Annotated in this window: 42 protein-coding genes, 1 other RNA gene, 1 pseudogene and 1 CRISPR repeat array (1 of these 45 only partly in view); of the genes and pseudogenes, 24 read left to right on the plus strand and 20 right to left on the minus strand. The window is 41.9% G+C overall.

The features are described 5' to 3' along the window. Both V7L31_RS07315 and V7L31_RS07320 read left to right on the plus strand, forming a co-directional pair. Positions 1-922, plus strand: the 3' portion of a protein-coding gene (locus tag V7L31_RS07315) for an efflux RND transporter periplasmic adaptor subunit (RefSeq protein ID WP_334695631.1). It extends 419 nt beyond the left edge of the window; the window shows 922 of its 1,341 coding nt (coding positions 420-1,341); its start codon lies off the left edge, out of view; the stop codon is at positions 920-922. Positions 923-1,219: 297 nt separating this feature from the next. Continuing rightward, a complete protein-coding gene (locus V7L31_RS07320; RefSeq protein ID WP_334695632.1) occupies positions 1,220-4,741 on the plus strand; it encodes an NB-ARC domain-containing protein in 3,522 nt (1,173 codons plus the stop codon). 193 nt (positions 4,742-4,934) lie between these two features. Here the strand turns inward: V7L31_RS07320 and V7L31_RS07325 are convergent, their stop codons facing one another. Further along, entirely contained in the window at positions 4,935-5,138 is a 204-nt protein-coding gene (locus V7L31_RS07325; protein ID WP_334695633.1) for a hypothetical protein, read from the minus strand. Positions 5,139-5,149: 11 nt separating this feature from the next. Next, on the minus strand, positions 5,150-5,713 hold the full coding sequence (gene def / locus V7L31_RS07330) for a peptide deformylase (RefSeq protein WP_334695634.1): 564 nt from the start codon (positions 5,711-5,713) through the stop codon (positions 5,150-5,152). A 250-nt stretch (positions 5,714-5,963) separates the two neighbouring features. Between def and V7L31_RS07335 the strand changes: the two genes are divergently transcribed. The 4 genes from V7L31_RS07335 to V7L31_RS07350 all read left to right on the plus strand — a co-directional run bounded on the left by V7L31_RS07335 (position 5,964) and on the right by V7L31_RS07350 (position 10,512). After that, complete coding sequence (locus V7L31_RS07335; protein WP_334695635.1) at positions 5,964-6,866, plus strand: cell division protein FtsX; 903 nt, start codon at positions 5,964-5,966, stop codon at positions 6,864-6,866. Positions 6,867-6,958: 92 nt separating this feature from the next. Beyond that, complete coding sequence (locus V7L31_RS07340; protein WP_334695636.1) at positions 6,959-7,771, plus strand: DUF3598 family protein; 813 nt, start codon at positions 6,959-6,961, stop codon at positions 7,769-7,771. Between the two features lie 220 nt (positions 7,772-7,991). Continuing rightward, positions 7,992-9,485, plus strand: coding sequence for a BamA/TamA family outer membrane protein (locus V7L31_RS07345; protein WP_334695637.1), 1,494 nt, complete (start codon positions 7,992-7,994; stop codon positions 9,483-9,485). A gap of 7 nt (positions 9,486-9,492) precedes the next feature. Further along, positions 9,493-10,512, plus strand: coding sequence for an isopenicillin N synthase family dioxygenase (locus tag V7L31_RS07350; protein WP_334695638.1), 1,020 nt, complete (start codon positions 9,493-9,495; stop codon positions 10,510-10,512). Between the two features lie 278 nt (positions 10,513-10,790). Beyond that, positions 10,791-11,632: direct repeats of the CRISPR family, unit length 37 nt; unit sequence ATTGCAATTCAACAAAATCCCTATTAGGGATTGAAAC. Positions 11,633-11,634: 2 nt separating this feature from the next. Here the strand turns inward: V7L31_RS07350 and mnmE are convergent. Continuing rightward, positions 11,635-13,026 (minus strand): annotated as a pseudogene (gene mnmE / locus V7L31_RS07355) (tRNA uridine-5-carboxymethylaminomethyl(34) synthesis GTPase MnmE); the annotation flags it as partial. A 189-nt stretch (positions 13,027-13,215) separates the two neighbouring features. On the opposite strand from mnmE, the gene V7L31_RS07360 reads away from it, so the two are divergent. Then, positions 13,216-13,416, plus strand: a complete 201-nt coding sequence (locus V7L31_RS07360; protein WP_179065260.1) for a hypothetical protein — start codon at positions 13,216-13,218, stop codon at positions 13,414-13,416. Positions 13,417-13,853: 437 nt separating this feature from the next. On the opposite strand, the gene fdhD is transcribed toward V7L31_RS07360, so the two are convergent. Then, positions 13,854-14,693, minus strand: coding sequence for a formate dehydrogenase accessory sulfurtransferase FdhD (gene fdhD / locus V7L31_RS07365; protein WP_334695639.1), 840 nt, complete (start codon positions 14,691-14,693; stop codon positions 13,854-13,856). A gap of 143 nt (positions 14,694-14,836) precedes the next feature. Here fdhD and V7L31_RS07370 point away from each other — a divergent pair, with 143 nt between their 5' ends. The 3 genes from V7L31_RS07370 to V7L31_RS07380 all read left to right on the plus strand — a co-directional run bounded on the left by V7L31_RS07370 (position 14,837) and on the right by V7L31_RS07380 (position 23,376). Further along, on the plus strand, positions 14,837-16,018 hold the full coding sequence (locus tag V7L31_RS07370; RefSeq protein WP_334695640.1) for a serine hydrolase domain-containing protein: 1,182 nt from the start codon (positions 14,837-14,839) through the stop codon (positions 16,016-16,018). A 205-nt stretch (positions 16,019-16,223) separates the two neighbouring features. After that, positions 16,224-16,409, plus strand: coding sequence for a hypothetical protein (locus tag V7L31_RS07375; RefSeq protein WP_334695641.1), 186 nt, complete (start codon positions 16,224-16,226; stop codon positions 16,407-16,409). Positions 16,410-16,758: 349 nt separating this feature from the next. After that, on the plus strand, positions 16,759-23,376 hold the full coding sequence (locus V7L31_RS07380; RefSeq protein ID WP_334695642.1) for a HAMP domain-containing protein: 6,618 nt from the start codon (positions 16,759-16,761) through the stop codon (positions 23,374-23,376). 209 nt (positions 23,377-23,585) lie between these two features. Here V7L31_RS07380 and V7L31_RS07385 read toward each other — a convergent pair whose 3' ends face one another. Further along, positions 23,586-30,689: an AAA family ATPase gene (locus V7L31_RS07385; protein ID WP_334695643.1), complete on the minus strand. Its 7,104-nt coding sequence runs from the start codon at positions 30,687-30,689 to the stop codon at positions 23,586-23,588. 181 nt (positions 30,690-30,870) lie between these two features. On the opposite strand from V7L31_RS07385, the gene V7L31_RS07390 reads away from it, so the two are divergent. The 3 genes from V7L31_RS07390 (at position 30,871) to pstS (ending at position 34,274) form a co-directional block, all read left to right on the plus strand. Then, positions 30,871-31,611, plus strand: coding sequence for a cytochrome c biogenesis protein CcdA (locus V7L31_RS07390; protein WP_334695644.1), 741 nt, complete (start codon positions 30,871-30,873; stop codon positions 31,609-31,611). A 30-nt stretch (positions 31,612-31,641) separates the two neighbouring features. Further along, positions 31,642-33,039, plus strand: a complete 1,398-nt coding sequence (locus tag V7L31_RS07395; protein WP_334695645.1) for a cytochrome c biogenesis protein — start codon at positions 31,642-31,644, stop codon at positions 33,037-33,039. A 137-nt stretch (positions 33,040-33,176) separates the two neighbouring features. After that, on the plus strand, positions 33,177-34,274 hold the full coding sequence (gene pstS, locus V7L31_RS07400; protein WP_334695646.1) for a phosphate ABC transporter substrate-binding protein PstS: 1,098 nt from the start codon (positions 33,177-33,179) through the stop codon (positions 34,272-34,274). A 28-nt stretch (positions 34,275-34,302) separates the two neighbouring features. On the opposite strand, the gene queF is transcribed toward pstS, so the two are convergent. The 5 genes from queF to V7L31_RS07425 all read right to left on the minus strand — a co-directional run bounded on the left by queF (position 34,303) and on the right by V7L31_RS07425 (position 36,171). After that, complete coding sequence (queF, locus tag V7L31_RS07405) at positions 34,303-34,716, minus strand: preQ(1) synthase (RefSeq protein ID WP_334695647.1); 414 nt, start codon at positions 34,714-34,716, stop codon at positions 34,303-34,305. Between the two features lie 88 nt (positions 34,717-34,804). Further along, on the minus strand, positions 34,805-35,206 hold the full coding sequence (locus tag V7L31_RS07410; RefSeq protein WP_179064536.1) for a hypothetical protein: 402 nt from the start codon (positions 35,204-35,206) through the stop codon (positions 34,805-34,807). A gap of 152 nt (positions 35,207-35,358) precedes the next feature. Next, positions 35,359-35,745: a phasin family protein gene (locus tag V7L31_RS07415; protein WP_334695648.1), complete on the minus strand. Its 387-nt coding sequence runs from the start codon at positions 35,743-35,745 to the stop codon at positions 35,359-35,361. Between the two features lie 25 nt (positions 35,746-35,770). Continuing rightward, an RNA gene (gene ffs, locus V7L31_RS07420) (signal recognition particle sRNA small type) lies at positions 35,771-35,867 on the minus strand. A 37-nt stretch (positions 35,868-35,904) separates the two neighbouring features. Beyond that, positions 35,905-36,171 (minus strand): YciI family protein, encoded by a 267-nt coding sequence (locus tag V7L31_RS07425; protein ID WP_334695762.1) that lies wholly within the window; start codon positions 36,169-36,171, stop codon positions 35,905-35,907. 64 nt (positions 36,172-36,235) lie between these two features. Here V7L31_RS07425 and V7L31_RS07430 point away from each other — a divergent pair, with 64 nt between their 5' ends. From V7L31_RS07430 to V7L31_RS07440, 3 genes are all read left to right on the plus strand, one after another. Then, positions 36,236-36,946 (plus strand): PEP-CTERM sorting domain-containing protein, encoded by a 711-nt coding sequence (locus V7L31_RS07430; RefSeq protein WP_334695649.1) that lies wholly within the window; start codon positions 36,236-36,238, stop codon positions 36,944-36,946. A gap of 266 nt (positions 36,947-37,212) precedes the next feature. Further along, the gene (locus V7L31_RS07435; protein ID WP_334695650.1) at positions 37,213-38,082 is read left to right on the plus strand and encodes an inositol monophosphatase family protein; all 870 of its coding nucleotides are present in this window, start codon (positions 37,213-37,215) and stop codon (positions 38,080-38,082) included. Positions 38,083-38,132: 50 nt separating this feature from the next. Beyond that, positions 38,133-39,110, plus strand: a complete 978-nt coding sequence (locus V7L31_RS07440; RefSeq protein WP_334695651.1) for a 2-dehydropantoate 2-reductase — start codon at positions 38,133-38,135, stop codon at positions 39,108-39,110. 14 nt (positions 39,111-39,124) lie between these two features. On the opposite strand, the gene V7L31_RS07445 is transcribed toward V7L31_RS07440, so the two are convergent. From V7L31_RS07445 to V7L31_RS07475, 7 genes are all read right to left on the minus strand, one after another. Beyond that, positions 39,125-40,189 carry an Mrp/NBP35 family ATP-binding protein gene (locus V7L31_RS07445; RefSeq protein ID WP_334695652.1) on the minus strand — a complete coding sequence of 355 codons (1,065 nt, stop codon included), beginning with the start codon at positions 40,187-40,189 and terminating at the stop codon, positions 39,125-39,127. A gap of 289 nt (positions 40,190-40,478) precedes the next feature. Then, positions 40,479-41,240, minus strand: coding sequence for a DUF4058 family protein (locus tag V7L31_RS07450; protein ID WP_334695653.1), 762 nt, complete (start codon positions 41,238-41,240; stop codon positions 40,479-40,481). A gap of 19 nt (positions 41,241-41,259) precedes the next feature. Beyond that, the gene (locus V7L31_RS07455) at positions 41,260-42,234 is read right to left on the minus strand and encodes a HEAT repeat domain-containing protein (RefSeq protein WP_334695654.1); all 975 of its coding nucleotides are present in this window, start codon (positions 42,232-42,234) and stop codon (positions 41,260-41,262) included. 45 nt (positions 42,235-42,279) lie between these two features. Then, positions 42,280-42,507 (minus strand): 4Fe-4S dicluster domain-containing protein, encoded by a 228-nt coding sequence (locus V7L31_RS07460; RefSeq protein ID WP_012408944.1) that lies wholly within the window; start codon positions 42,505-42,507, stop codon positions 42,280-42,282. Continuing rightward, positions 42,498-42,905, minus strand: a complete 408-nt coding sequence (locus tag V7L31_RS07465; protein WP_334695655.1) for an HAD family hydrolase — start codon at positions 42,903-42,905, stop codon at positions 42,498-42,500. The genes V7L31_RS07460 and V7L31_RS07465 overlap by 10 nt, the downstream gene beginning before the upstream one ends. A 26-nt stretch (positions 42,906-42,931) precedes the next feature. Then, positions 42,932-43,636, minus strand: coding sequence for an HAD family hydrolase (locus V7L31_RS07470; protein ID WP_334695656.1), 705 nt, complete (start codon positions 43,634-43,636; stop codon positions 42,932-42,934). A gap of 2 nt (positions 43,637-43,638) precedes the next feature. Beyond that, a complete protein-coding gene (locus V7L31_RS07475; protein WP_334695657.1) occupies positions 43,639-45,348 on the minus strand; it encodes a fumarate reductase/succinate dehydrogenase flavoprotein subunit in 1,710 nt (569 codons plus the stop codon). A gap of 383 nt (positions 45,349-45,731) precedes the next feature. On the opposite strand from V7L31_RS07475, the gene V7L31_RS07480 reads away from it, so the two are divergent. Next, positions 45,732-46,310 (plus strand): NADPH-dependent FMN reductase, encoded by a 579-nt coding sequence (locus tag V7L31_RS07480; RefSeq protein WP_334695658.1) that lies wholly within the window; start codon positions 45,732-45,734, stop codon positions 46,308-46,310. A gap of 68 nt (positions 46,311-46,378) precedes the next feature. Then, positions 46,379-46,678: a hypothetical protein gene (locus V7L31_RS07485; protein WP_334695659.1), complete on the plus strand. Its 300-nt coding sequence runs from the start codon at positions 46,379-46,381 to the stop codon at positions 46,676-46,678. On the opposite strand, the gene V7L31_RS07490 is transcribed toward V7L31_RS07485, so the two are convergent. Next, positions 46,662-47,201: an SH3 domain-containing protein gene (locus V7L31_RS07490; RefSeq protein WP_442944373.1), complete on the minus strand. Its 540-nt coding sequence runs from the start codon at positions 47,199-47,201 to the stop codon at positions 46,662-46,664. The two genes, V7L31_RS07485 and V7L31_RS07490, sit on opposite strands and share 17 nt — an antisense overlap. A 312-nt stretch (positions 47,202-47,513) precedes the next feature. Here V7L31_RS07490 and bcp point away from each other — a divergent pair, with 312 nt between their 5' ends. The 4 genes from bcp to V7L31_RS07510 all read left to right on the plus strand — a co-directional run bounded on the left by bcp (position 47,514) and on the right by V7L31_RS07510 (position 50,469). Beyond that, entirely contained in the window at positions 47,514-47,993 is a 480-nt protein-coding gene (gene bcp, locus V7L31_RS07495) for a thioredoxin-dependent thiol peroxidase (protein ID WP_334695661.1), read from the plus strand. Between the two features lie 109 nt (positions 47,994-48,102). Then, positions 48,103-48,729 carry a type I restriction endonuclease gene (locus tag V7L31_RS07500; protein ID WP_334695662.1) on the plus strand — a complete coding sequence of 209 codons (627 nt, stop codon included), beginning with the start codon at positions 48,103-48,105 and terminating at the stop codon, positions 48,727-48,729. Between the two features lie 5 nt (positions 48,730-48,734). Next, a complete protein-coding gene (locus tag V7L31_RS07505; protein WP_334695663.1) occupies positions 48,735-49,916 on the plus strand; it encodes a cysteine desulfurase family protein in 1,182 nt (393 codons plus the stop codon). Positions 49,917-50,004: 88 nt separating this feature from the next. Further along, positions 50,005-50,469, plus strand: a complete 465-nt coding sequence (locus V7L31_RS07510) for a hypothetical protein (protein WP_334695664.1) — start codon at positions 50,005-50,007, stop codon at positions 50,467-50,469. 115 nt (positions 50,470-50,584) lie between these two features. On the opposite strand, the gene thrC is transcribed toward V7L31_RS07510, so the two are convergent. Further along, the gene (gene thrC, locus V7L31_RS07515) at positions 50,585-51,676 is read right to left on the minus strand and encodes a threonine synthase (protein WP_334695665.1); all 1,092 of its coding nucleotides are present in this window, start codon (positions 51,674-51,676) and stop codon (positions 50,585-50,587) included. 1,392 nt (positions 51,677-53,068) lie between these two features. On the opposite strand from thrC, the gene V7L31_RS07520 reads away from it, so the two are divergent. Continuing rightward, positions 53,069-53,260 (plus strand): hypothetical protein, encoded by a 192-nt coding sequence (locus V7L31_RS07520; protein ID WP_334695666.1) that lies wholly within the window; start codon positions 53,069-53,071, stop codon positions 53,258-53,260. A gap of 60 nt (positions 53,261-53,320) precedes the next feature. Here the strand turns inward: V7L31_RS07520 and V7L31_RS07525 are convergent, their stop codons facing one another. After that, the gene (locus V7L31_RS07525; protein ID WP_334695667.1) at positions 53,321-55,690 is read right to left on the minus strand and encodes a hypothetical protein; all 2,370 of its coding nucleotides are present in this window, start codon (positions 55,688-55,690) and stop codon (positions 53,321-53,323) included. A 303-nt stretch (positions 55,691-55,993) separates the two neighbouring features. Here V7L31_RS07525 and V7L31_RS07530 point away from each other — a divergent pair, with 303 nt between their 5' ends. Further along, a complete protein-coding gene (locus V7L31_RS07530) occupies positions 55,994-57,661 on the plus strand; it encodes an iron uptake porin (RefSeq protein WP_334695668.1) in 1,668 nt (555 codons plus the stop codon). Positions 57,662-57,671: the final 10 nt, after the last annotated feature.

Consider the following 57,671-nt stretch of genomic DNA (forward strand, 5'->3'; position numbering starts at 1 on the left):
CGTGCAAGCACAAGCCAATGTGTCTCAAGCCCGTGCTAACTTAGCTAAAGGTGTTTCTGATTTGAAGCAAGCCCGCGCTAATCTCTTGATAGCGCGTCAGAGTTGGGAGCGTTGGCAGGTTCTTGTGAAGCAAGGTGCTGTAGCTCAACAAGATGCAGATACAAAATATGCCACATATCAAGCTAATCTCGCCAACGTTGAGGCAGCACAAAACACTGTTAATTCTGACTCTGCCAACATCAATGCAGCACAAGCTAACGCCTACGCAAGTCAAGCAAACTTCCAGCGTAATACCGTTTTGCAGTCTTATAAGAAAGTCACTGCTCCCTTCGCGGGAGTGATTACTGCACGTAACGTCAATACAGGTGTTTTAATTTCAGCAGGTAATGGCAACACCAGCAACAGCAACACTAGCAATAGCAGCCTTTATACTATTGCTGCTTATGACAATCTAAAGGTAAATGTGAGTGTTCCACAGAGTTTATCACAGTCACTTCAAACTGGACAAACAGCACAAATTACAGTTAGAGAGTTACCCCAACGAGTGTTTACGGGTAAAGTAGTGCGTACTAGCAACGCTATAGATCCAACTACTCGCACTTTGCTGACACAATTAGAAGTACGCAATTCAGACGCGACGTTGCGACCTGGGATGTATGCCAATGTCAGATTTGCCATTAACCGCGCCAATCCTCCCTTTGTGGTGCCAGATAGTGTTTTAGTCGTTAATGCCGGAGGTACGCAGGTAGCAACTGTAACTAAAGACCACACAGTGCATTATCAAAAAGTTGCCGTTGGGCGAGATTATGGTACTGAAGTAGAAATTACATCAGGTCTGACAGGAAATGAATCGCTGATTGCCACTCCTACGGTTGATGAGACAGAGGGTTTGCGCGTGCAGCCAGTTGCACAAAGAAAGTAGGTCGGCTATCGTTGGGATAAGGCAGGGGGCAGGGGAGCAGGGGGGCAGGGGGGCAGAGGGAGCAGGGGAGCAGGGAGCAGGGGAGTAGGGGGCAGGGGGAGAATAATAAATTTTTAACTCCTAACTCCTAAACTCAGCACTGTTTAAGTGAGGTACAATAGACTCATTGGCGCGATCGCGCACTTCATCAGAAAAAAAACGATAAAGCCCAAGAAAGTATTCCCAGAGCAACAAATGTCTGTAATGTTATCTCACTATGTGAGGTAACATTGGTTTGTACTGTGTCTTTGTGTGAGTATGAGTTTCATTCCCGAAAACGTTCTTTTGGCTTTCGCCGAAAAACGGTGCTTGTCTAACAGCGAGATAGAAGTGTTTTTACATGCTGTTGAGGGACAATCGCCAAATGCGATCGCTAAAAAATTGGCAATCAGTGCCGAGGCAGTACGCAAAAGATTAAGCGAAGTTTACAAGAAATTTAATGTTATTGGTAGTGGTCCAGGTAAGCTCACTAAGTTACAGCAAGTTATTGAATCTGAGTATCAAGCATCTTTATTGAATGAGAAATCCATTACCCAAAACCGCCAAGATTGGGGTGAAGCGCCTGGCGTTTGCTTTTTTCGGGGACGCATAGCAGAATTGTCTCAGCTACAGCAGTGGCTAATTGAAGATAATTGCCGACTAGTGGCCATATTGGGAATGGGCGGAATTGGCAAAACTGCTTTATCAGTGAAACTGGCGAAGGAAGTTCAGGAAAACTTTGAGTATTTGATTTGGCGAAGTCTCCGCAATGCGCCACCTGTCGCCGAAATGTTAGCAAACCTGATCGGATTTTTATCTGATGAGAGAGAAACAGATTTGCCAGAAAGCATAGATGGTAGAGTAACACTGCTGATTCATTATTTACGAGAGCATCGTTGTCTTGTGGTATTTGATAATACAGAGACAATTTTACAAGAAGGCGATCGCGCCGGACACTATAGACATGAATACGAAGATTATGGTCGACTACTGCAACGGGTAGGAGAAGAACTACATCAAAGCTGTTTGGTGCTGACATCTCGCGAAAAACCAAAAGAATTTGCTCCTTTAGAAGGAGAAGTATCACCAGTTAGAACATTATTATTAGTCGGTTTAGAACAAACAGAAGGGCAAGAAATTCTCCAAGATAAAGGGTTATTTGGTTCACCACAAGAATGGGCCAAACTAGTTGAGAAATATTCTGGTAATCCTTTAGCGTTAAAGCTAGTTTCTGAACCAATTCGAGAGTTATTTGGTGGTGATATTGCTGCCTTTTTGGCTGAAGGCGAGATTATTTTTGGCGATACCCGAAATTTACTAGACCAGCAATTTGAGCGGTTATCAGAGATCGAAAAAGAAATAATTTACTGGCTAGCAATCAAGCGCGAGTTAGTTTCTCTAGACGAATTACTCAATGATATTGTGCGTCCCTTGCCCAAAAGGGAAATGATGGAAGCACTAGAATCACTGCGGCGGCGATCGCTAATTGAACAAAGAACAGCAATTTTCACCCTCCAGTCTGTGGTGATGGAATACATGACCGACCGACTGGTTGAACAGGTTTGTCACGAAATTACCACTCGCGAACTGAGACTATTTATGAGCCATGCTTTAATGGAAGCAACGGCCAAAGATTATATTAGAAACACTCAAATTACCCTGATTATTAAACCAATCATCGATAGATTATTAAATATTTTTAGATATGCTAAAAATATTGAACATCATTTATATCAAATTTTATTGTATCTACGAGAGATTCCCCAAACAGCAGCTTATGCAGGTGGAAATCTGCTAAATATCCTTTGTCAATTACCAACTGATTTTAGCGGCTATGACTTTTCTAACTTGATTATTTGGCAAGCATATTTACAAAGCGTGAATTTGCATCGAGTGAATTTTACCAATACTGATTTAGCTAAGTCCATTTTTGCAGAAACATTAGTTAGTATTTCGTCAGTAGCATTTAGCCCCAATGGAAAACTTTTGGCTACAGGCGATGCTGATGGCAAAACTTACTTGTGGCAAGTTGACGATGGCAAGCTACTTTTTACTTGTATTGGACATAGCAGTTGGGTAAAATCAGTAGCTTTTAGTCCCGATGGTCAAACTTTAGCTAGTGGCAGTGATGACCAAACAGTGAAGTTATGGGATGTTCATGATGGGAAATGTATGAAAACTTTGCAGGGACATAGCAATTGGGTTAGGTCAGTTGCCTTTAGTCCCGATGGTCAAACTTTGGCTAGTGGCAGTGAAGATCAAACAGTGAAATTATGGGATGTTCACACTGGTAAGTGTCTGATAACTTTGCAGGAAAATACCAATCGGATTATGTCAGTTGCTTTTAGTCCCGATGGTCAAACTTTGGCTAGTTGTAGTGAAAAGCAAACCGTGAAGTTATGGGATATTCGTGATGGTAAATGCCTGAAAACCTTACAAGGGCATAGCAGTTGGGTAAGGTCAGTTGCTTTTAGTCCCGATGGGGAAATTTTAGCTACTGGCAGTGATGACCAAACCGTGAAATTATGGGATGTTCGTGATGGTAAATGCCTGAAAACCTTCCAGGGACATAACAATCGGGTATGGTCGGTTGCCTTTAGTCCCGATGGGCAAACTTTAGCTAGCGGTGGTGACGACCCGACAGTGAAATTATGGGATGTTCGTGATGGTAACTGCCTGAAAACCTTCCAGGGACATACTAATCGGGTGCGGTCAGTAGCTTTCAGTCCCGATGGTCAAACTTTAGCTAGTGGCAGTGAAAACCAAACAGTGAAGTTATGGAATGTCCAAAATGGTAAATCCTTGACAACCTTGCAAGGACATAGCAATCGAGTCAGGTCAGTTGCCTTCAGTCCCGATGGTCAAACTTTGGCTAGTGGCAGTGAAAAGCAAACAGTAAAATTATGGGATGTCCGCAACGATAAATTTATCAAAATTCTGGAGGGGCATAACAGTTGGGTACGGTCAATTGCCTTCAGTCCTGATGGTCAAATTTTAGCTAGCGGTAGCGAAAAACAAACCATTAAATTATGGGATGTTCAGACGGGACAATGCCTCAGAAAATTGCAGCAACATACCAATCGCATTCGGTCAGTTGCTTTTAGTCCCAATGGTCAAATTTTAGCTAGCGGCAGTGACGACCAAACAGTGAAATTATGGGATGTCCACACCGGAAAATGTCTCCAAACCTTGAAAGGGCATACCAGTTGGGTAAGATCGGTTGCCTTTAGTCCTGATGGTCAAACTTTAGCTAGTGGCAGTGAAAACCAAAGAGTCAGGTTATGGGATATTTATACAGGAAAATGTATCCAAGTTTTAGAGGGACATAGCAATCGCATCAGGTCAGTGACTTTCAGCCCAGATGGTCAGACTTTAGCTAGTGGCAGTGATGACCAAACAGTGAAGTTATGGGATATTTATATGGGCAAGTGCTTTGCAACCTTGCAAGAACATACAAATCGAGTCTGGTCAGTTGCCTTTAGTCCCGATGGGCAGACTTTAGCTAGTGCTAGTGAAGACCAAACAGTAAAATTATGGGATGTCTATAATGGCAAGTGCCTGAAAACTTTGTCAGGGGCTAATTGGGTAAAGTCAGTGGCCTTTAGTCCCGATGGTCAAACCCTGATTTGTGGCAGCCAAGATGAGACAATTAAGCTTTGGGATGTCTCGACGGGTGAGTGTGTAAGAACATTGCGATCGCCACGACCTTACGAAAAAATGAATATCACCGGGGTTACAGGATTAACCGCAGCGCAGTTAATGACCCTAAAAGCTTTAGGGGCAGTGGAAGTTAACAATTAAAAATTAAAAATTAAAAATTAAAAATTTAAAGACATTTTTCAGATGGGGATTTAAACCCAGACTGAAACTAGCGCTACGTGCAATGGTTGGGGCCTTAAACCTTTTTATTTACGATGGAGAGCAAAAATAAAAGGTAAAAGAATGAATTTTGCCTTTTTCATTCATCCCTTTACCTTTTTTATGTACCTGATGCTTATTTAATGTTAGCCCTTGCGTCCTTAACTGCGGCAAAGAAAAATAATCCGGTGAGTGGAATGCTCAATACCAGGATAATTGCCGTGGCTGCGACACCAAAATCTGGATGTCCGTAACCGAGTTCAAAAATTGAACCGACGGCGGCGATCGCACTTACACAAGAACCACCCAGAAATAAACTGCTTTTTGGAGTTAAATACACTACTAGCCCCCTTATGCTATTGGTTTCACCGCTTGATACGAGAAGCCATTCTTAGATAGCTCCTGGGCTAAAGTCAAGGAGTTTTCCACACGGTCTACAAATACCACGCCGTTGAGGTGATCCATCTCGTGCTGAATGCAGCGTCCCAAAAGGTCATTAGCCTTTAATGTCCGGGGACGGCCGTATTCGTCTTTATAGGCGATTTCCACGACTTCGGGGCGCTTCACTGGTAGGAATACATTGGGAATGCTTAAGCATCCTTCTTCGGCAACACAGAGGTCGCGGCTGACTTGTTTAATGGTGGGGTTAATCAACACCAAAGGCTGATTCGCTGCGTTTTCTGGTTCTAGGTCGATGACAATTAGTTGTTTGTGAACTCCTACTTGGGGTGCAGCCAAACCAATGCCATCTTTGCTGTACATAGTTTGCAGCATTTCGCGCACTATTTGGCGAAGTTCATCATCTACTTTAGAAATTCGCTTTGCAGGTTGACGCAACACGCGATCGCCTAAATAATGAAGCTCCAAAGGTGGATTTTTTAACTTTTTTTTCTCTACAGCAATTTCAGAGGGCATGAGTCTCGATGGCTAGATGGTGAAAATTCCTATTATTCTAATTCTATCAAGTTGGGGAGTGGGGAATTGGGAATTGATAAAGATGCAGAGGGGCAGGGTGCGGGGGGCAGGGGGCGGAGGGGAAAATTCTTCTCCCTGCTCCCTTACTTCTTCCCCACTCATTACTCATCACTCATTACTCATTACTCATTACTCATCACTCTTGAGTAGAAATTGGGAACTATGAATTACGAATTACGAATTACGAATTGTGTTTAAATCTCTCACGAAACTTGACTATCTACTGAAAGAAACTTTCCTCGGTTTACTGCGGGGAGGTTGGATGAATTGGGCAGCTGTCAGTACTGTAACGGTGTTACTGTTTTTATTCGGCTTGAGTCTGCAAACCTCTTGGCAAGTCGAAAAACTCCTCTATCAGTTTGGTAGCCAGCTAGAAGTATCAGTTTACCTCGAACCAGATACGCGGATGGAAAATATTGAGCCACTAATTGCCAAAATGCCAGAGGTGGTTGGGATACAAACCATTAGCAAAGAAGAAGCCTGGACGAAGTTAGTTAAGGAAATGAAAATTTCTGATATTGAAGGTGCTACCCAGCAACTAGGTGAAAATCCTCTGGTTGATGAGATGAAGGTGAAAGCCCGGAATTCTCAAGTTGTGCCAAACTTAGCAACCCAGTTGGCTAAATTACGGGGAGTTGAAACGGTGCAGTATATTGATGAAGCAGTCAAACGCATTGCCCAATTGCACCGAGGTTTGAACTGGATTACTTTCACAATTACGATTATTCTGACTTTAACAGCGATCGCAGTCACTACTACCACAATTCGGCTAATTGTCATGGCACGTCGCCAAGAAATTGAAATTATGCAGCTAGTGGGAGCAACTTCTGTTTGGATTTACCTACCATTTATTTTACAAGGAATTGCCTTTGGTTTAGTTGGTGGTGCGATCGCTTGGAGTTTCATTTCTGTGATTCAACAGTTTCTCGGTAAGTTGCTAGTCAATCAACCTGAGTTTATCCAAGTCATCACCAACAGAGTGCAACTCACTCCAGGAGAAATTTTATTATTGCCCCTGATTCTTTTGAGCTTCGGTGCAGCTGTAGGATTAATGGGAAGCTTATTTGCTGTCAGACGTTTTGCTAAAGGATAGTCATTTGTCATTTGTCCTTTGAACTCGAAATTTTCAAAGACCACTGACAAATGACAAATGACCAATGACCAATGACAAATGACAAATGACCAATGACAAAATCACAATGGGAATGTTTTTTGCAGAATCTTGGTGTTTGGGAAGGTTCATTTACCAATTTTTCTCCCCAAGGAATACTTTTGAATGATACTCCTAGTCGTCTTTCCCTAGAACATTTGAACAATAGCCAGAAAGTGCGTCTAACTCTGAGTCGTTCAGGACAAGATGTAATCAGAGACTTTAGTTCTGTGGGAGGAGGTCTGCTGTTTTTTGAAAATGGTTCATTTTCTGAAGGTTTAATTCAGCTAGGGCCATTTTCCGAATTTGGTGGAGAACTCGCCTTTGTTCATGAAAATCGCCGCTTGCGTCTGGTGCAACTGTTTGATAATACAGGTCAGCTAAAGGAACTCATCTTAATTCGAGAACATCTTGCTGGAACCCCAGCAGCAGAACGTCCACCTTTGCAGATAAATGATTTGTTGGGAGAATGGCAAGGCGAAGCAGTTACAATATATCCAGATTGGCGATCACCTGATACTTACTCTACAACCTTCAAGTTACAACTTGATGATACTGGGCGATTAATTCAAAATACATGTTTTGCAGAACGCACAATTACTTCAACTGCTAGCATCAAAGGCCCCATTGTTCTCTTTGACCAAGACCCCCAAAAGCAGGTGCAAGTATTATTTTTACCAGATGGTGCTTCTGCAACTTCTCCTCTCAAGGTGCAGTTACGCCAACCATTTTTTATAGAAGTGGGTTGGTTAATCCAGCCAAATCTGCGCCAGCGAATGATTCGCAGTTATAACGATAAAGGCGAATGGGTTAGTCTAACGTTAGTTACTGAAGAAAAAAAGCTTTGATTAAGGACTGAAAAATAAAAAAATATCCAATTAACTCTTGTGGGGTGGGCAACATGAGCGCCCAGTCCACAATATTGGATAATTCATTTTGCATCGTTATTGCATTTACCTGCACCTTTGTTTTCCTCATTCCCAGTCTCTAGCTATTAGTGACGATAGTCCTGTCCTAATGGGACAATTTAACTGTTCCCAAAATGCGGGTAATGATAAAACTTTATTTATGCGTATTCAAATAACTGTAGTTGCGATCGCAGTAATGTTAGTAGGTGGGCAAAATCTCGAAGCCATTGCAAACTCGCAATTGTCTACTGAGGATGGCGTAAAACCTACGTTACAGATAGAGGGAGGATATGCAAAATATGGTGATTATATCAGTTCAACTCCGGTAGATACTCAGTCTGTGGAGTTTTCTCAGAGAATTGTCAAAGATATTCAGATCCGTTTTGTGAATAACAAAGATCGGTTACTCGATGACAAAGGTCAGCCGATTAAAGGACGCACTCAAAAAGATTTTATCATTGGTCTGCTGAAACTCAAAGCTGGTCAGGTATTCCGTGAAGATTTATTAGAAGCAGATTTGCAACGGTTGAGAAGATTAGAGTCATTTAATGAAGTCAATGTTTATCGACAAGAAGACACCACAAGCGTTAATCTCATCTATGAAATCAAAGAGCGTGAATTCCCTGCTTTAATTTTCGGAGGCGGTAATAATGATGATGTGGGTCTATACGGTCAAGTGGGTTATAGAGATGCAAATGTCAGTGGTATTAACGATAAATTAGATACAACTGTGCAAATCAGTGGTAAAGATGTCCAATTTCATGGTCAATTCACTAGTCGTTATCGTCCTCAAGAACCAAACCGCTTAGGCTACACCATCAGAGGTTTTCGTAGTCGTAATATATCGGGAACCTTCAACGAAGATATCAGATTATCTAACGGTGACAGAGTGCGCGAGGGCAGGTTTGGCGGTTCTGTAGGAGTTTTAAAATCTTTTGATGAGTGGGATACAGCTATAAGTCTTAATTATACCAGGATTAGCCTACGCGATCGCGAATATAACGTTGCACAGGTTGATAGATTAGGGAGTCCTTTATCTGTGAGCGGTACTGGCATTGATGACTTATTTACCGTATCATTTGCTGTATCCAGAGATCAACGCGATCGCCGAAACAATCCGACTCAAGGCTCAATTTTTACCCTCAGCACAGAACAAGCGATTCCCATTGGACTGGGCAATATTTCCAGCAATCGCCTCAAGGGAGATTATATTCAGTATTTACCAGTTAGTTGGATTGGTAAGGGCAAACCAACCGATAATCCCGAAATGTTAGCGATTAATTTCCAAATTGGTACGATTATCGGAGACTTTCCACCAGCTGATGCTTTTAATATTGGTGGACTAGATTCTGTCAGGGGTTACGGTTATGGAAAAGTCGCCAGTGGTCGGAGTTATGGTTTAGCTTCAGTGGAATATCGTTTCCCAATCTTTCAGTCAATCGGAGGAGTTGTGTTTACTGATTTTGCTTCCGATTTTGGGTCTAGCGACAGCGTACTAGGCGAACCAGGAGTACTGCGAAACAAACCCGGAAGTGGCTTTGGTTACGGCTTAGGATTGCGAGTTAATTCATCCTTTGGGTTGATTCGAGGCGACTTAGGAATTAGCGACCAAGGAGAAGTTAGATTGGAAGTTACCACAGGTCAGCGGTTTTAATAATATTATGACTAATTTACAAGTTGCTGATAAAGAGTTTTCACACCTCCCAATTATTGATATTAGCGCCTTGATTTCTGGAAAAGGCGATTGCTATTCCGTAGCATCACAAATTAACCAAGCATGTCAAGAATCAGGGTTTTTCTATATTATTGGGCATGGCGTGGATGAAAATTTGCAGCAGCGACTCGAAGAAATCAGCCGCCAGTTTTTCGCCCAGGATTTAGAAACTAAACTGAAAATCCGTATGGCTTTAGCAGGTATTGCATGGCGAGGTTATTTCCCCGTTGGTGGCGAACTGACATCCGGTAAACCCGACTTGAAGGAAGGAATTTATTTTGGTGCAGAACAGGGAAAAGAACACCCACTAGTGCAAGCTGGTACTCAGATGTATGGTTCCAATCTCTTCCCCGCCAACATCCCCGAATTTGGCGAAACAGTGCTTGAATATATGGAAGCAATGACAAACTTGGGACACACTCTAATGACTGGTATTGCCCTAAGTTTGGGATTGGAAGCATCCTACTTTGCTGACCGTTACACCTCAGATCCCTTAGTGTTGTTTCGCATCTTCAATTATCCTCCAAATTTGTCACCGTCAGATGATGAGCCAATATGGGGCGTTGGCGAACATACTGATTATGGCGTTCTGACCATTCTCAAGCAAGATAACTCAGGCGGATTACAAGTTAAATCCAAGTCAGATTGGGTTGCTGCGCCTCCCATTCCCGGTTCCTTTGTGTGCAACATCGGCGATATGCTAGAGAAAATGACAGCAGGTTTGTATCGTTCTACGCCTCATCGCGTACAAAACCAATCGGGAAATCATCGCCTTTCGTTCCCTTTCTTCTTCGATCCCAATTTAGATGTCGAAGTGAAGCCGATTGAATTAGATCATATCGTGGCAAACGATCATAGCGATCGCTGGGATCAAGCTAACATTCATGATTTTCGCGGAACCTATGGTGATTACGTTTTGAGTAAGGTGTCTAAAGTTTTTCCAGAATTGCAGCGATCGCTATTATAGGGTTTGAAGCTATTTCTGTACGTCCAATGCGCCAAAGGGTAGGTGTACAAATTCCACAGCCCTAAAAAAGTGCTTCTATCTCAACCCCAGCAAGCATTTCACCCCATTAATAGCCCAAACATCATCCGCGCAACGTCTGAAACGCTTACAAAAAGTGGGTTTCAGTCTTCAATCTTTCCCGAACTCTTCCCAAAGGAATTTTCTAATGCTATGATTACCCTAGATTCGCGCAACCGCACCTTGAAAACTAAATATAGCTTGGCTTTCAGCCTGCCGCTATTGCAATTCAACAAAATCCCTATTAGGGATTGAAACTATCAATCAATATTTAGGCATAGAGAAAAGCGACTCGATTGCAATTCAACAAAATCCCTATTAGGGATTGAAACACATTATTTCGGCACTTCCAATTGAACATATCTATCAAATTGCAATTCAACAAAATCCCTATTAGGGATTGAAACTGGACGGATTTAAGGGGGCAGAGTCTAAGGTTAATGCCATTGCAATTCAACAAAATCCCTATTAGGGATTGAAACATTATTTTCGGATACTTGGACAAAGCCTCAACAAATTGCAATTCAACAAAATCCCTATTAGGGATTGAAACGATGATCCACACCTCGTAATAGGAGCTTGCATCGATTGCAATTCAACAAAATCCCTATTAGGGATTGAAACGTCGTATAGCTATTGGTGTGTTTCATAATGGTACATTGCAATTCAACAAAATCCCTATTAGGGATTGAAACTGAGTAACCAGCAAAGACCTTTATTCAAGGCTAAATTGCAATTCAACAAAATCCCTATTAGGGATTGAAACTCTGCTAACCTAGACTTTAACTTTACTACACAATCATATTGCAATTCAACAAAATCCCTATTAGGGATTGAAACATCTATAATTATAATTTACTATTAAAATATTAATTGCAATTCAACAAAATCCCTATTAGGGATTGAAACATCATTGCCAAGCCATTGCAGTGAATTGGCATCAAAGAAAATTGCAATTCAACAAAATCCCTATTAGGGATTGAAACGCTTACCGAATCTAATAAGCAGCATGGGGAAAACTCAGAGATTGCAATTCAACAAAATCCCTATTAGGGATTGAAACTACTTTCCAATACAGAATTTACTGAAAATTCTCTCTAAAACTGATTCTGTTACTTCTTCTCCGGTAATTTCTCCTAAAGCTTGAATTGCACCTCTTAAGTCAATTGTCCAAAAGTCAAGAGGGAACTGCTGGGCAATTGTCGCTTGTACCTGTTCCAAAGAAATTTTTGCTTGAGTTAAAGCTGCTGCCTGCCTTTGGTTAATGGCTAAATCCATATCAGCCGCTTGTACTTTTCCAGATTGAACTATCTCTAAAATTGCTATTTCTAAAGCATCAATACCTTGATTTTGGGCTGCGGCTGTGACAATTTTGGATTTCGCAACTTGAATTTTAGATTGAATATTTTTTCTATCCTCTTCTCGTAATAAATCGATTTTGTTAATCACTACGATCAACGGACGGTGTTGTACCTTTTCGTAAATTTCTCGATCGCCTTCCGTCCAACCTGCGGAAGCATCGATGGTCAGCAAGACTAAATCAGCTGCATTAGCGGCACGATGCGATCGCTCCACGCCAATTTTTTCCACTTGGTCTGTTGTTTCCCGAATCCCCGCAGTATCTAGCACTTGTATAGGAATTCCCCCGACAACTAGCTGAGATTCAACTACATCGCGGGTTGTGCCGGGTAAATCAGTCACAATGGCGCGATCGCTACGACTCCAAGCGTTCAATAAACTCGACTTACCCACATTCGGACGCCCAACAATTGCCACTTTTAAACCAGTGCGTAGCAACTCACCTTTGTCTTTGGTTTCCAATAATCTAGTTATTTCTGCGGCAATTTTATCGATTTCTGATATGATGAACTTATGATCCAACGGAGGTAAGTCTTCCTCAAAATCAATCCTAGCTTCAATTTCTGCTAAGATATCCAAACAGTTAGCGCGTAACTGCCGAATCGGATGAGCTAATTTTCCTTGTAAACCAGCTAAGGCGCTTTGAGCAGCTTGGGGCGATTTAGCTCCCACCAAATCAGCAATACCTTCAGCTTGGGTTAAATCCAATCTTCCATTCAAAAAGGCGCGGAGAGTAAATTCCCCAGGTTGAGCGAGTCTAGCCCCATTTTCCAAACACAGTTGTAATACTTGCTGCACTGCCATAATTCCCCCGTGACAGTGGAATTCCACGACATCTTCACGGGTGTAAGAACGAGGTGCTTTCATAATCAGCAACAGGGCTTCATCCACTAATTGTTGCGTCTGGGGATGGCGAATGTAACCGTAGAGAATCCGGTGACTTTCCCAAACTTGTCGCCCTGGTGCATGAAAGAGACTTTGGGCTAGAGCCATTGCTTGAGAACCGGACACCCGCACAATACCAACACTACCCTGTTGGGGGACAACAGCAGTAGCGATCGCGGCTATAGTTCCAGTAGTAGCAAAGAGTTCTGACATGAGCGCCCTTAATAATAGTTAGGAGTAAAAATCATAACTTATAACTCATAACTTTCTGAACGAGAGGTATTTAGACTAATGAGATGGCAACTTGACAAGGTAAAATTTACCTAGAGGGTTATACCTGATAGTGAAGAGTTAGAGACGTAAATTATAACTCATAACTTTTAGAGAGAGGAATTGACGACTGTGGAGCAAAAGATTAACTGCGCCCAAGCCTGTGTTAACGGATGTGTTTTAGGAGATAAATGCCCCAATGTCGAGTTTAGAGAGGCAGCCGCAAAATTTATTGAAGAGACTCCTTTAGACAAAATGCTGGAGTTGGCACAGGAACGTCTACGGAAAAAAATCACGGAACCACCAAAATGGGTTTTTCCTGAAGATCCATAGCATTCGGGTGGGGTGTAAAATAATTCCGATGAAACAAAATACAAAACTTTTGCTTCCTCGGTACGGTGTCGTACTCTCGGCGATAAGCTAAAAAATATCTAATTTGCATAATCGAATTAAACATAACTCTTGTGGGATGGACATCTTGCCATTGGTGTCAACTTAAGCTGGAAATAGCTTATCTGTTGGCTTCCATGCCCGCCCGGAAATAAATTTCCGGTCTAATCGGCTTAAGTCTACTGAAGTAGACTGGAGATTTTTGACGATATTTAGTCATCTTCAGATGACTTTAGCTATGAGACGGGAATTTCAATTCCCGGCGGACAAGCGGTTTCGCGTTCAGTTGACACCAATGGCAACATGAGCGCCCATCTGATGCAATTTAAATATGGAAGACCTTAACACAAAAAGTTACTCTTAATTAAAAAACCGTGTTCTTAAGTAGCGTTTATTCTTTGTAAACCAGTATAAATATTGAACCGTTCTCCGCGCAGAAATCCAATTAAGGTAATCCCGAATTCCTTGGCGACAGACACCGCCAAACTACTAGGAGCGGAAACAGAACAGACAATGGGAATTCCAGCAGTTGTAGACTTTTGCAAAATTTCAAAACTAGAGCGTCCGCTCACCAGGACAATACAATTATTTAAAGGCAACTCGTCACTGAGCAAAGCTGTACCAATCAATTTATCTAAAGCATTGTGTCGCCCAACATCCTCCCACAGGTTTAACAGTTTTCCTTGAGCATCGAAGAGAGCCGCAGCGTGTAAACCCCCTGTAGCAGTGAAGATACTTTGAGCAGCCCGAAGCTTGTCTGGTAAGCTATAGATAATCTCAGGTGTTACCGTTGGGCCAGAAGGAATCACTGGACATCCCCGCAAACGCAAAGCCTCAAGGCTAGCTTTACCACACACCCCACAGGCGCTACTAGTATAAAAATGACGCTCCAAAGGCTGTAAATCTGGAATTAACCCATCCCGTAGTTCTACATTGACGATATTATGGCGTTGCTCACCATCTACCGATTCATCTACGCAGTAGCTAATACGTCGAATATCTTCCCTGCGGCTAACGACTCCTTCACTGTAGAGGAAACCAGCAGCTAGTTCAAAATCTGCTCCTGGTGTCCGCATCGTAACAGCTACCGTTTTCTGGAAAGGAACAAGACGAATCTCTAAAGGTTCTTCTGTAGTGAGATGATCTAAACGAGGATGTACTTGACCTTTTTCCATTACCCAAACAGTGGCTTTGGTTTTGCTTTTAGTTGGCATTGTCATATTTTTGGGAGTTGGTGAATTTAAATTTTGATACTAATCTGGAAACAGAGTAATGCTATTTGTATATCAGATGTCAGTTTGATGCTCACCAACTACTTTGTGCTGTTGAGTTAGATCGGATAGATTGCTGTTTAGGAAGTAAAATGAACCTAAGATTTTTGGCTTTCAGCAAAATTTTATTTGCAATAGTCTTTGTAATTTCCCTCGGTTTTACAGGATATTTAGTGGGTGATAACATTAGTCAGAGAGTAATTGGAAAATCTCTTGCTAAACAAGTTATGCCTACCTCCACCGTCGGAAAAAGTTCTCAACTACAAACCCTTTTAAATGAGATAGTTGCAGAACAGCGAATTCCTGGCGCAGTAATGTATATTATTACACCTAAAGGCTCTTGGCTAGGAGCATCTGGTGTGGATGACTTGTCAAGTAAAACTCGGATGAAACCCACAGATGGCTTTTCTATTGCCAGTATGAGTAAAACTTTTGTGGCGGTGGTTGTGCTGAAATTAGTGGAGCAAGGGAAGATAGAATTAGATCGGGCGATCGCAACCTACCTACCAGCAGACATCAGTCCTCATATTGTCAACAGCGACAAAATTACAGTTCGTCAACTGCTTAACCATACTAGTGGTGTTGCTGAATACCTAGAAACAAAAAAGTTTATTCAAGCTACTGCGAAAAGAAGTCGCTCACAGCCTTGGACAGCCAGAGAAGCTATTCAGTATATGTACCAAGAGGAACCGCAGGCAAATCCTGGAGAAAAATTTATTTATACTGATTGCAACTACATTCTTTTGGAACTGATTGTTGAAAATATCACGAAAGGAACTCTCGCCCAAGCAATCCGCAGTCAAATTTTAAAACCATTGGGATTAAAACATACCTTCACAGAACTGCGCGAACCAGCAATTGGAGAAGTAGCTACAGGTTATGGCGATCGCAATAAGGATGGTAAGCTACATAGCTACGCCGAAGTCAATGATGGCAATGGTTTAGGAGATGGGGGATTAGTTTCAACAGCAGAGGATTTAGCCAAATTCGCCAAAGCATTATTTGTCAAAAAAACCTTACTCTCCTCGAAAATGATGAAAGAAATGCTGAAATTTAAAGATAATGGCGAAGGCTATAGCTATGGGTTGGGTGTCGAAAGGTTTTCATCTCCTTTAGCAAAAGCAATTGGGCATAGTGGTACAGCTTATGGCTTCGTAACATTGCTTGCATATTTACCCAATCAAAATACCACCATAATAGTGCTACTAAATAATCAAGATGTTGATATTAAATCAGTAGCTAGAACAGGTTTGGATGTTGTCGAGAAGAAATAATAGTAATTTGTAATTATGCTTGTAGGGGTTTTCTACTCATGATGTATCACTAAGAACACTAATCAAGATATTCTTAGTGATACATCTTATCCTTGCTTCTTGCTTAAGTTGACACTAATACCCTACCCTGTGGTCTATTTACGTGAAAATAGCTGCAAGTGTGGATATTTTATTTCTGGGATAAGAATTTTTATATCTGTCTGGGGTGCAGCCGCATAACGCCGTTCAAATTCAGGGCGAGTTAGGCGATGTCTACGACGGGCTACGCCTACGCCACTTTCAAACGGAGGCAGATGTCTCTGGGGTGAGTACTCTCCAACCTTGCCAATCCTTGAATTGCCGGATATTTCTGACTTTAGCAAATCTTCAGTTATCAGTTAAAATTTGTTGATTTGCTACTTTCCTCAAATTCCAAAAATCATAAAACGTAATGTTAATTGTCGTCTTGTATTTTACTGTGCGATGCTGTATTCGCCCAGGTAGACATTGCCTACAGTTGATGCTGCATAACAGAGTCCAACTAGCTATCATTAGCTAAGTGGTATGTCAGATACAATCGCAATACCATTTAGTTTGCAGTCTTTATCAACTGCTTACACTCGCACCGATAAAAATTAGTTTGATTTACTTTTTATTTCCTACTCTCTATTTTGATAACCATTACCTAAAAGTTCTCTAACTAGGTACGGGATACAAAAAATACAAAAAATTCCTCAAGATTCAAGATTAAGGATAAGGCTATGGCAACCGAACAGTTAACTAGAGACAGCGACAATCTAGATTTAAATCAGCTACTAAGAACGCTGAATGCTGTTAAACACGGTGACTTCTCGGCTCGGATGCCCATAGACCATACTGGTGTAGCGGGGAAAATAGCTGATACGCTCAATGATATTATTGACCAGAATGAGCGGATGGCGGCAGAACTACAACGCATTGGTAATGTTGTCGGCAAAGAAGGCAAAATTGCCGATCGCGCCTCTCTTGGAGATGTTCGCGGATCTTGGTCAGATTGTGTTACTTCTGTCAATACTCTGATTACAGATTTAGTTCAACCAACAGCTGAAACTACGCGGGTGATTCGGTCGGTTGCCAATGGTGACTTATCCCAAACGATCGCTACAGAAATTGATGGCAGACCCTTGCAAGGTGAGTTTCTCCAAACTGCGAATATCGTCAACACGATGGTAGAACGCCTCGGTTCTTTTGCGAGTGAAGTTACCAGGGTTGCCCGTGAGGTGGGAACTGAAGGTAAATTGGGTGTCCAAGCCGAAGTGCAAGGTGTGGCTGGCACTTGGAAAGATTTGACTGATAACGTTAACTTAATGGCGGGTAATCTCACCGGTCAAGTTCGCAACATTGCCGAAGTTGCCACTGCGATCGCCAATGGTGACTTATCCAAAAAAATCACCGTTAATGTCAAAGGTGAAATTCTCGAACTAAAAAACACCGTCAACACGATGGTGGATCAGCTTAATTCCTTTGCGAGTGAAGTAACGCGAGTTGCCCGTGAAGTGGGAACTGAAGGGAAGTTGGGCGTACAAGCCGAAGTTAAAGGTGTAGCAGGTACTTGGAAGGATTTAACTGACAACGTTAATTTAATGGCAGGAAATTTGACTGCCCAAGTCCGTAACATTGCGGAAGTAACAACGGCGGTAGCTAATGGCGATTTGTCTAAGAAAATAACTGTAGATGTGAAAGGTGAAATTTTAGAGTTGAAAAACACCGTTAACATCATGGTGGATCAACTGAATTCTTTTGCATCAGAAGTCACAAGAGTTGCCCGTGAGGTGGGTGCTGAAGGTAAATTGGGCGGTCAAGCAGAAGTTCGCGGGGTAGCGGGTACGTGGAAAGACCTGACCGATAGTGTGAATTTCATGGCGGGAAGCTTGACGGCACAGGTGCGGAATATTGCCGAAGTGACCACAGCGGTAGCGAATGGCGACTTATCTAAGAAAATCACTGTGGATGTGAAAGGTGAAATTTTGGAGTTGAAAAACACCATCAATACAATGGTGGATCAACTGAATTCCTTTGCATCGGAAGTAACAAGAGTTGCGCGGGAGGTGGGAACTGAAGGGAAGTTGGGCGTACAAGCAGAAGTCCGGGGAGTTGCGGGGACTTGGAAAGATTTAACTGATAACGTTAACTTAATGGCGGGTAATCTCACCGGACAGGTGCGAAATATTGCCGAAGTTGCGACTGCGATCGCAAATGGCGATCTATCTAAAAAAATTACCGTCGATGTGAGAGGTGAAATTCTCGAACTCAAGAATACCATCAATATCATGGTGGATCAACTCAGTTCTTTTGCAAGTGAAGTAACACGGGTTGCGCGTGAGGTGGGAAGTGAAGGAAAACTGGGAGTCCAAGCCGATGTGCGCGGTGTCGCGGGTACTTGGAAAGATTTAACTGACAGCGTAAACTTCATGGCGGGAAGTTTAACGGCGCAGGTGCGGAATATTGCGGAAGTGACTACGGCGGTGGCAACTGGCGACTTATCCAAGAAAATTACCGTTGATGTCAAAGGTGAAATTCTGGAACTCAAAAATACCATTAACACAATGGTGGATCAACTCAATTCTTTTGCATCAGAAGTTACAAGGGTTGCCCGTGAGGTGGGAAGCGAAGGAAAACTGGGCGTACAAGCAGAAGTGCGCGGCGTAGCGGGTACGTGGAAAGATTTAACCGATAGCGTAAACTTCATGGCGGGAAGCTTAACGGCGCAGGTGCGGAATATTGCCGAAGTGACTACGGCGGTTGCAACTGGCGACTTATCCAAGAAAATCACCGTCGATGTCAAAGGTGAAATTCTGGAGTTGAAAAATACCATAAATACAATGGTAGATCAACTCAGTTCCTTTGCAAGTGAAGTTACAAGAGTTGCTCGTGAAGTGGGAACTGAAGGTAAATTGGGTGTACAAGCGGAAGTAAAAGACGTTGCCGGGACTTGGAAAGATTTAACCGACAGCGTGAACTTCATGGCGGGAAGCTTGACGGCACAGGTGCGGAACATTGCCGAAGTGACAACTGCGATCGCCAATGGTGACTTATCTAAGAAAATTACTGTTGCCGTCAAAGGCGAAATTCTGGAACTCAAGAATACCATCAATATAATGGTGGATCAACTTAATTCCTTTGCAAGTGAAGTGACGCGGGTGGCGCGTGAAGTAGGAAGCGAAGGTAAACTAGGCGTACAAGCAGATGTGCGCGGCGTAGCTGGAACTTGGAAAGATTTAACCGACAGCGTGAACTTCATGGCGGGAAGTTTAACGGCACAGGTGCGAAACATTGCCGCCGTTACCACAGCTGTAGCGAATGGCGACTTATCTAAGAAAATCTCCGTTGATGTCAAAGGTGAAATTTTAGAGTTGAAAAACACCGTCAACACGATGGTAGATCAACTCAATTCCTTTGCAAGTGAAGTGACAAGAGTAGCCCGTGAGGTGGGAACTGAAGGTAAACTGGGCGTACAAGCCGAAGTTAAAGGTGTAGCCGGCACTTGGAAAGATTTAACCGACAGCGTAAACTTCATGGCGGGAAGTTTGACGGCACAAGTGCGGAATATTGCCGAAGTTACCACGGCGGTAGCTAACGGCGACTTATCTAAAAAAATCACCGTCGATGTGAAAGGTGAAATTCAAGAACTTAAAAACACCATTAATACAATGGTGGATCAGTTAAATTCCTTTGCATCAGAAGTTACCAGGGTTGCCCGTGAGGTGGGAACGGAAGGTAAATTGGGCGTGCAAGCTTACGTCAGAGGCGTAGCTGGGACTTGGAAAGATTTAACAGACAATGTTAACTCGATGGCGGGGAACCTTACCGGGCAAGTTCGCAACATCGCCGAAGTGACGAAAGCGGTAGCGAATGGCGACTTATCTAAGAAAATTACCGTCGATGCCAAAGGCGAAATTTTGGATTTGAAGAATACTACCAACACGATGGTAGATCAACTCAGTTCCTTTGCATCGGAAGTAACGCGGGTGGCGCGGGAAGTGGGAACTGAAGGAAAGTTGGGCGGACAAGCGCAAGTCCAAGGTGTGGCGGGGACTTGGAAAGATTTAACTGATAACGTGAACTCGATGGCGGGGAATTTAACGGCACAAGTGCGCGGTATTGCCAGAGTTGTAACCGCAGTTGCTAACGGTGACTTAAAACGGAAACTAATGCTAGATGCTAAGGGAGAAATTGAAACCTTGGCAGAAACAATCAACGAGATGATTGATACCCTGGCGACATTTGCCAATCAAGTAACTACAGTAGCGCGGGAAGTGGGAATTGAAGGGAAGTTAGGCGGACAAGCAAGAGTACCTGGCGCGGCTGGAACTTGGAAAGATTTAACGGATAATGTGAATGAACTTGCTGCTACACTGACAACTCAGTTGCGAGCGATCGCAGAAGTTGCTACAGCTGTAACTAAAGGTGATTTAACTCGTTCAATTGCCGTCGAAGCACTAGGGGAAGTAGCAATACTTAAAGATAATATCAACCAGATGATTGCTAATCTGCGGGAGACAACGCAGAAAAACACCGAACAAGACTGGTTGAAAACTAACTTAGCCAAGTTTACCAGAATGCTCCAAGGTCAGCGAGACTTGGAAACCGTATCTAAATTAATTCTCTCAGAATTAGCGCCCTTGGTAGGAGCGCAGCACGGCGTATTCTTCCTGATGGAGTCTGGGGAAAATATACCGTATTTGAAATTAATTAGTAGCTACGCTTACCGCGAACGCAGACATCTAGCTAACCGCTTCCACTTGGGTGAAGGTTTGGTGGGACAATGCGCTTTAGAAAAAGAGCGAATTCTGCTAACGGATGTACCGAACGATTATGTCAGAATTGCCTCTGGTTTAGGAGAAGCAACGCCCCTGAATGCCGTGGTGTTACCTGTACTTTTTGAAGGACAGGTGACAGCAGTGATTGAATTAGCATCCTTCCGCCGCTTTAGCGAAATTCATCTGACATTCTTCGACCAGCTTACCGAAAGTATTGCGATCGTTCTCAACACGATCGCCGCATCGATGCGAACTGAAGAATTACTCAAACAATCGCAATCTTTAGCTGAAGAACTCCAAACCCAACAAAGTGAACTCCGCGAAACCAACAAACGCTTAGAACAACAAGCCCAATCACTCAAAACCTCTGAAGATTTACTCAAAGGACAGCAAGAGGAACTGCAACAAACCAACGCCGAATTAGAAGAAAAGGCAGAGTTGTTGGCGATGCAAAAGAAAGAAGTCGAGCGTAAAAATCGGGAAATTGAACAAGCAAGACTATCTTTAGAAGACAAGGCTGAACAACTCGCCCTTTCCTCAAAATACAAATCAGAATTTCTCGCCAATATGTCCCATGAACTGCGGACACCGTTAAACAGCTTGTTGATTTTAGCGAAATTGTTGACAGATAACATTGATCGCAACCTCACCGCCAAGCAAGTCGAATACAGCCGAACAATTTATTCAGCCGGTAATGATTTGTTGACGTTAATCAATGACATTCTGGATCTCGCTAAAATTGAATCTGGAACGATGTCCATTGACATGATTCCAATGCCATTGGCAGAGTTGGGTGATGTGATTGAGCGCACCTTCCGGCAAATTGCTGAAAACAAAGGACTTGCCTTTACAATTGAATTCACTCCCGAATTGCCAAACACCATCTATTCAGATGTCAAACGCTTACAACAGGTGTTGAAAAATCTCCTCTCCAACGCTTTTAAATTTACAGAACAAGGAGAGGTACGCTTACGGATTGCGGTAGCGAAGGTAGGGTGGAGTCTCGGCCACGAAACCTTAAATAGTGCCCAGCTTGTGATTGCCTTCTCAGTCAGCGATACAGGCATTGGCATTCCCCCCGAAAAACAAAAAGTGATTTTTGAAGCATTCCAACAAGCCGATGGCTCTACCATTCGCAGATACGGCGGCACTGGATTAGGCTTATCAATTAGCCGCGAAATCGCCCGTCTCTTCGGCGGCGAAATTAAACTCATCAGTCAACCCGGTGAAGGTAGCACCTTTACATTCTACTTACCACAATTTAGTGCTGTTAGCGATAGCGGGGCGTTTAGCCAGTTCCGAGTGCTGAGTGCTGAGTCTAGATCGACACTCCTCACTCCTCACTCCCCACTCCTCACTCCCCACTCAGCATTGATTAATGACGATCGCACCACCATTGAAAGAGGCGATCGCGTGTTATTAATTGTCGAAGATGACGTTAATTTTGCGCGTATCCTTCTAGATATGGCGCAACAGCAAGGATTCAAGGTAATAGCTGCCCAAACCGGTAGTACAGGTTTGATGTTAGCGCAGCAATTTCTACCTTCAGCCATTTTGCTAGATATCCGGTTGCCAGAAATGGATGGTTGGACGGTATTAGATCGTCTAAAACATGACCCAAATACCCGTCACATCCCCGTACATATCATGACAGTTGAGGAAGGGAGACAACGCGGTTTACAATTAGGTGCGATCGCATATCTGCAAAAACCCTTAACCAGCGAGACAATATCCGAGGCGTTGAGCAAAATTAAAGGTTTTGTTGAACGCCAGGTGAAAAATTTATTAGTAGTCGAAGACGATGACACTCAACGGCTGAGTATTGTTGAGTTAATTGGCAACAGCGATGTTTCAACCACAGCTGTGGCTAACGGTACAGAAGCCCTAGAAGCAATTCGCACCCAGCATTTTGATTGCCTCGTCCTCGATTTAGGGCTACCCGACATGACCGGCTTTGAACTGATTGAGCAGATAAAGCTTTTACCTCTCGGTAAAACTTTACCAATTATTGTCTACACAGGTAGAGAAATTAGCAAAGCTCAAGAAACGGAACTCAGACGAATTGCCGAAACAATCATTATTAAAGATGTGCGATCGCCCGAACGTCTCCTTGATGAAACAGCATTATTTTTACACCGAGTCCAAGCAAATTTACCAGCACCAAAGCGCCAAATCCTTGAACAACTGCATTCACAAGATTACTTACTCACTGGCAAAAAAGCGCTAATTGTAGACGATGATATGCGGAATATCTTCGCTCTTACCAGTATGCTAGAGCGTTATCAAATCCAAGTTTTATATGCTGAAAATGGCAGAGACGGAATTGCATTGTTACAAAATACACCAGATATTGATGTGGTGTTGATGGATGTGATGATGCCAGAAATGGATGGTTACGAAACAACACGCGTAATCCGCCAAAACGAGCAATTTAAATCTTTGCCGATTATTGCACTGACCGCTAAAGCCATGCAAGGCGATCGCGAGAAGTGTATTGAAGCCGGCGCATCAGACTACATTACTAAACCTGTAGATACCGAACAATTGCTGTCGCTGTTACGTGTTTGGCTATATCGTTAATTAGCTGTTGGACGTTTAACTTGCATATTACCTAGAATTAAAACTCTTGTGGGGTGGGCATCTTGCCCGCCCAGTCCATAGGGCGGGCGAGACGCCCACCCCACAAAAAGTAGTTGAGTATTTTTTTATTTGGAAGTCCCTAATCGTTTACCTGTGTTTCTGGCTATTCTTTTACAACGTTCCTCGGATGCTACTGCTATATTCCACCATCATGCCAAATCGGGAACCAATGACGCGATCGCCTTCACCAATTCCTCTGGATCTACAGGCTTAGAGATATGCTGTTGAAATCCCGCAGCGATCGCTTGTTGCTGATCTATCTCACCAGCATAAGCAGTTAAAGCGATCGCGGGAATTGTCCCGCCTTGTTCTGGTTCCAGACTTCTGATCTGTCGCATCAGCATATAGCCATCCATTTCTGGCATCCCGATATCGCTGACGATCAGATTTGGCTGGGATTGACTCAATGCTGTTAAAGCCTCAATGGCTGAAGCGACAACGGTAACAGTTGCACCATATTGCTCCAGCATAAAGGGCAAAAATTCTCGCATATCTGCGTCATCATCTACCACTAGAATCTCTAAGCCAGACAAAGGCAAAGATTGAGCCGCCACCAGTGAAGAGTTATCTTCTACATTCTTAATTCCTTTGTTTTCATCTTGTAAACATGGAAGTCTGACGGTGAAAGTTGCTCCTTTGGCTTCGCCCAGACTTTCTGCTTGCACAGTTCCCCCGTGAAGTTCTACGAGATGACGGACGATCGCTAATCCTAAACCTAAACCGCCAAATTTGCGAGTTGTGGCACCATCAGCTTGACGGAAATAATCAAAGACGAATGGTAAGAACTCAGGTTCAATTCCCTTCCCTGTATCAGTTATGCAGATTTGTACTTGTGAGCCAACTTGCTCTAATTTAATTTTTACCTGTCCACCAATGGGAGTAAACTTAATGGCATTAGAAAGAATATTCCAAATGACTTGCTGTAATCGATTGGCATCGCCTAAAACTTCTCCAATACCAGATTTAAAAATTGTCTGAATCTGGATAGATTTAGCCTCCGCCGATAGACGCACTGTCTCGATCGCAGCTTCAATCACTGATACTAAATTAATCCGGCCGAAGTTGAGATTAAGTTTACCCTGAAGGATACGGGAAACATCCAACAAATCTTCAATTAATTGAGTTTGTAACTTGGCATTGCGCTCAATAGTTTCTAGGGCGCGATCGCTGGTTGCTTGATCGAGCTTGCGACTCCGCATCAGTTTTGCCCAACCTAAAATCGGGTTGAGTGGTGTTCTCAATTCATGAGACAGCACAGCTAAAAATTCATCTTTGACGCGATTTGCACTTTCAGCAGCGCTTCTTGCCGTTCGTTCGGCTTCGTAGAGATGGGCGCGAGCGATCGCTTGGGCACATTGTTGAGCAACAGCCAAGATAAATGCTCGATCTTCTCCACTAAGTTGTTGAGGTTGGGCAAATCCCAAACTTATACCGCCAACTGCCCAACCCTCTACCATCAATGGAATAGAAATCCAGGCATTAAAATCATATTGGGCATAAATTTCTGCTAAATGTGGGTAACGATCTGCCCGATTTTTTGTTGGTTCAGCCCAAATAGGTTTCCCAGTTCGCACCGCTTCTGCTAAAGGAGAGGGTGAATCGATGGCAAAAATACGCCAAGTATTCACCAAATCCTGGTTATAGCCAACCGCACGTACAATTTCCAGTTCCGTTTTACTTTCATTCAACAAAGCAACAAGGGCAGAACTAGCTCCCAAGGCAGCCATGCTCTGCTCGACAATCACTTCAGATACTTGGGCTGGTGTCAGCGATTCTGAAAGGGCAGCCGTGATCGATTGGAGACGGGCAATGCGCTCTAATGCTCTTTCTGCCATTCTTTGTGCTTGCTGCGCTTCTTGGTAAAGGCGGGCATTATCAATGGCGATCGCCGCTCGATGGGCAATATCTTCCGCTAATGGCAAGTCAGTTGTGCTGTAACGACGCTCTGATTCAGCAGTAAAAAAGGAAATTGCCCCAAAAACTTTTTCACGTGCCATTAACGGCAGCATTATACATGACTTTAAACCGATTTCACGTATAATCCTGAGATGTTCTGCATCTGGGATGCCTTTTGCTAATAGTGCATCTGAGATTTCAGTTACCATTTCAGGAATTCCTGTACGCAGCACCTTAGGCACACCTCCAGGCTCATCCAATTTTCTTGGATAATGCTGATGAAGTTCCCAACCGAGTTTAACTTTATCTGGATCTCGGTGAGCAACTGCTACCCGATTAATAAATTGGTTGTCTTGCAGCAGATCAACGCTACACCAATCGGCGAAGTAAGGCACAACCAGATTTGCCACACTTGCTAGCGTACTTTCGTAATCAAGGGAAGAAGCGAGGGTTGCACTGACTTGAGCTAAAAACGCTGCTCGTTGCTGATCGGCCTCTGCTTCCTGTCGCGCGGTTTGCTCTTGAATCAGTTGGATTCGTTCGGCTTCCGATTGTTTGCGTTCTGTGATATCAAGCACAACACCACTCATGTGTGTGGCAATACCCGCTTCGTTGAAAAAGGCTTTTCCCCGACAGACTGCGTAGCGGATACTGCCGTCATCCCAAATAATTCGATATTCTAAATTATGCTCCACACCTTCGTTAATAGCTCGACTCAACGATTGAGCCAGCAATCCGCGATCGCTTGGATGCAGATGAGCTAAAATTGCCTCAGAAGTGCCAGCAAAGGTTTCCGGTGTTAACCCAAATAGTTGATAGATTTGCTCATCCCAATCAAAGCAATCGCTGCTAATATCCCAACTCCAAACCCCGATTTTGGCAGATTTCAACGCCAAATTTAGTTGTGCTTTGCTATCTTCTAAACCTTGATAAAGACGAGCATTTTCTAGAGAAATAGCAATTTGAACTGTCAAAATTTCTAATACAGAAAGTTTTTCCTGTGTAAAAGCACTGGAGATCAGATTATTTTCTAAATATAAAATACCAAGTAATTTTGACTGACGGGCGATCGGCAAACAAAGTACAGATTTAGGTTGCTTTTGAATTACATACTCATCCTTGGAAAAGAAATTATGCTCAGTAGCATTTTGCAAAATCACTGTTTCTTGAGTTCGCTGAACGTAATTCAGTATTGATTGCGGAATAACCTGAGAAATTTCACCCTCTAATATAGGTCGAGAAACGTTGAGCTTTTCTGCTTGGGGATTAACCTTAGCTTCTACTTCAATCACCAGATTTTGCTCATGTTCAAGCAATAAATAACCGATTTCTGCTCCTGCTTGCTCGATCACAATTTGCATTAATGTCTTCAACAACCGTGAAAAAACAATCTCACTACTTATAGTTTGAGAGGCTTTAACTACTGATAAAAAGTCTAAATGCTCACCTGTGGTGATAAACGTGCCATTAGAGACAAGCTGTTGCTGTGGCAATAGCTGAGGATAGGATTCTTCGAGGTGCTTGACTTTAGCAAATGCCTCCCAGCGCACATAAGCATTCTTAGCTGCTTCCAAATAAGTTTTGGCAATTAATTCAAACTCTCGCTCCAAATAGAACTTAGCCGCTAGCTCATTAGCCAAAGCTTCATATTGCCCAAATCCCTGCTCACTAGCTGAAGCAATTGATTGCTCATACAGGCGCATTGCTTCCAAATCTCGACCTTCAAGCCGAGCTATTTCAGCAGCTACTAATTGAGACTTGTGTAAAAAGTTGGCAGAGCAGTGGTTAGCCCAATATTGCAATTGTTGTTGATGGAATTCTAAAGTTTGCAAAAACTGTTCTTGCTCTTGATTAGATACTGTTGGATAAAGAGCCGTTAAAGTTAGTGAGTAATATAAAATGTAATCTGTTTCAATTGGTAATGCCAGTGTTGTAACTGGAAATTTGGATAATTCTAAGGCAGATTTCAAGGCTTCTGTATATTGTCGATATGTAAAAAAGATAATTAATTTGATAATGTGATAAAAAATAATCCCACTGACGAAACCTGCATCTGTAATTACAGATAAAGCGTGTGATTCATCAAAACCATCATCACTTAGAGTCAGATTGTGATGAGTAAGTCCGCGCAGATTCATCAGAAGCATCTGCTGTAATCTGATTGTCTGATAAACAGCTTCATGTTTCGACTGACGGGCAAATGTAGTGTATTTCTCTAGAGATTTGTATGTATCTCCAAGTGGATATCCTAACTGGATAATTTGCCATGACCCTTGATAGCCGTTGTAGTTTGCCATAGTTATATCACCTGCTTCCACACAGCCGATAAACCCCCGCTCTAAAAAGGGAATATCACTGGCAATATGGTTACACCAAACGTTAATATGACTTCCATGAATATGTAAAACAACTCCTCTAAGTTTCAAATCATGCAACTTTTCATTCAATTGAATGGTCATCTCAGAAAATGCATAACCTGTGGGAATATCATGGAAGATGGAAACTAACAGCATCGCGTACATACTGTAAGCAAAACAGGAATCTTCCGTATTACCAAACTTGAGGGAGTAGTTAACAGCTTGAAGTACGACTAAGGGAAAGAGATCGGGTCTAGCTAGATAAGTAGGTGGGCCCAAAGTGGTCAACAAACTAATCAGTGTCTTAATATTTGGATCTTGGATTACCGGAGCATTAATTAAATCAGAGATTTGTCTATTACCTAAATTTATTAATACCTGGTTTTTTTCAATTGCGATCTCATCTTCCATTTCCTCATTTGTATCAGGAAATATCACCCCAAAAATTTTTAAAGCTTCTAATCCTAATATCAACGCCTCTTCATATCTACCTGCGACTTGATAGAGTCTGATTTGCAGCATATAAATATTAGATTTATCTACGTGAGATTTTGCTTTCAGCAATAATAGATCAAATAATTCTTCTGCTTGCTCTAAATTTCCGGTTAAGAATTCGCACTCAGCCTGTTCTCTAAACAAAGTAAATGTTTGTTCGTATTGTTCAAACCAGGCATTTTCAGCCAAAAGATTCATAGCAATGCTAAAAAATCTTTTTGCGGGAGTATAGGCTGTAGAAGCTTTTGCCTTTTTACCAGCAATTAAATTCAATCGCACCAATTCATCTTTTTCTGTTTGTTCAATAATTAGATCCACCGCAAGATTGAGTTGATTGACTAAATCAAAAATTTGCTCATTTACTTGTTCAGGATTAGCATTTCTCAGTAAAAGCTGCCCAATTTTTAGGTGAACAGCCGACTTTGATTCATCGGCAATTAAAGAGTATGCAGCTTGTTGAACTCTGTCATGGTAAAAACGATAGTTTTTATGATCACTTTCATCTGACTCAATGGCAATAATTAATCCTCTTAAAATTGCTTCAATAAGTGCATTTGCCGTTTCTGTAATAGACTGTTCTCCAACAAGTGCCAAAACTTCTAAATCAAAACGATTCCCGATGCAAGAGGCTAATTTAAGCACCTGTTGAGTTGCAATTGGCTGTTTTTGCATCCGCCCAATCATCAAAGTGACAATATTATCTGTAATCCCTTGGGCTTCAATCTCAGCTAGATTCCATTGCCACCCGCCATTAGTAAGAGGGGATTGAGGGGGGTCAAAATTCAGCAGATTCTCTTGATGCAGTGTTTTCAGAAACTCATTAACAAAAAAAGGATTACCGTCAGTTTTTTGGATAATCAATTTAGCCAGAGGTTCTACTTGTTCTGCTGAACTATGTAAGGTATCAGCAATTAACTGATTGACATAGACAAGATTTAACGGTGTCAGCAGAATTTCGGTCGTTCTTGCCCCATACTGCCGAACCTTATCTATCATCAAATTAAAGGGATGCACAACATCTACTTCGTTATCTCGATACGCCAAAATGAAGCAGAGATACTGGATACTAGAGCCAGTAATAATAGTTTCAATTAAATTCAAAGTAGCGGTGTCTGCCCACTGCATATCATCTAAAAAAACAGTGAGTGGATGTTCTTTTTTAGCAAAGACGCTGATAAAGTTCTGAAACACCAAGTTGAATCGATTTTGAGATTCAGCAGGCCCTAACTCTGGGATACAAGACTGTTCTCCAACAATTAGTTCAACTTCTGGAATTACATCTGTGATGAGCTTACCATTGTTCCCTAAAGCTGCTTTTATTTCCTGTTTCCAGGTAGAAAGTTTATCTTCTGGTTCAGTTAAAATTTGTCGAGCAAGTGTTTTAAAAGCTTGCACAATAGTGGAATAAGGAATATCTCGTTTGTATTGATCAAACTTGCCAGAGATAAAAACCCCACGTTCTCTAACAATGGGTTTGTGAATCTCCTTTACCAGGGAAGATTTACCAACGCCAGCATAGCCAGAAACTAATACGAGTTCTGGTTTTCCTTGGCTCACAACTCGCTCAAATGCTTGCAAAAGATTGGCAATCTCTGGTTTTCGCCCATACAATTTTTGGGGAATTTGAAAGCGTTCTGAGATATCTTGCTGACCCAAAACAAAGGATTGAATTTCTCCGGTTGTCTCTAATTGCTTCAAACACTTTTCTAGATCAAATTGCAAACCTAAAGCGCTCTGATATCTCTGTTCTGCAACCTTCGACAGCAATTTCATGGTAATCTCACAGAGCATTTGAGGAATATCAGAGTTCAGTTTATTTGGATCTAACGGAGATTTAGCAATATGACAATGTACCCACTCTAAGGGGTCTTTACCTTGAAATGGTAGCTGACCTGTGAGCATTTCATAAAAAGTGACTCCCAGCGAATACAAATCGCTGCGATGGTCAATCCCTCGATTCATTCGCCCGGTTTGCTCAGGTGATAAATAAGGTAAACTGCCCTCAATGCGACTGGAACTGCTAACTATTTGCTGCTGGTAGGGAATGAAAGCAGCAATTCCAAAATCGGCAATTTTTACCTGATTAGTTTCGAGGTTAATTAAAATATTTTGCGGCTTAATATCCTTGTGGACAATGTTACAAGTGTGGATTTGGGCGAGTTTACTGGTGATTTCAATGGCAATCTTCAAAAACGGCACAGGTTGTTGAAATTGGTCTAGAAATTGGTCGAGCGATCGCGCCTGAAAATCCTCCATAATTAAATAAGGGATTCCCTGGTGCATCTCTAAGGCGTAGGCTTTGACTGCTGCTGTGGTATTTAACCTTTGTGCGATCGCATACTCATGTTTAAGTTGTTCAATATTATTGGGTGTACACTGTTCTGGACGTAGCCCTTTGATAATTACCTGACACTGGTCTTCAACCTTAATTCCACGGTATATGACTGCTTTTACCCCTGCTTTTAACAAAGTGACAATTTTAAATCCGGGTAATGCAATCATCATGCCAAATACTCCAGCCGTGTTTCTTCAGGGATAATCCGAGCTTAATTGTATTTTAGATACATTTCCTGGGGCAGATGAAATTTAGATAATATCAGATGCGGATAATCACTTCTGCTGACTCTACAGACAAAAATAAGCTACAATTCAAGCAGAGTAAGCATTTCCCGCTCATAAACTCCCCATGTTTGATCACCTGCAAACCCAAATTTACCAACTAGAACAATTTGCCGACAGCCTCGTTTCTAACCAACTGACACACCTTAGCGTGGTGAGTATTGGTATCATCTTTGCGGCTGGCTTGCTCACCAGTCTCACACCCTGTATGCTTTCCATGCTGCCAATTACCATTGGTTACATCGGCGGTTATGAAGCCAAAAGCCGCTTGCAAGCCGCGGCCCAATCCACTTGGTTTGCTTTAGGTTTAGCAACTACATTGGCAGGGCTAGGAATTATAGCAGGTTTAGTTGGAAAAGTCTACGGTCAAGTGGGAATTGGTTTGCCGATTATCGTCAGCATTATCGCCATTCTGATGGGGCTGAACTTATTAGAAGCACTGCCTATACAATTTCCATCCTTGAATGAAACGAATTGGATTTCGCCAGATTTGCCAACAGGATTGCGTTCCTATTTGCTGGGACTGACTTTCGGCTTAGTGGCATCCCCTTGTAGCACCCCTGTTTTAGCCAGTTTACTAGGTTGGATTGCCAATACACAAGACTTAATTTTAGGTGCTGTTTTGCTACTTTCTTACACAGCCGGTTATGTAGCGCCGTTGATTTTAGCGGGTACTTTTACAGCTTCAATTAAAAAATTACTGGAATTGCGTCGCTGGTCTGGTTGGATTAATCCAGTTAGTGGGGCACTATTGGTAGGATTCGGTGTATTTTCCTTAATTTCTCGGATTCCCCTCGGCAGTTTTTAATATCAATACATTTGTTAGATTTTACACGTAATGACTTTAGAAGATTCAGCTGCAAAAGAATTAAAATGGTGGGCAATACCTGGGCAGTTCTTACGGCAAGAGCTTTTGCCTGTATTGACTAACTTACGATTAGCGATCGCACTACTGCTATTGATTGCAATCTTTAGCTCCACCGGTACTGTCATTGAGCAAGGTCAGTCACCTGGATTTTACCAAGCCAATTACCCAGAACATCCAGCTTTATTTGGTTTCTTAACTTGGAAAGTAATTCAAGTAGTTGGATTAGACCACGTATATCGTACCTGGTGGTTTCTGGCATTACTCATCTTATTTGGTACTAGCTTAACTGCTTGTTCATTTACCCGGCAGTTACCAGCCCTAAAAGCTGCCCAGCGCTGGAAATATTACGAAGAACCACGACAATTTCAAAAATTAGCTTTAAGTACAGAATTAGATACTGGTTCGCTAGATTCCTTAAACCAAATATTACAGAAACACCGCTATAAAATTTTTCAAGATCAAGAAAAAGCAAATCTCCTTTACGCCCGCAAGGGAATAGTCGGACGCATCGGCCCAATTATTGTTCATATTGGCATCGTCGCTATTTTGATAGGGGGAATTTGGGGCGCGATGACTGGATTTCTCGCTCAGGAAATGGTTGCTAGTGGCGATACATTTCAAGTAACAAATATTGTCGATGCTGGGCCTTTAGCTGCAAAAATCTCGAAAGATTGGTCTGTGCGAGTCAATCGTTTTTGGATTGATTACACTCCATCTGGTGGCATCGATCAATTTTATTCTGATCTGTCTATCTTGAATAATCAGGGAAAGGAAATTGACCACAAGAAGATTTTTGTCAACGAGCCTCTGCGCTATCATGGCATAACTTTTTATCAAACTGATTGGGGAATTGCAGGCGTTCGCGTCCAATTCAACAACAGCCCCATTTTTCAGCTACCAATGGCGCAATTGAACACCAACGGTAACGGGCGCATTTGGGGAACCTGGGTTCCTACTAAACCAGATTTGAGCGAGGGTGTCTCTCTATTAGCCAAAGACTTGCAAGGGATGGTATTAATTTATGATGCCACTGGCAAACTTGTTGATACAGTCCGCGCTGGAATGTACACCGAAGTAAATGGCGTGAAGCTGAAAATTTTGGATGTCATTGGTAGCACAGGCTTACAAATTAAAGCCGATCCAGGCATCCCAATTGTTTACTCAGGGTTTGGTTTGCTGATGCTGGGTGTGGTGATGAGTTACTTTTCTCACTCACAAATCTGGGCATTGCAAAAAGGCGATCGCTTGTATATTGGTGGCAAAACTAATCGCGCCCAAGTTGCTTTTGAACAAGAGGTTTTAGATATTTTAGACCGGCTGAGTTCACAGCCAAAACGTGAGGAGAAAGAGGCCACGATTGAGGTTTAAACGCAGAGGGGCGCAAAGGAAATCGCAGAGGAACGCAGAGAATTACTTTGCGTACCTTTGCGTTAACCTCTGCGCTCCTCTGCGTTTCAAAGCTATTTACAATTAATTAGAAAATTACTAGAGGTATTTATTCAACATTGGAACAAAAGATTTCTATATCTGCTCAACTTCAATTTAAGGGACGCGTTTACCTTTTACCCCTAATCGCTATCTTGTTAAACATCACTTCTTGCACTGCGAATAATCGAAACATCAAACATATTTCTCTCGTTGGTGCTGGGGCAAGTTTTCCTGCACCTTTGTATGAGCGCTGGCTTGCAGATTATAACCAGCAACATCCTGATGTCCAAATTAACTATCAAGCGATAGGGAGCAGTGCTGGAGTGCAACAACTCATCGAAGGTACTGTGGACTTTGCAGCTAGTGATGTGGGAATTACAAATGAACAAGCAGCCAAAATCAAACGGGGAGTGATTGCTTTACCTCTAACAGCCGGTTCTATTGTGTTGGCTTATAACCTCAAACCAGTTGCACAGCAGTCACCTCAAGTCAATGTGCCAACTGCTCTCAGGCTACCACGCCAAGTTTACGTAGATATCTTTCTCGGAAAAATTACGAATTGGAATCATCCTAGAATAGCCGCAGCTAATCCAGGAGTAAGTTTACCCGATTTACCCATTCAGGTTGTACACCGAACTGATGGTAGTGGGACTACAAGCGTGTTAACGCAACACCTAAGCGCCATAAGTCCAGAATGGAAAAGCAAGGTTGGGGCTGGTAAATCTGTAGCATGGCGAGTAGGAATTGGTGGAAAGGGTAACGAAGGTGTTACCGCCCTAATTCAGCAAATACCAGGAGCTATTGGCTATGTAGAGTATATTTACGCCAAACAAAATAAACTTCCTGTGGCTGCTTTAGAAAATAAATCTGGTAATTATATTATGCCGACACCAAAATCTGTAGCTCAAACCTTAGAAGCAGTAAAGTTACCCGCCGATAATTTAATTGCTTTTATCACAGATTCTACCGATGCCCAATCTTATCCCATCGTTACTTACAGCTGGCTTTTAACTTATCAGCAATATCCAAACCGAGTTAAAGCTCAAGCGCTGAAAAACTTTGTTGATTGGGCTGTGATTGACGGGCAAAAATCCAGTTTGGAACTTGGGTATATTCCTTTGTCTAAAAAAGTTGTGGTTCAAGTACAATCTGCCATCAATAAAATTGCCGATTAATGCCATCAGCGCTAATCATTGATGATATTTACTTTTGGTGATGCACTTCAACCACGGTATGCACATTACCACGAGGCGTAAAATCTGCTTTCACCGTGACTTCCAACGGATCGCAAGCAGCCACAAAATCATCTAAAATTTGATTGGCAGATTCTTCGTGGGAAATGTAGCGATCGCGGTAACTGTTAATGTAAAGCTTAAGCGCCTTCAATTCCACTACCCGTTCATCAGGCACATAAGTAACGTAAATTGTCGCAAAGTCAGGATAACCGGAAAACGGACATTTGCAAGTAAATTCCGGCAAAGTGATGGTAATGTCATATCGCCTCCCCACACGCGGATTCGGAAAGGTAATTAGTTTACCTTCTGCAATGTCGCGTTCGCCATACTTCATTTCTTGGCTTGCCTGGGATACACTTTCAGATAACTTATCAGTTGTCATTTGTTAATTTTTAGTTGTAATTTGTAATTTTTCATTTACCCCCTGCTCCTCGGTCATTGAGCGTAGCCGAAATTCTGCCCCCTGCCTCTCAATACTCTTCCTTCTCCCAATCTGGACAATTCTCATCTTCACAACCGTGGGGATGCATACCACAAACTAACAAATTACCACCATATACTTGCCCGTGGTAATGACTACAACCGATGCAGGCAGGATTTTTTTCGGCTGTGGGTTCAACTAAGTAAGGGAAACCCGGATCTACATCTGCAACAATGTCTTCCAATTCCCAGTAAGCTTCCATCATTGGTTCAGCAAAATCCTGCAAATACTGATCGACTTCAGTAACAATGTTATTGTGTACTTGCTCGGTCACTTCTTCCGTTAGCTCAAAAAATGCGTCTACTACTTCACTCATTCCCAGGAAGAAACGCTCTACTTCTTCAGCCACTATTTCAACGATTTCTGCTAAATCTTTTTGCCACTGTTCCATAAACTTGACACCTTTGCAGGCTATAAACAGGACGCTTTGTGTTATCTGGCTTGAAGCACTAAAATACACACTAGGCAATGTATCTTATCAAGTTTCTATCTAAAGTGTCATGTCAAAATGCCACTTATTAATGATATTACGAGGAAAGAATGCTATTGGTCGCGTTGCAATCGTTTTAACTCGTCTTGTAGATTTAGTACTTCTTGGCGCAATTTATCTACATTCTCATCATTTGATTCTTCTTTCACCGTTTGTTCTTCATCGTCCTCTAAAATTTCAATGCGGCGAGGTTCAGAAGGGGGTGTTTTTTCAGAGGTTTCACCAGATGCTTGAGCCTGCTGGGCTTGCTTCATCATCTCTTCAACGAAGCGGCGGGCTTCTTCTGTGTTCATTTCGCCCTTTGCAACCATTTCATCTGCCAGTTTTTGGACTTGCGATCGCACTTGGGCTAATTTTCCCCCTGCTTTCTCACCTGCGTAAGAAGCTAATCCAACACCGAGGTAAAAAGCTTTTTGAACAATATCTCCAAAACCAGGCATTGTTGCTGAAGGCTCCTAAAAATAGGGCGACCCGGAGACTACGCCTACCACAAGCCTCCCGTGTTGCTGCTACCTTCCGGTTCTGACAAGATTTGGGTGTTGCGATCGCATAGATCCAGGTCTTCTAAAAGAATAACATGAAAAGTCAGTAAGTGTGTGTTATTCCATAACAATTCGCCATTCATAAAGCTGATAGTTGACGCAATCGTGTTGCACCAAAGGATCGTCAGCCACAATCGCTTCTGCTTCCTGCTTTGAAGCTGCCTCAAACAGCAACATTCCGCCTCTTTGCTCCGCCCAATAACCTGTTCGCGCTTTGTGTCCTTTAGCAATTAAGTCCTGAATGTAGGCTTTGTGAGCAGGTACATATTGGTCAAAGGTAGGTTTATCGACTTTCCCTTCTTCAATTTTTACAAACCACGGCATTAGCTTCTTAACTCCAGTTACAACAAACATCCTGCTTTAGTTATGACTACTTTTGAGTAGCATTTTGATCAAAAATCTGGGTACTCTGCCTCAACGACGTTTGGGTGACATGAGGATTCCGTACAATACATGGGAAAATTCTAGAAGATCCGCGATCGCACTAACGACTTCCATGAAAAATCTAGCTCTATCTGCCATAGCTCTCACCACCGTATCTGGATTAGCTTTCGGGAAAATGCAAACCGCCTCTGCTTTAAATTGGAACTGGAATTATTCTGGTACTGGCATAGCGGCAAACGGTATTCTTACCACTAATGACACCCCTAACGATTTGGGTTTTTACCTGATCTCTGGAATTACTGGTACACGAAATGGTGAAACAATTACTGGTCTGCAACCCGCTGGAACTCCCATACCAGGCAACGAACCTTATAATGTTGATAATTTAATTAGTCTTAATACTCAGCAGTTAACAGGTGATGGTTTTGGGTATTCCACTTCAGGAGGGAACTATTCTAATCGATTTTTCGCGAGTTTTTTGCCGACACCAGGTTATTTAGAGGTTTTTTCTGCGCCGCCAATCATACCAGGTTTTGAAAATTTGGGATTGGAAGATAGTCAGTTACCCATCAGTTTTTCTGCAAGCATCATCACCATCCCTGAATCCACTTCTATTTTTAGCTTATTCATCCTTGGCACTCTGGGTACATCTTCAGTACTCAAACGTCATAAGCTATTCAAATTTACTCAGAAGAAGCCCGAAAAAGTTTCCTAAAACCATCAATAATAATTGAAAAACCCCTAGAGGGAAGCAAGCTACGCGCAGTGTCTCGTAGAGAAGAGAGTTTCAGATAGAAATTTAAATCCTTAAATTTGCAAGAAAAATTGCTATGTCTTTATAGGCTCTTTGAGACATACAGATTAGAGTAATATAGCAGCAACGGTGGTATCATTACATCCAAGTGATACCGTAATTTTGTCTAGATATAGAATTCTATCGCCTTGCCAACGGTAGATTATTTCTAAAAGGAGTTTGCTGCAATGTCCACAACACCAACTACTCGATTAATTTTAGAGACTTTACTCCCCCATCTCAAAGTAGCAGCAGCCTATGCCAATTTTCTGCAACCAAAAATTGCTGCCCTTCCTGCCAAAGAACAAGCAAAAAACTTTTTTGCTGCCGCCCTTACTGATGCAGATGTGGCTATTCAAAATCTAATAGAAGTAGTATTACTGGCCACTTTCCCAGATATTCGCTTTTATGGTGAAGAATATGAAAGTTCTAATAATACCAAGTATTTTCGGGCTACCGAACTCGGTTCAGAAGGTGATTACTTAGTCACACTCGACCCGATTGATGGCACAAAGTTTTACATGGATGGACATTCTAATTACCAAATTATTCTAGGTATTCTAAATTCGGATGACTTTGAAGCAGTAATTGCTATTTCTCCTGCCCAAAACATTTATTTTTACGCCCTTCGAGGTGAAGGTGCTTTTAAAGGGACGTTGGAAACGAGCTTAGAAGCCTGTGCCCCATTAGATATAACATCCGCCCAACCTGCTATTTTGTTGGGATGGGGAATGAATTCTATTGCTCATTTACTAAAAGATCGATATAAAGTAATCGATATAGCGACCGATTACTCTAGTGATATTCAGATTCCCAATCTTAATGGTATTCTTAGTGGCGACTTGAGTGGAGCAGTCATCAAATCGGGCAAATTTCTTGATAGTGCTGCACTCGCTTTTATTGCGAAAGAGGCTGGCTGGATTGTAACTACTCTCGACGGTTCAACTTTACCACCACTGCATACTTGTAAAAACTATAGTCTGCCTGGATTGATCGTAGCTGCCTCAAAATCTGTTCATCAAGACCTGCTGTCAGCGCTGCAAAGCGTAGCTGTTTGAGGTAAAAGCAACTGGATACTATTTTCCACGACTCATAAGCTTTTGACAAAATGAAAATCTGTATTGTTGGCGCGGGTGCAATTGGTGGATATTTAGGGGCAAAACTGGCACTGGCTGGTGAAGCAGTAACCCTGATTGCGCGTGGTTCTCATTTGGAAGCAATTCAAAAAAATGGGCTGAAGTTGCTCATGTCAGATGGTTCTAGCCAAATTGCTACTCCGATGGCAACTAGCGATATTCAGTCAGCAGGGCCACAGGATGTAGTAATTTTAACTGTGAAGGCTCATAGTGTTCCGGCGATCGCACCTTTTCTACCCGCACTCTACAATTCTCACACAATGGTGGTGACGGCTCAAAATGGCGTTCCTTGGTGGTACTTCCGTCAGCATGGCGGTGAGTATGAAGGTACGCGAATTCAATCTGTTGATCCAGATGGGATTATTGAAGCTAGTATCGGTGCTGAACGCGCCATTGGTTGTGTGGTTTACCCGGCAACTGAGATAATTGAACCAGGTGTAATTAAACATCTTGAAGGCGATCGCTTTACTCTCGGTGAAATCGATGGCACTAAAACAGAACGCATCCAATTATTAGCACAGACTTTAAAACAGGCAGGATTCAAAGCCCCAATCCGCAATCAAATTCGCACGGAAATTTGGATCAAGTTGTGGGGAAATGTGGCCTTTAATCCCATCAGTGCCCTGACTGGTGCGACTCTAGAGGATATTTGTCGCTATCCCCTCACCCGTGAACTAGCGCGACAAATGATGAGTGAAACTCAAGCGATCGCAGAAAATTTGGGTATAAAGTTTGGCATCACTTTAGAACAGCGAATCAATGGGGCAGAAAATGTTGGCGCTCATAAAACCTCAATGCTACAAGATATTGAAGCTGGACGCGCTACGGAGATAGACGCTATTGTAGGCGCGGTGGCAGAATTGGGAAAACTCACTCAAATTCCCACACCTTATATTGATGCTATTTATGCCAGCGTCAAGCTGCTAGAAGCGACTAAACTAAAGATTTGATCCTCCCTGAGTTTTTATTTAGATTGTCTGGAATTGGTAAAAGTTGCGTTTAGCGCAGTGGCAATTTGGATAAAAACCTCACTTGCAGGTGAAGTGCGATCGCTGATTGCAATCGGATTTCCAGTATCACCACCACTACAAATATTGGGATCAATAGGAATTTGCCCCAGCAATGGCGCTTGTAATTCTGCTGCGAGTTGTTCGCCGCCACCACTGCCAAAAATTGGCGTGCGTGCGCCACAATCACCACAGATTAAATAGCTCATATTTTCAACGATCCCAAGGACGGGTACACCCACTTGGCGAAACATATATATATTACGTCGGACATCTGCGATCGCTACTTGCTGAGGAGTTGTCACGAGAATCACTCCACAAACTGGGCTTTCTTGGATAATTGTGATTTGAGCATCACCTGTACCAGGAGGTAAATCTATTAATAAATAATCCAATTCGCCCCATTCCACATCTTGCAAAAATTGAGTGATAATTTTATGCAACACAGGGCCACGCCACGCCAAGGGGCGATTTTCTTCTACAAGTAAACCAACTGACATTATTTTTATTCCCTGAACTTCTAGAGGTAAAAACTTATCACCTGTAGGAGTATGAATTACTTGAATCTCAGCTTGTCCTAAACCCAACATTTGCGGCACGTTAGGGCCATAAATATCAGCATCTAGTAGCCCAACCTTTGCCCCTTGCAATTTTAAAGCGGCGGCTATATTTACGGCTGTTGTTGATTTACCTACACCACCTTTGCCGCTAGAAACCGCTAGAGTGATTTTAACGCCAGGAATTGTACAAATTTGAATATAAGTTTTTTTACACCAAGATAAAGATGATAATTTAGATTGAATTTCTGGCTGTAATTGGTGCTGATGGGAACCAATATATAAACGCAAGTAAACATAGTCATCAACTATGCGTAAGTTTCGTACCATTCCCAAACTAACGATGTCATTTTTTAAGGTAGGCTCGATAACCTGTTTGAGAAGTTGGATGACTTCTTGCTGATGGGGATTAGTATCGGGCTTTTCTTCTTCTTGATGTTGAAAGGGGGATTGGTGGTGAGACATAGTTAGGATAAACTTAGTACACAATTTCGTAAATTACTGGTCAATTGAGGATTTAGATTTAAATGCAGAGGGACGCGGAGTTGAGCGCAAAGTTTGTTTGACTATATTCACTACGAACTTAGGCAAAGCTGTACTTAGTTATTAGAGATTTGCCAATTTCAGTATAATAAAAGCGATGGATTTCATTTAAATAATTATGAATTACGTTAGCGAGTGGGCATACTCTTGCAAAGAAGCAAGCTACGCGCAGCGCGAACGTAGAGAGCGCCATTATCAATTACAAATTATTTTAAATCCTCTCCCAAATTTCTCTTAACCAAGTTTCTTCCTGTGGCGATTGGACTATTTTTAAAGGTTGTGAATAATCAATTGCCAAGTCAAATCTAGCACGTTCGTAAACTTCATTTAGTAACCTTTGCAAGTCAACTATTGGCTCAGGTTCCTCCTGATGCAAAGGCACTGGAAAAACAGGAATTGGGTTTTTTAAGTCGAAAGTATATAAGTCTGCATCAGGTCTATTATAGCTGCGACTAACCAAGATACTATAATCTGTGGCTGTTGCTCCTAAAACAGGCATTGACTCTCCTTGTCTCAAGAGGTCAATTTCTACCAAATTGGTTGCAGAAGCCAAAATTTTCTGTCGTTTGTTCTCGTAAGCGGCTCTACCTTCTTTGGAGCGTTTATTTTTAGGGGAAAGTATTTCTATCACCGCAACTACTTCTTTGCTTTGAGTTGTTCGCACCTCTAAAAATCGTTCAGTTACTTGTTCCGGTATAGGAACTTTCACTTTACTGGGTTCAGTAAGTTTTGCAGTAATCAAAGTTGTGCTGTTATCTATAGTGTTACGATTGGCAACGGCTACATCGGCAATTCCCACAAGTAAGATATCATCTACAATAGTATAAACTCGCTCTTCTATGGAAACTCGGTATTTAGGGGCGATTTGAGGAGTTAAATCGTCGGCAACAGCTACAATTAAACGATTGTGAACTTGATGCCAAAGTTCTGGCTGTTCCAAATACGGGTTCATTCCAGGAAATGGATTTCCCATTGCACTTTCCCTTAGTTATTTACTGCTCTCTTGAGACTATTGTATCTGTTTGAATCTTCTGAATCGCCCGTTGTGCTTGGATGGATACTTCTTTATCAGGATCGTCTAAGGCTTGTTGCAAAGGGTTAATAATGTCGGGATGAGCTAAATTTCCAAGAGCAATTACTGCTTCTTTGCGTACATCTGCATATTCATCTGTTAAGGCTTGAATTAATCTCGGCATAACTTGAATATCTGGAATTTTTTGCAAAGCTTGTGCTGCTGATTTCCGCACTTGCCAATGTTCATCATTTAAAGCTATCTCTAATGCTGAAATTGCTTGATTATTTGCATGAATAGTCAGAGATTTAGCTGCATTTCGGCGAACTTGCCAATCACTATCATTTGTAAGTGCTTGAGCAAGTATTGTAATCACTTCTGCATCTTGTAAATGTTCTAAAGTTAAAGCCGCAGCACGACGTACACTTGCTTCCTCGTCAAAGATTAGATTTAAAGCTTGCGGACATTTTTCTAGTTGATTGATATATCGCAGTGTTGTAATGGCTACTTCTCTTAACTCAGGATTTTTTGATTCTAAAAATGGCAATATATATGGCAAAGATTGAATATCATGTATCTTCCGCAAAAGCACCAAAATATTTAATTGAAGATTTACATCATTACTTTGAAGTTTATCTAGTAAAAGTAACAATTCGTCTTGTGTAATTAACTCATTTAATGCTGATGCAGCTTCAGTGCGAATATCTGTATCTGCTGAACCAAGGCTTTCAATTAAAGCAGGGATGGCAACAGGATTAGCAATTTCCCATAGGGCAGATATTGCTATTTTCTGAACAGTAACATTTTCATCTTTCAAAGCGATAATTAAAGCGTCGATTGTGTCATCATCGCCTAAATGCTGCAAGGTTTTTACAGCTACTATCCGATCATTTACGTCAGGCGATCGCAACATTTCCAACCATTGGTTTAATTCCAGATTATTACTTGCAGACATTTTGAATCCTCTAGAAATAATTACTTCTTCTACCACTGCACACAACTAGCGCAACAAAAACGGAATTTGTACAGTAATTGCATTGGTTGGACATTCTTTTTCACAAGGTAGACAAAACCAACACTCATCATATTTCATATAAGCTTTCCCCGTCTCTGGATTTTTTGCCAATACATCCAAGGGACAAACTTCAATACAGGCTGTACATTTTTCTAAACATTTTGATTCATCAACTATCACAGGAACATCTATTCTTTGATTGATTAAAGCCATAATATTTCTCTCTGATTTTCTACTGAAACTGCCAAACGATAATTGCGTGCGAGAACAGTTAGCACTTCATTTACATCAGGTTCCATTACAGCAAAATGATTAAAAATATGCCAAAAACTTTCACCAAGATTGCTGATTTGATCTGTTTGTATATCTAATTGAGCAAGTGTACTTCGATAAGACATCTCTATTAACTCACTAGGAGAAAAGGTTTCTCGCTGTTTCCAATAATGGCAATTATAAGTTTCAAAGACTTGAAGAAAATTAGTCTCACTGACTCTATTTAAATCTAAAGATACTGCACAATCTTCAAGCGCTTTCAGAATAGCTTGACGTTCACATAGCTCAAAATTTAACAGTGTATTATCGAGATCGAAAATTATGGCTTTATAACTCATTTAATTCTTTAATTTCCGAAAATGCTTTATTTCATAGTTGAAATTTTCCTAATTATTTTTAGTATTCCTCTAAAATCTTGACTATAAAATTTATAATTTTTATCATTAGGCTTCCTGACTAAAATTGCTTGTATATCTGCCCGTAATGCTCCAGCGATATCAGCATTGTAGCTATCACCTATCATTATACATTCTGTTTTTTCAATCTTTAAATCATTGAGGACATGAGCATAAAATTTGAGGTTGGGTTTTTCATATCCAATTTTTCCAGACGTATATATTTCTTCAAAGTATTCTGTAATATTTAATCTAGTTATTATTTCGTGTAGTTCAGGTATATGATTTGAGAGAATTATGTTTTTATAATTATTATTGATTGTATATTGTAAAGTAGGAATTACATCATCATATAAATGCCATTTTTCAATATTTTTATATTCATTTTGGACTTGAAAAGCATATTTTATTGACTGATTTCTATTTATCCCTACTCTCTCATATATGCCTGCAAAGTATTCATTCATGTATTCCCACCATGTTTTTTCATTAAACAATAAACTATGGGGAGTTTCAGGCGAGTGCCAAGGAAAGATATTCTTCAAGAATGGTCGAATATCTTCTAAATCTATATTGTAGATTCCATTCAATATTAAAATTGAATGTAATGTTTCACTCCACATCCCTTGACGATAACCTAGTGTATGATCAAAATCCCAAAATAAATATTTCATTTTTATCTCGCTGCTATATCATAAATTTCATGATCTATATCCACACCCACAATGTAAGGATCAACAGGACGCTTAAACAATATCATTTGCTCTAATTCATCTTTCTTTAAGTTGACATGACAAAACCACTCTTCATCATTCTTTTCGGGATAATCTAAGCGGTAATGATAAAGACCCCAACGAGTTTCTTGACGATATAATGATGCTCTGGCTGCCATTTCTGCACAGTCGCGAATAAAATGCACTTCTAGACTACGCATCAATTCATGGGGATCACGAGCGCCCATTAAATCTAATGTTTCTTGATATTGGACAAAATGTTTTAAACCAATCTCGATTTTATTACCTGATTTGGGTGGTTGCAGATAATCATTAACTAAGCGTCTTAATTTATATTCTACCTGAGTATGAGGTACACCATTCGGACGAGTTAAAGGTGCATAAATTCTGGCTTTTTCAGCTTCTAAAAAACCTGTATCTGGTTCGATAAAATCTAAATTTTGAATATATTCAATGGCATGAGTTCCAGCTATGCGACCGAAAACAAATGCCCCAATCATGTAATTATGAGGAACGCTAGCCATGTCTCCGGCTGCATATAAACCTGTGACGGTTGTTTGAGCATTTTCATTCACCCACACACCAGAGGCGCTATGACCACTACATAAGCCAATTTCGGAAATGTGCATCTCTACGCCGTGGGTGCGATAATCTTCATTTCTGCCTTGATGAAAACGTTCTCTACTTGGTCGTTCATTCGCCCACAGTATAGATTCAATTTCAGCGATTGTATCTTCATCAAGATGGGTCATTTTAAGTTGGACTGGCCCTTTTCCAGAATTTAATTCTTTCCAGATTTCCAACATCATTTGACCACTCCAATAGTCACAACTAATGAAGCGATTTCCTTCGGCGTTGGCTGTATGTGCGCCAAAAGGCCCAGCGACATAAGCACAGGCGGGGCCGTTGTAATCTTTGATTAAAGGATTAACTTGAAAGCATTCAATATTACTAAGTTCTGCACCGGCATGATAAGCCATTGAATAGCCATCTCCAGCATTGGTAGGATTTTCATAAGTGCCGTAGAGATAGCCAGAAGCAGGTAATCCTAATCTGCCACAAGCACCTGTACACAGGATGACTGCTTTCGCTTGAATGACAATATAATCTCCGCTTCTAACATCAAACCCCACCGCCCCAATAGCACGTCCTTCTTTGACTAATACACGGGTTGCCATGACGCGATTGGTCACTTTGACTTTGTGGCGTTTGACTTGGCGGGTAAGAATTGTTTTGAGGTCTTTTCCTTCTGGCATGGGTAAGACATATTTACCCACACGATGCACTTGTTTTAAGTCATAATTGCCTTGGGCATCTTTTTGAAATTTCACACCCCAGCTTTCTAATTCTTGGATGACTTCATAACCTAATTTGCCTGTTTGATAAACGGCTTTTTGGTTGACAATCCCATCGTTAGCAAGGGTGATTTCGCGCACGTATTGTTCTGGTGTGGAATGTCCGGGAATGACTGCGGTATTCACACCATCCATACCCATTGCGATCGCACCACTACGGCGGATGTTAGCCTTTTCTAAAATCAGCACATCTGCATCAGGATTGGCTTGTCTTGCCTTGATACCTGCCATTGTTCCTGCTGTACCACCGCCAATGACGAGTACATCTGTTTTGATCCACTGGGTATTGATATTCATAATATCAAGTATTTTTTATAGGTTTTTGCACAAAATACGGTAAACTTGGCAAGTTACTGTATTTTAACATTTTTCGGCATTTACAACAAATAAATTATCCAATCTGGTCGGGATTTTTTTGATTTGGAAGCCCTTTATGGGATGTGAAAAAATGTGTAGGGTTTCACAGATATGTACCCTTACAATGTACTAATTAAAATCTCAATCACTAGATTTTTAGAACAATAGAAATTTGCCGCTTTTCTTGTATTCCTGAAACTTTTCTAAAACAGGGTAGTCATAACGAGAATTTCTAAAGAAACTCTAAAGGTAGCAAATAGCGATCGCCTGAAAACAGGATAATGCAGCTGAACTAGCCAATCCTTCCCATTCAACCTAAAACTATGGCATTTACACCTAAAATCCTGGCCTTTGCTGGCAGCACTCGAATTGATTCTTACAACAAAAAATTGGTAAAAATCGCGGCTACTGGCGCTAAAGCAGCAGGCGCAGAAGTGACTTATATAGACCTCCGCGATTTGCCTTTACCTCTGTTTGATGAAGACTTGGAAGCTGAACAAGGGCCACCTAGCAACGCTCGTACTTTCAAAGATTTGCTGATTTCTCATCAAGGATTGCTGATTGCTTCGCCGGAATATAACAGTTCACTCACAGCAGTTTTAAAGAACGCTATTGACTGGGCGTCCCGTCCAGCCCCAAATGAAGCACCATTAGCGGCTTTTGCAGGTAAGGTTGCTGCCATTCTGAGTACTTCCCCTGGTGCCCTTGGTGGTTTGCGGGGGTTGGTTCACCTGCGGTCTATTTTAGGAAACATCAAAGTTTTGGTACTTCCCGACCAAATAGCCGTACCCAAAGCTTACGAAGCCTTCAACCCTGATGGCACATTAAAAGATCCTAAACAGCAAGAATCTATTGAAAAGTTAGGTGATAACTTAACAAAAATATTGCTAAAGCTCAACTAAGCAAATATACTAGGCGATTAGAAATAGTAGCTACACAAACCAAGTCCGCCTACGCGGACTCAAATAATTTGAAACCCACGGAGGTGGGTAAAGTCTCAGTCTCGTATAGTCGCGAATTCTATGAGACTGTTGGTCAATTCACGGTGTCCTCACCCCTAAAACATTGGTTTGGCGTTGCTTTCCCGCCCGGAAATAAATTTCGGGCTAATAGCTCAAGTCCGTTTCAACGGACTGAAATTAGAGTAGTGACTAATGATGGGTTAGACCCCTTATTAATTCGCCAACAGTCTCATTCTATTCGCCAGGGCAAGGTGTGTTTTTACACTCATCGAGATGCTCCCGTGGGTTGTACTAAGAACAACTGGTAAGGGCTGCACCACATTGATCTTCCTTTGCCAACCAACCTTTAACACCTTGATATTCCACTTGTGCCCAATCTCCCTGACAGCCTAGCAATTTGATAGCCCTATTAGCAGGAATTCTTCCCACCTTTTGTCTTTGTTGACTGGTACTAGCATAGAAATTCACGCCATTAGTGCCGTAGCCCCGCGTTGTTAAACCTAATTTTGGCACAAATACCCATCCAGTTCCTTGAAAACCATCACTAGCATTAGTAATCTGCACCCAATTTCCAATAGCACTAATAACCTGAACTGTCTCGTTTATAGGTATTTGCCCTAGAATTATGTTGTTTGTACTTGCGCCACTCCGCACATTTAAACCTTGCTGATCTGTATCTATGACGTAGGCAAAAATATTACATTTTTGAGGATTAGTTGATTTCGCTAAACCTATTTGATGAGCTATACCAGTATTGAGTATCACACTCATACAACTGAATGCCAATGTTATCAATAGCTTTGATGCGGAATTTTTCACTTTTTTTGTCATATTTTCTTCAATTTTATCGAAACAGAATTCAGGAGTCAGGAGCCAGAATGGGCTAAACCTTAGCTATCCGCTAACAGAATGAATTTTGAACGAAAGAGTAGATAGCGCAGCGATAGCGAGTATTCGAGCGTCGCGTCTGAATCCAGGTGTTTAAGACCACCACTAAATCTTTGATTTAGTGGTGCAACAAAACAGTTGCAGGTCTCAATCCCCCACTAATTCATTCTGACTTCTGAATTCTGAATTCTTCTTCATGACATCAGTATCTAAGATACGACCTGCTACGTTTACACAATCTCTCACATCCCCATCATGAGCAACATTCCCCAAGTCGGACAACTAGCACCAGATTTCTCTACTCTCGATCAAAATGGCAATTCGGTCACTCTCGACGATCTCAGCAGTCAGTGGATTGTTCTCTATTTTTACCCCAAAGATGACACCCCTGGCTGTACCACCGAAGCGAAAGATTTCACCGATTTGTATCAAGACTTCAGCGCATTAGGAGCGAAAATCTTAGGCGTAAGTCCAGATTCGGGTAAGTCCCATTGTAAATTTATCAGCAAACATAACTTGTCAATCACCCTCTTGAGTGACCCAGAACATCTTCTGATAGAAGCCTACGGCGCTTGGCGCTTGAAAAAATTTATGGGCAAGGAATATATGGGTGTTGCTCGCTCAACTTTTTTAATTTCACCTGATAAAATTATTGTCTATGCTTGGCCTAATGTAAAAACCAAAGGTCATGCTCAGGCAGTTTTAACTAAATTACGGGAATTAGCTGCTACGTAACGCAATTGGATATAAGTATAGTGACAGCAATCCTATATAAAATTGCTCTAGAAACTGCTGATGTGATGATTGAAGAAAGAAATTAGACTTTTCACAACTTGAAATAATTATGGTTGAAGTCATCCAAGCTCATAACGTCAGTCTTACTTATTTAGAAGCAAGATTTGGTCTACAACAAACTGAAGGTGAAGATTTTTTTACAGAGTGGTTTGACACTCTGCCAGAAATCACAGATATAGAAAAACAATATCTAGACAGAGTTAAAACTAATTTTATGAGATTGGTCAAACATCCACCAATCTTAGAGAATGCAGTCAAAATGGTAGTTTTATCTCCTTTGTTAGACTTGGCAGGATTCTATCGTGAACCATTTTTTCTGACTACTGAAGAATCTCTAGAAATTACCTTAGAGGATGAAGAAGAAATTATTAGAGGGCGCATTGATGTTCTAGTTATTAAAGAAAAATTGTGGCTGTTAGTAATTGAATCGAAAAGAGCTAGCTTTTCTATTTTAGCAGCCATACCCCAAGCACTGGCTTATATGTTGGGTAATCATAATCCAGACAAACCTGTATTTGGATTAGTGACTAATGGAAGTCATTTTCTTTTCATTAAATTGAGTAAGCAAAATACATTCAAGTATGCTCTTTCTGATGAATTCACTCTTTTAAAGCGAGAAAATGAATTATATCAAGTTCTCAAAATTTTAAGAAAACTAAGTCAAAGTTTGAGTTAATAATTATGTCTCTTCGTCCTATCTACCTTGATGGTCACGCTACTACACCTATAGATGAACGGGTACTCGCAGCAATGCTCCCCTACTTCACAGAAAAATTTGGCAACCCAGCAAGTATTAGTCATGTTTATGGTTGGGAAGCAGAAGCCGCTGTTAAGCAAACGCGAGAAATTTTAGCGGCAGCAATCAACGCTACTCCAGAAGAAATTGTTTTTACCAGTGGTGCAACAGAAGCAAATAATTTAGCTATTAAAGGTGTTGCCGAAACTTATTTTAAAAAAGGTCAGCATATTATTACTGTCGCCACAGAACATAGTGCAGTTATTGATCCTTGTAATTATTTAAAAAGTCTCGGTTTTGAAATTACTATTCTCCCTGTTAAAAAAGATGGATTGATTGATTTAACTGAGTTAAAAAAAGCTTTACGTCCTGAAACGATTTTGGTATCGGTGATGGCTGCAAATAATGAAATTGGCGTGTTACAGCCTTTGGCAGAAATTGGAGAAATATGCCGCGATGGGCTAGGTGGTGCTGGAGGCGATCGCAATATCATTTTCCACACCGACGCAGCCCAAGCTATTGGTAAAATCCCCTTGGATGTACAAGCGATGAAAATTGACTTGATGTCACTAACAGCCCATAAAGTATATGGGCCCAAAGGCATTGGAGCGCTGTACGTCCGCAGACGTAACCCCAGAGTACAACTAGCTCCCCAGCAGCACGGCGGCGGACATGAACGGGGAATGCGTTCTGGTACATTGTATACACCGCAAATTGTCGGCTTTGGGAAAGCTGTAGAAATCGCTTTGGCTGAACAAGCAACAGAAAACCAACGCCTCACTCAGTTAAGACAAAGATTGTGGGAACAGATGAAGCAAGTTGAGGGAATTCATCTCAACGGACACCCTCAAGAACGATTGGCAGGAAACTTGAATATCAGTGTTGAGGGAGTGGATGGATCTGCACTTTTGCTAGGATTACAGCCAGTAATGGCTATATCTTCTGGTTCTGCTTGCTCGTCGGCAAATACTGCACCTTCCCATGTTCTCACAGCACTGGGACATCCCCAACAGCTAGCTTATGCCTCAGTGCGGTTTGGTATTGGCAGGTTTAATACAGAAGAGGAGATTGATATTGTGGCAAAACATGCGATCGCTACCATTCAAAGTTTACAAAATAAACGTTAACCATGAAAGCTCATCAGATATAGAGACATAAAGCAATCTGGGATAGCAGAATAATAACTGTTGACTCTCGACCGATGATTATTAATTTATGAATCAAGACTTAAGCCAGCAGTGGTTGACAGAAATCCAGACAATCAAAGAGCAGATGGCATTCCTACAACACGAGCGCGATGCTGCTTGGGAAAGTGCCCAAAAATGGCGTCAGCTTTATAACACAGAAGCAGAACAACGCCGCACAGATGCCCAACTCTCCCAACAGGCGATCGCATCTCTCAAAGCAGATTTGCACAAACTCCAAGGTCTTGAAACAGGGACGCTGGAAGCTGGGACAACAGTCAAAGCTATCGAACAAGAAATAGAGCAGCTAAAATCTGTCGAGGACTTGCAAGCTAAACTCATCGCTGTAATTAAAGAACGCGATCGCCTTTTGCAAGCTTTGAAAACTGAGCAAGATAACCACGCCCAAAGCCGCAATAGCCTAACTACTGCCTTGGGCGATGCCATTGATAGCTTGACACGCGAACGAGCAGAGGCGGCGGAGAAGGGGGCGTAGGGGAGGCAGGGGAGCAGGGGAAGCAGGGGAAGCAGGGGAGGTAGAGGAGCAGGGGAAGCAGGGGAAGAAAAACTATTGATTATTGCCCAGTCCCCAATACCCAGTCTCCAATACCCTAAAATCCCATTGCCTTGGCTACTGCGCCCAATTCTGCTGCAATACCCTGTTGAAATTGACTGTGATTGTGTTTAATGGCTGTATCCGGGTCTTTTAGACCATTACCTGTGAGGACACAAACTACTGTCGCCCCTGTAGGAACTTGGTCTTTCACCTGCAACAACCCAGCGACAGAAGCGGCGCTAGCAGGTTCGCAGAAGATACCTTCTGATGCTGCTAATAGTCGATAAGCATCGAGAATTTCGGCATCGGTAACGGCGTGGAAATTTCCCTGACTGGCGGTTTGGGCTGCGATCGCTAAGTCCCAACTAGCAGGGTTGCCAATGCGAATTGCTGTCGCTAGGGTTTCGGGATGCGCCACTGGCTTACCGTGTACTAAGGGGGCTGCACCTGCGGCTTGGAATCCCATCATTCGGGGTAAGCGATCGCACTTTCTCGCTTGATGATATTGACAAAATCCCATCCAATATGCTGTTATATTTCCCGCATTGCCTACAGGGATACATAGCCAGTCTGGGGCATCACCCAGGGCATCGACAATTTCAAAAGCTGCTGTTTTCTGTCCTTCTAGGCGGTAGGGATTGACCGAATTCACCAAAGTAATCGGATAGCTTTCGGCCATCTCGCGGACAATTTCTAGGGCTTGGTCAAAATTACCTTTAATTGCCAATACTTCTGCCCCATACAGCAACGCTTGTGCCAATTTACCCAGCGCCACATAACCGTCGGGAATCAGTACAAAGGCATTCATCCCTCCACGTCTAGCATAAGCGGCGGCGGCTGCTGAGGTGTTGCCTGTGCTGGCACAAATTACTGCTTTTGCCCCTGCTTCCTTGGCCTTGGAAATTGCCATAGTCATTCCCCGGTCTTTGAAACTGCCGGTGGGATTGAGACCGTCATATTTGACAAAAACCCGTACTTGTCTGCCAATACGTTCTGCGATCGCTGGCGCTGGGATGAGAGGCGTGTTACCCTCCAACAGAGTCACAATCGGTGTGTTTTCGCTGACAGGCAAATATTCGCGATAGGCTTCTATCAGTCCAGGCCAGGGTTGGCGATGGGATGTAGCAACAGACAGGCTCAAAGTCACGGGATTTAAAATTTATTAATGTAAGGATTGGATATTTAGAGAGTGCGAAATCGGGAAGGCAGAATGGGTAAGACGAAGAAAGTGAATTTTTCCTTGCCAGTTCCCAGTTATGAGTCCCTTAATTCAATTAAGAATATTATTTTTTGTGGTGCAGGCGTTAAATTTGGTATTTTTATTTTTTATTTAGAATGTCAGTTTATCATAACTGCCATAGCAACCTTCAGTTCAACAAATTTAGCAAAAATACCAGGCTGCGATTGTAAATCGCCGCTACACAAACTTTCGTCCGCCTATGCGGACTCAAAGAATTTGAAACCCACGGAGGTGGGTTTTGTCTGTATGTCCGCGAATTTCATGAGACTGTTGGCGAATTAATAGGGGGTCTAAGTAAGGTCGGCGTAAATAATTATCGTTGGGATAACGCAGGGAACAGGGGGGAAAAGAGTTTGAGCCTTGTTTACTTTTCTTTATACAGTTTGGTTTTATCGTGCTGGCTTACTTAACCCATCATTCATGATTACTCTGATTTCAGTCCGTTTCAACGGACTTGAGCTATTAGCCCGAAATTTATTTCAGGGCGGGAATGCAACGCCAAACCAATGTTTTAGGGGTGAGGAATCAAAAGAAGCAGGGGAGCAGGGGGCAGGGAGCAAGGGGGAAAATTGAGCGCCCGATTGTACTCTCGGTTTGCGTAAGAGCGCCCTAGAAAGGCGGGGCTTCTCTGCGAGACGCTTCGCCAACATACCCATGTTCTGCCCCACAGAAGAGAGGCAGGGCTTGCTCTCCCTGCCCCCTGCCCCTCCGCTTCTTTGATCAAACCCACTGTGAATTGACTAACAGTCTCATTCCATTCACAAGCGCAAGGTGTGTTTTTATAAAAGTGAGATGCTCCCGAAACGATTGGCAAACGTATTCAGACTTACGCAAGAACTCTCTGAAACTCTTATTTTTCACTGCGGAAATATACATAGATTTCTCTATTCAAGTTTTTGGAGGTTGTCTAGTTCCCACTCTATAGACTGGAAAAGAGTTTTAGCTGACAGTTGACATGCGTCAACAAGTAGTTCTTTCATAATTTGGCGTAATTCTTGATGTAGTCTACATATAATTTCTTGCGTAAATTACTTAAAAACAGTCATAATAATTTAGTACAGCCATAATTGACAGTCCACCAAATTAAATAGTTCTAAGTAACTTCGAGTGGACGGAAGCTTCGCACGCTTTAGCCGATGTTTTATTTGGAACCCAGCCATTCTAATCACCGTCTCTTATGATTGAACCAAGAATCCATTAGAGTAATTGATTGAAAATATACAATAATTTAATAAAGCTTAAAAGAGCATTATTATAATATTTCTAATGGTGTGAGTTAAATTGTGGATTTAATTAACGATGCCTACTTATTTATCTAGTGTTTCCGATTGCCAGTCCCAAGCTAACTGGGTCAGTAAGTTAACTAAGTCTTACTACCAAGACGATCAGCAAGCTAAATTGCTGCATTTACAAGCAGAGGTAGATTCTCTGTTGCAGCAGTTAGAAAACCTAAAACATCAACGTCTAGCCGAAACTAACCAAAAAGAATAAGTCTATTTTGTAGAGCGATCGCCTTGTCCATTTCTAGTCTAAATTTGAATGGAGGGCGTGCTATTCAAAGCGCTGATTTTTATCCGACCAGCGCTTTAAACTGTAGTTATGAGCATTTTCTACCAGTAAAGCTAGAGATTGCACGCCCGAAAGCTTGGCGATCGCAGAGAGTCTTTGTAAGTCATTTCCTGTAAAATCAGTGTAAATAACTTCATTGCTATCAGACAAAATTATAGTTCGGTCACGGCGTTGCTCTGTATTTTCCGCCGAAATTTCCGGTTTAGACTGATTCAGAGATGCTATTGCTTCTGGTGAGATAGTCAGTATTATTTCTGGTTGAGCGTTATTTGTTAAATCAATTACTTGAACCGGCCAATCACCCAATTTTTCCTGCATCTCCTCAAAGGTAGGAATAGCACCAGCCAGAATTTCGCCAGATTCCTGCAAAGATTGCCACACACTTGATAATATTACCTTCACCCCTTGGGGATTTTGTTGATATAGTTCTCGTAGAGTAATGGGAGATGGTTGCACCCATTCCAGTGCTGCATTGGTCAGGGCTAAAGGTTTGGGTTGAAGAACATCATTTTGATTCTCTGGGATTTTTGGGTCAGCAGCTAATAGGCGCAAAACTTTACCCCGTAGTTGCACCGCTTTGATAGCGGCTATACTAATTTTTTGTTCTCCATTAGGCAACCAGACCACAATCTGGATTTCAGGGTCAGAAGTGATTCCCAAAGTTTTCCAAAAAAATTTGGCGGCGTCAGTTTTAGGTGGGTTCAAATTCTCAAAAGGGGAATTTAGCCAGCGTTTACCGTCATTAAATGCACTCACCTCCACTTGATACCAAACTTGATTATCCGTGAGTTTCAGGTCTGCGGTAGAATTTGCTTGCAGCCACTCACTACTAGTAACTTGAGCGATTGGCTGCACCGTACCAACAATCTGACTAGATATTTGCGACTTTGTAATCTCACCATTAAGTCTTGCTAACAGACCTTGAATATAATCAAGATTTTCTTTGGTAATTTTTGGTTGCGCCTTTAACCAAGAATTAGCATGTCCTTCTCCCTGTTGAACCGCTAAAATCAAAGCAAACCAAGCTTGCACCTCTTGTCTATTTGGGTTCACCCGCAACGCCGCCGCTATCCGATTCCACAATCGTTTTTTATCAGCTTTAAGTAGAGTCGCTATTTCTTGAGAATTATGTGGCGAGGCTTCAAACACCTGTAAAGCTTTCCCCCAGCGACCATCAATCAAATCTGCCAACACCTCTTGACTAGGACTTACCCAAATTTTCTGGGCTTGGGTTTGAGTAAATTGGGAATGCAAGCGAATCAAATCCATTTGCGCTTGCGCCGCCTCTGGCAAAATTCCTTTGTGCTGTTTCTTGATAAATTTTAACCATTCAAAAGCTGGTGTCCACAGTCCAGTACGGGCAATTGACAGGGCATTTTGGTATCCATAATCTTTGAGGGCTGGTGATTTGAGGGTAATTGCCTCTAATTGAATTGGTTTAAGGAATAACTTCAGAGACTTGACTTGGTAAACCTGTAAGTGCGGTTCTAAACCTACTGTTTGATCGACAACTAATTCTTTGCTACTATCACCAGTTACCTGCTGCCATTTGGGCAATTGTCCATTCGGACTACTCCAAGACAGCATTTGTAGTAAATTTCTGCGTTCTGGATTGTAGTATACTATTTGACCGTAGGCGATAGCACCAGTTTCTTGATGGCGTTGACCCCGCAAATTAAACCAAACTCCTGGTGATGGTGTCCCACCTTCAAAGCGTTGCACTTGAGTTAAAGGTAAGGGAATGCTGATATCTGGGGATTCTGATATCTCATCAAGCCAGGGAGAAGTTATAAAAAATTCCTCTGGCCCCGTTACAGGTAATTGAGTCGCTAAATAGTAGTAATTTTCTGACTGAGATTTAAACTCTAACTCAACTGATAACTCGTAAACCCTGAGTTCGACAAGTTCTTTACAATCAGATTGACAATTAGCACGCTGTTGAAAAACTGGCAGTAAAAATGAGGTTTCCGTATTTTGATTTAAAGGCAGAGGTTCTCCAAATATTTGGTTTTTTTTATTCAAATCGAGTTGAATTTGTTTGAGAGTTTGGGGACGTTCGTGCTTTCCAAGGGGGATTTGTGCCCATGCAGGTAAAATTTTATTTAGCCAACTTACTTGATCTGGATTGAATATGAAGAGAATACTAATCCAGGCAAAAGCCACAATTAGACTAGCACTAATGAATAGAATTGCGTAGGCGCAGCCCGTCGTAGACATCGCTAACATTGACGACAACCAACTTCCCCGTTTTAGCTTTTTCTGGGGATTTTTAGCGACACGTTTCATTGCACCAGCACGAGGTTTATTTAGTTTCGAGGCTTTAGGCGTCGGCTTGCGTGAGCGATTTGCCATAGATTGGGGATTAGGGATTAGGGATTGGGGATTGGGGATTAGGGGTTGAGAAAACTCCTTCCTAGTCCTCAGTACCCAGTCCCAAGTCCCCAAGCCCCAGTCCCAGTCCCCAGTCCCCAATACCCTGTTATACTCGTCCTTGCAGAAGTTGCCTAGAAGCATTAAGTCTAATTTGGGACAAAATCCGTAAATGTCCCCATGTGAACACTAGATGATCGCGAATACACTCTTCACTTAAGTATGTGAGCAGAGTGTAAAAAATTGAAAGGTAGATTTATTAGCCGCAATCATTGCAAAACATGGATGCTTGCATGGTTACTTGTTGCAGGAGTAAATGGAGTTGCACAAAAAGTACTAGCACAAGAGTACGTAAATACAGAAACTACTCAGGAGTTAGGAGTTAAGAGTGATAATATTATTCCCTCGTCTCCTTCTCTCTCCCCAGAAGAACCGATGGCGCAAGTTACATCGGTATCTCAACTCAAAGACGTACAACCCAACGATTGGGCATTCCAAGCATTACAGTCTTTGGTAGAACGCTATGGTTGTATAGCAGGCTATCCAGATAGCAGCTATCGCGGTAATCGCGCCTTAACTCGCTATGAATTTGCTGCGGGTGTGAATGCTTGTTTAGATAGAGTCAACGAATTAATCACTACAGCCACCAACGATTTAGTCACTCGCGAAGATTTAGCAACATTACAAAAATTGCAGTCAGAATTTGCCCCTGAATTAGCAACTTTGCGGGGTCGTGTCGATAGTTTAGAAGCCAAAACCACCGAAATTGAAGCCAACAAATTCTCAACAACAACTAAACTCAGTGGACTACTGATAGTTGGCATTCAAGGACGGACTAGCAATCGTGGTGATGTTAATCCTAGAGATGGACAAAAAGATACAAATGATGCAGGGACAAACACTAATGTTATTTCCCTGGCGCAGCTATATTTAACTAGTCAAATCACTCCCAATAGCTACTTATTTACAGGTCTTATAGATGGTAAAGGGAAAACTACACCTAGATTTACCAATAGTGTTTCTCGGAATGATGTTTTACTTGGCTACGAATTTCCTACAAGTAACTTAATTGTAAGTGACCTCAATTTTCATTGGCTGATAACAGATACATTAGCAGTAATGGTAGGAACAGAAGGTGTAAGTATGCCAGCTGCTTTCCGAGGCCCCAATCGGGTAGAAAGTGCTGCAACCGGGCCATTGTCTTATTTTGCCCAAAGAAACCCAATTTTAAATATGGGATACGGTCACGGCGGTATAGCTATTGATTGGCAATTTGCTAAACGCGCTAGTTTGCAGGCAATTTATACTAGTTATAAACCAGGAAATACTGGTAAAGATAGCGGTTTATTTGATGGAACCACTACTACAGGTGTGCAATTGCTGCTGACACCAACCGATACTCTAGATTTAAGTTTATACTACGTTAATAATTACGCTTCAGATGGTTGTTTGCTAACCTTTGTTGGTGATGAATGCTTAACTGCGGTTAATACTACGACTGGAAAATCAGCACCTCTACAAACCAACGCCGTGGGTGCAACTTTAACTTGGCAAATTTCTCCCCGCATTAGCGCAGGCGCATGGGGTGGTTATACTAAATCTTACATTCCTGGGCAATTGGGAAATGTAGAGACAACAAATTATATGGTGTTTTTGAATTTCCCTGATTTATTTGCTAAAGGAAATTTGGGCGGAATTTATGTCGGTCAACCTCCTAAAATCACCAGTAGCGACTTACCTGTAGGAAATAATGTCCCTGATTTTATCAATACAGGTTTAGGACGTGCCGGTGGACAACCAGGAACAACTACTCAAATTGAAGCATTTTATCGTTTCCAATTATCAGATAATATCAGCATTACACCAGGAATAATTCATCTTATCCAGCCTGGTAACACACCAAATAGTGATTCAGTTACTATTGGCATTTTGCGGAGTACTTTCAGTTTTTAATTCTGCTTGC

Source organism: Nostoc sp. (assembly GCF_036916655.1).
Lineage (GTDB): Bacteria > Cyanobacteriota > Cyanobacteriia > Cyanobacteriales > Nostocaceae > Nostoc.

Bases quoted from the DNA above. Each gene is read 5' to 3' on its own strand.
- V7L31_RS07320 (WP_334695632.1), top strand. From the start codon at position 1,220: ATGAGTTTCATTCCCGAAAACGTTCTTTTGGCTTTCGCCGAAAAACGG.
- def (WP_334695634.1), bottom strand. From the start codon at position 5,713: ATGCCCTCTGAAATTGCTGTAGAGAAAAAAAAGTTAAAAAATCCACCT.
- V7L31_RS07340 (WP_334695636.1), top strand. From the start codon at position 6,959: ATGACAAAATCACAATGGGAATGTTTTTTGCAGAATCTTGGTGTTTGG.
- V7L31_RS07345 (WP_334695637.1), top strand. From the start codon at position 7,992: ATGCGTATTCAAATAACTGTAGTTGCGATCGCAGTAATGTTAGTAGGT.
- V7L31_RS07350 (WP_334695638.1), top strand. From the start codon at position 9,493: ATGACTAATTTACAAGTTGCTGATAAAGAGTTTTCACACCTCCCAATT.
- fdhD (WP_334695639.1), bottom strand. From the start codon at position 14,693: ATGACAATGCCAACTAAAAGCAAAACCAAAGCCACTGTTTGGGTAATG.
- V7L31_RS07370 (WP_334695640.1), top strand. From the start codon at position 14,837: ATGAACCTAAGATTTTTGGCTTTCAGCAAAATTTTATTTGCAATAGTC.
- V7L31_RS07380 (WP_334695642.1), top strand. From the start codon at position 16,759: ATGGCAACCGAACAGTTAACTAGAGACAGCGACAATCTAGATTTAAAT.
- V7L31_RS07385 (WP_334695643.1), bottom strand. From the start codon at position 30,689: ATGATGATTGCATTACCCGGATTTAAAATTGTCACTTTGTTAAAAGCA.
- V7L31_RS07390 (WP_334695644.1), top strand. From the start codon at position 30,871: ATGTTTGATCACCTGCAAACCCAAATTTACCAACTAGAACAATTTGCC.
- V7L31_RS07395 (WP_334695645.1), top strand. From the start codon at position 31,642: ATGACTTTAGAAGATTCAGCTGCAAAAGAATTAAAATGGTGGGCAATA.
- queF (WP_334695647.1), bottom strand. From the start codon at position 34,716: ATGACAACTGATAAGTTATCTGAAAGTGTATCCCAGGCAAGCCAAGAA.
- V7L31_RS07410 (WP_179064536.1), bottom strand. From the start codon at position 35,206: ATGGAACAGTGGCAAAAAGATTTAGCAGAAATCGTTGAAATAGTGGCT.
- V7L31_RS07415 (WP_334695648.1), bottom strand. From the start codon at position 35,745: ATGCCTGGTTTTGGAGATATTGTTCAAAAAGCTTTTTACCTCGGTGTT.
- V7L31_RS07425 (WP_334695762.1), bottom strand. From the start codon at position 36,171: ATGCCGTGGTTTGTAAAAATTGAAGAAGGGAAAGTCGATAAACCTACC.
- V7L31_RS07435 (WP_334695650.1), top strand. From the start codon at position 37,213: ATGTCCACAACACCAACTACTCGATTAATTTTAGAGACTTTACTCCCC.
- V7L31_RS07440 (WP_334695651.1), top strand. From the start codon at position 38,133: ATGAAAATCTGTATTGTTGGCGCGGGTGCAATTGGTGGATATTTAGGG.
- V7L31_RS07445 (WP_334695652.1), bottom strand. From the start codon at position 40,189: ATGTCTCACCACCAATCCCCCTTTCAACATCAAGAAGAAGAAAAGCCC.
- V7L31_RS07450 (WP_334695653.1), bottom strand. From the start codon at position 41,240: ATGGGAAATCCATTTCCTGGAATGAACCCGTATTTGGAACAGCCAGAA.
- V7L31_RS07455 (WP_334695654.1), bottom strand. From the start codon at position 42,234: ATGTCTGCAAGTAATAATCTGGAATTAAACCAATGGTTGGAAATGTTG.
- V7L31_RS07460 (WP_012408944.1), bottom strand. From the start codon at position 42,507: ATGGCTTTAATCAATCAAAGAATAGATGTTCCTGTGATAGTTGATGAA.
- V7L31_RS07465 (WP_334695655.1), bottom strand. From the start codon at position 42,905: ATGAGTTATAAAGCCATAATTTTCGATCTCGATAATACACTGTTAAAT.
- V7L31_RS07470 (WP_334695656.1), bottom strand. From the start codon at position 43,636: ATGAAATATTTATTTTGGGATTTTGATCATACACTAGGTTATCGTCAA.
- V7L31_RS07475 (WP_334695657.1), bottom strand. From the start codon at position 45,348: ATGAATATCAATACCCAGTGGATCAAAACAGATGTACTCGTCATTGGC.
- V7L31_RS07480 (WP_334695658.1), top strand. From the start codon at position 45,732: ATGGCATTTACACCTAAAATCCTGGCCTTTGCTGGCAGCACTCGAATT.
- V7L31_RS07490 (WP_442944373.1), bottom strand. From the start codon at position 47,201: ATGACAAAAAAAGTGAAAAATTCCGCATCAAAGCTATTGATAACATTG.
- bcp (WP_334695661.1), top strand. From the start codon at position 47,514: ATGAGCAACATTCCCCAAGTCGGACAACTAGCACCAGATTTCTCTACT.
- V7L31_RS07500 (WP_334695662.1), top strand. From the start codon at position 48,103: ATGGTTGAAGTCATCCAAGCTCATAACGTCAGTCTTACTTATTTAGAA.
- V7L31_RS07505 (WP_334695663.1), top strand. From the start codon at position 48,735: ATGTCTCTTCGTCCTATCTACCTTGATGGTCACGCTACTACACCTATA.
- V7L31_RS07510 (WP_334695664.1), top strand. From the start codon at position 50,005: ATGAATCAAGACTTAAGCCAGCAGTGGTTGACAGAAATCCAGACAATC.
- V7L31_RS07520 (WP_334695666.1), top strand. From the start codon at position 53,069: ATGCCTACTTATTTATCTAGTGTTTCCGATTGCCAGTCCCAAGCTAAC.
- V7L31_RS07525 (WP_334695667.1), bottom strand. From the start codon at position 55,690: ATGGCAAATCGCTCACGCAAGCCGACGCCTAAAGCCTCGAAACTAAAT.
- V7L31_RS07530 (WP_334695668.1), top strand. From the start codon at position 55,994: ATGCTTGCATGGTTACTTGTTGCAGGAGTAAATGGAGTTGCACAAAAA.